Below are 53508 nucleotides of genomic sequence, written 5' to 3'. Positions count from 1 at the left end.
ATACAGCATGTTTGAAGGAAGGTGGGTATACCCTGGCCTTTCTAGGAAATGGAGTGGATATTTGCTATCCAAAGGAGCATCAAGGTCTAATGGAAGCAATAATAGAAAAGGGTGCTGTCGTATCCCAGTATCCACCAGGGACACCTGCCAGGAGAGCCAATTTCCCCATGAGGAACTACTTAATCAGTGCCTGGGCTCACAAAATATTGGTAGTGGAAGCCAGCCTTTATAGCGGCAGTTTAATCACCGCCCAGTGGGGAATGGAAAATAATAGGACAGTTTTGGCAGTCCCCAGTGGAATTTATCATAGTGAAGGTAAGGGCACAAACAGGTTAATCAAAAATGGTGCACAAATATATATAGAGCCATATCAGCTGGCATTGGATATACTAGATATAGTAGAATTTACCGAGCCAAATGACAAATTGAAACCAAAACACATGACGTTTAAAACCCACCTGGAAAACTCAGCAGATGAAATTGGAAATTCGTTAATAGAAGAGCAAATCCTAGAATTTTTAGGAAACATGACTTTGAATGAAGACCAGCTAGCACAGCCTTTTCAAAGAAATCTATCGAGTTTCCTAGAAGCCTTATCCATACTAGAATTAAAGGGGAAAATAAGGAGACGTCCTGGAGGAAAAATCTCCCGTTAACTTCCCAGTTCCTCCCAAAAGGGGTCAGTCCCCCAAGGAAGCACGGTTGAAAAGAGGTGAAAAGAGATGAGTTGGAAGGCTTATAATGATCTGGCTTGGACAGAGCATATTCTTGCCGCACCGGAAACCTATAAAGATGAGGCGATGATCTACGTAAAGTCCCTAGAAGGCCGCGTTTCTGGAAAGAAACCTACAATGCTGCATCTTGGCTGCGGCGCAGGAGGACATGATTTTCATTTCAAAAAATATTTTTCAGTTACAGGCGTTGACCTTAGCGATGGGATGCTCAGCATTGCGAGCGCGACAAATTCGGAAATCGTATATATAAAAGGTGACATGAGAAATGTTGAACTAGGCAAGAAATTCGATGTAGTTGCTATACCAGATTCCGTTATGTATATGCGTACCTTTGAGGACTTAACGGCCACCCTGAAGACTGCGAAAAAACACTTACAGCCTGACGGGGTTCTGTTGGTTGTCGCCCATATCAAGGAAGAATTCAAAAACAATAATTTTGCCTATAGCGGTGAAAAAGATGACATTCATATCACTGTATTCGAGAGTAATTTTATCTTATCTGACGGCACCTATGAAGCCACAATGATCTACCTGATCCGCCAGAATGGTGAGTTAAACATCCACCACGAGACTCACACACTAGGGTTGTTTACTTATGCGGAATGGGTGAAGGTCTTCAGCGAGTGCCAATTAAAAATGGATGTAATGAATTTGGATCATCTTTATGATCCCTATCTGCTTGAAGATGGCGAATATAAGCTTAAAATATTTTTAGGCACTTCAATTATTTAAGAATGGGCTGACTGCTTAAAAATGACGGTTATACTTGGTCGGAACCAAAAAACCTGACAGCTTTCCAGATCCTCCCAAAAGGGGTCAGTCCCCCATCAGGGAACAAACCTCCCGTTTCCTGCGTCTAATAAGATAACTACATGAAAGGGAGGCTGTTAATCTATGAAAAGTAAGTTACTGAAGGCTGTATTAGCAGGTGCAATTCTAATAGGAGGAACCACAATGGCTTTAGCTGGTGCAAATACTGATAAAGCTGCTTCTTATGAAGAGATTATACCCATATCTGCACCTGCTGCAGGAGAGGTGATACCTATTGCCATGGAGACAAGGTTCACCGACATAGAAAACCACTGGGCATATGAAAATATAACCCTTCTGGAAGCCAGGGGAGTATGGGGAGATTTAGAGGGAGAGTTTGAACCAAACAAGGCCGTTACTGGTGAAGAGCTTGTGAAATACCTGGACAAAATTTTTGAGTTTGATTATGAGCCAGATTTTGGTTTTAATACAGGAAAAGAAATAACAAGAATGGAAGCAGCAATAGCAGTAAACAAGTCCTTTGCATTTAAGAAACTATCAGTAGCAACCACCCTCATGTTCCCCGTATATGAAGATACCATGGATTTGACTTCAGAAGAAAGCAGTGCCTTGTCCTTTGTATTCAATGCCGGTATTATGAAGGGTCGAACCAGTGAAAACTTCTTTCCAGATGCTGCTCTTACAAGGGCAGAGTTAGCCACAGTGCTTAAAAGAACCCTGGATACCCTCCAGTATGCAGAGCCAATTGAATAAATAAGAAAATAAAAGTCTCCCATGGTATTCTCCTCCACGGGAGGCTTTTTGTCTGTCTATATTTATCCTTGTATTTATCCCTTTGCAAATAGGTCGATTATCTTGAAGTTTACCGTATCTATCAGGCCTCGATTTGTGAGCCTTAGCTCAGGCAGCACCGGCAGGCTTATTAAAGCCATGGTCATAAAGGGAGACACCAGCTGACAGCCCAGTTCCTTCCATGCATTATCCGTTTTTTCTACAAGGTCCTGGACTTCCTCTACAGGCCTTGGTGACATGAGCCCAGCAATGGGAAGGGGCAGCAAGGCCAGTATTTTTTCGTCTCTGACAGCTACCATTCCTCCACCGTGTTCTGCCAGGACATTGCCGGCATAGGCCATATCCCTGTCATTTGCACCCATTATCAAAAGGTTGTGGCTGTCATGGGCCACAGTGGAGGCAACTGCCCCGGCTTTGATACCAAAGCCTTTAACCAGGCCTATTCCACTGGTTCCATTAACACCATGGCGTTCCATGACCATTACCTTAAGGACATCATCAGCTAATTGGAGGATGCCATCTGCCACAGGTAATTCCATGATTCTGTGCTTTGTACCAACATGGGCTTCAATTATTTCCATTACATTTACCCTGGACATGCCTTCTTTAATGGGAGCTTTAATGATGAAATGTTTAGGCTCTAGCTTTTCCTTTAGATGAACTGATTGGGTGGCACTAGCTGGATAAGAGAAGGTTTCTAATTCTGTAATCAGCTGGTTATTTTCAGCTATAATCTTACCACCTGCCATGACTCTGGCAACACTTACATCAGCCAGGTCTTTGATAAACAGGATGTCAGCATATCTGCCGGGAGCAATGCTGCCCATGAACCTGTCTACTTCAAAACACTGTGCTGTATTAATTGTTACCATTTGAATTGCAGTAATGGGATTTACCCCTTCCTGGATTGCTCTTTTGACAACATGGTCCAAATGTCCCTGGTTTAAAAGGGTATGGGGATGTGTGTCATCTGATACAAGTACAGCATAACGGGTATCTATTTTGTTTTCTGTAATGGATTTTACAGTTGCTTTTACATCGTGCCAGGCAGATCCTTCTCTCATCTTGGTATACATTCCCAAACGCATCCTGACCAGGGCGTCTTCCATGGTTGTGCTTTCATGGCAGGAGGCAATGCCAGTTGCAGCGTAGGCCTGCAGCCCAATATCAAGATCCGGTATAGAATAGTGCCCTGTAATAACCTTGCCGCTTTTTAAGGTGGCGTCTAATTCTCCATGGGCACCTGCATCACCATATATTACCCCGGGGAAGTTCATCATTTCCCCCAAGCCTATGATTTCGTCCCATTCCATTGCCTCTGCTATTTCGTCCGGTCCAAATACTGCCCCGGCATCTTCAAGGCCTGGTGCTGCTGGAACACATGACGGCATGGTAGCATAGACTCGTAAGGGGAGTTTCCTGCCTTCTTCTATCATGAGCTTGACCCCATTCATTCCCAGTACATTGGCAATTTCATGGGGGTCCATGAAGACAGTAGTTGTTCCCCTGGGCAAAACAGCCCTGGCAAACTGGGTGACAGTGACCATGCTGCTTTCCACATGGACATGTCCGTCCAAAAATCCTGGTGTGAGGTAGTATCCCGAAGCATCAATTATTTGAGTATCATCACCCCTGGTATGTTCTGAATTGCCTACTAGAACAACCCTGCCTGCCTTAATTGCCACATCCTTGCCTTGCTCTATTTCTCCAGTATTAACATTGACAATCTTTGCCCCTGTAATAACAGCATCTGCCTTTTCCATGCCCATGGCAGCTGCTGCCAACACCTTTGTAAGCTGGGCTAGTTTCTTGCCTTCATTATGAACCTTACTCTGCATAACAACCCACCCCTTAACTATTTTTAAAAACAATTTCTTTGTTCGTAGTATATATCCTGCATATAAAGCTATACTTTCTATATTTAAATAAAGTTACTAAACTAAAATAGAAGCTGCAGCAATATAATGGGCTGGGAAGTAATAAAAATCAAGGGGACAGAGAGACAAGGGGACAGGTACGTTGATTTGACAGCCAGAAAGCTTGATGGCTTTCCAGTTCTTCCCAAAAGAGTCAAAAGGGGTCAGTCCCCCTAAATACCCCCTTCCCATTAGACCTGGTTTTTTTGCAGGAAACCTACTCAGTATTTCAAGCTAGAGCCATTTGTGGGGAGTGTATTTATTGTGTTTCTAAAGAGTATAAAGAAGAGTATGAAGATAGTATTCTTCGGCGGGCTGCTGATTTCAGGCCGTTTTTAGAGTTATATCTTGACGAATTGTTAGAGGAGGTAGGGGTAGATGCCTATAGATATGAAATTATCTCTAATAATCTGGATGACATTGAAAAATTTCAAGAAGAAATCTTGGCTTATTTAAAGCAAAATAGAGAATAAATATAGAATTTCTACCATATTGTCTTTACTTCATAGTTTGCAATTTGAGCATCCGCAGTTATCAAGGAGAGGTCTTCCAGCTGTGCCTGAGAAATAAGGAGACGATCGAAGGGATCGCGATGGTGGTCGGGTAGGGCATAAACATGTACTGCATGGCTCAGTTTGATAGGTAAAACTTCAAAATTATTAGCTGCCATCTGTTCGAATATAAACTGCTCAACATTGGCAGGCACTTTTAATTTGCCAAGTCGGGCTTTTATTGCTATTTCCAATCCGCTAGCTGCACTTAAAAAAATTTGGTTTTCCCCATTACTAATAATATTTCGAGCAGCAATGGATAATTGAGGATCATCTGTAATCCACCAAAGAAAAGCATGCGTATCTAAAAGCATCTTCATTCTTCAAACTCCTTTAGCATATCTTCTGGAAGAGGTGAGTTAAAATCTGGACTAATGAATATTTTACCTTTAGCGCTTCCCGGAAGTCTCTTGGAAGCTTTTTCCTTGATGGGGAGCAGCCGAGCTACGGGTTTCCCTGCTTTGGCAATAATAAATTCTTCACCATTAATGACACGTGCTACAAGCTTTGAAAAATGGGTTTTTGCTTCATGGACATTTATTTTCTTGTCAGTCATAAATACTCACCACCTTAATTATATTATAGACTAAGCTTGTAGACTAAGTCAAATGCAGCACAAAGGATTATATCCAAATTATTATTGTGCAGGTTAGCCCCAGCCGTAACAGGCATGATGGAATGGAAACGGTTGGAACCAGAAAGCCTGACGGCTTCCCAGTTCCTCCCAAAAGGGGTCAGTCCCCCATCACTTCTTTACCTCTACCCTTGCCCACTCCTCATAAAGCTTTACTATGGCACACACGTCCTCGTGTCCCAAACCTTTGTTTAGCAGTATGCGGAAAAATTCCTTTGTCATGGACAAGGCTGGTACTGGCACTTCATTTTCTGCTGCAAAAGCTGATATGAGGCTTAAATCCTTATACATCAAGTCATTTTTAAAGGTAGGTGTAAAGTCTCGATTATATATCTTGGGAAGCTTGTATTCAGCCATGCCGCTGCCTGCTCCACCACCTTGTATAACCTTCATAAATGTTTCTGGATTTATGCCTGCTTTTGCTGCCATGGTAACTCCCTCAGCAAGAGCAAGCATATTGACTACAGCAATAAGATTATTTGCCAGCTTTGCAGTTGAACCTGTTCCATGATCCCCCACATGTACAGCCTTTTGTCCCATGACCTCAAACAAAGGGAAGCACTTATCAAAGATTTCTTTGTTCCCGCCAACCATGAAGGTCAATACACCCTTAACGGCATGGGGTTCACTGCCTGTAACAGGAGCGTCTAAAAACTCCATGCCTTTATGAGCCAGGACTTGAGCCAGTTTTTTTGACGTGGCGGGATTGATGGTGGTGCAGTCTACAACTATCAATCCTGAAGCTGCTCCTTCTATGACGCCATCCCTGCCCAGGACAATCTCTTCTACAGCCTTGTCTGCGGAAAGCATTGTAAAAACCACCTCACTTCTGGCAGCTGCTTCGGCAGGAGTATCAGCTGCTGTAACCAGCTCACCTTCTAACAGTTTCACCCTGTCCATTGAACGATTATACACTATAAGTTCATAACCTGCTTTTAAAAGATTGTTTGCCATTGGCAGGCCCATGGTCCCTAGACCAATAAAACCTATTTTTTTCATAGTGACCTCCCCATGTAATTTATTTTATTCACATAAATTATACCATATGGCCTCAATCAATAAACTCCTTAAGCATCAAAAGGCTTGCCATTATAAGTTGAAGCCGTAAAAAATAGCTGTTAATACTATAATGCAGCATAGTTTTTGAAATTCTTCCCTTTTGAAGTTATTTCATAGAACTATAGCCGCAAGAGTGGTAAAATGTAGCTAATTATTAATCCATGCTGCTGCAAGAAGCCCAAATACTATTTTACTAGCAAAAAATAGGCTTTAGGGTTTAAAGCAAGTAAAGGTGTAAAGCAAGTAAAAAAAGAAAGGGGTCTTACAATGCGTATAGGAGTCTTAACAGGTGGAGGGGATTGTCCCGGATTAAATGCAGTTATTAGAGCCATTACACGCTCGGGTATTGGTCGAGGCCATGAAATATTTGGTTTTAAAGATGGTTTTAAAGGCCTTATTGAAAACCGATATATTGTTTTAAACCATGAGAGTGTATCAGGAATACTATCCAGGGGTGGTACCATCCTGGGCACAACCAACAGGGACAACCCTTTTAAATTCAAGCAGATTGTTGACGGCAAAGAGGTTTATCTAGACATGTCAGGGACAATGAATGAAAACTATCATGCTTTAAAGCTTGACTGTCTGGTTGTCATTGGAGGGGATGGCTCCATGAGGCTTGCCAACCAGATATCTGCCAGTACTGATATTAAGGTGATAGGGGTACCCAAGACAATAGACAATGACATTGTAGGAACGGAAATGACCTTCGGCTTTAACAGTGCAGTTGATATTGCAACAGATGCCCTGGACAGGCTCCATACCACAGCAGAATCTCACCACAGGGTCATGATATTAGAAGTAATGGGCAGGGATGCCGGCTGGATAGCCCTCCATGGGGGTGCTGCCGGCGGGGCAGATATCATACTCATACCAGAGATTCCCTATAATCTTGAATCCATCAACAAAACCATACAGGAAAGGATAGCAAGGGGCAAAAGCTTTAGCTTGATCATAGTTTCTGAAGGAATTAAAACCCTCTCTGGCGAGCAGATTGTCAGGGAAGGAATAGGCATGGATATTTTCAACGTTCCAAGACTTGGCGGTGTCAGCAGCTGGCTGGCCAGGGTTATTGAAGAATACACTGGGATAGAATCCAGGGCTACAATTCTAGGTCACCTGCAGAGGGGAGGTTCTCCCAACAGCTTTGACAGGGTCTTTGCCACCCAGCTGGGAGCCAGGGCAGCAGAGCTAGCTGCTAAAGGCAGATTTGGTGAAATGGTGGTGCTTAGAGAAAATAAGATTACCAGCATCCCTTTAGAACAAGTCAAGGGGGTCCGCCTGGTACCTATAGATGACCCATTAGTCAAGACATGCAGAGAGATAGGCCTGTCCTTTGGGGATTGACATTAAAGTGTTTATATTTTGCCAGATTTAAAGCCTCTAATAAAAGCTAGAATATTATGCTTTAAATCATTTACTGCATAGCCTCCTTCCAAAACAGCAAAGGTGGGCAGATTAAGTCTGGTCAGCATACTTCCAATCTTCTCATAGGCAGAAGTAGTCAATCCTAGAGAGGCTAAAGGATCTCTCTCGTGACCATCAAACCCTGCCGAAATGGCAAGCTGTTCAAAATTTTCGTCAGACACATAATCCAGGGCCTCAGCAAGGGTTTTAATATATGTTTTATCACCACAGCGTCTTGCCAATGGAAAATTTAGTATATTTAAAAGCGAATAATTTCCGCTGCCTGGAAATATCCCTGCGTGGTGCAGGGATATAAAAACAACTTGTTTATCGCCATAAAAAATATCTTCTGTACCATTGCCATGGTGTGCATCAATATCAACAATAAGTGTTTTCAAACCTGACTTTTTTACAGCTACAGCTAGATTGTTAAAATAGCAAAATCCTCCCAAAAAGTTTTTGCCTGCATGGTGTCCGGGTGGGCGCATTAGACTGAATCCTTGTACCTCCTGGGCCTTAATTGCACCGCCTGCAGAAAGGGCAGCATAATAGTATAGATTCTCGTAATTTGGACTATTTATGTCATAAAACTTGCCGCTTTTTATTATTTTTACTAGTCTGGCATCATGTACAAGTAAAAGATCCTTTTCATTTGCTAGTTCCGGGGTTAGGATATTAAACTTGTCAAATAAAAACTCGTAAGCAGCTTTAATCCTTTCAGGACTTTCTGGGTGCCCTTTAGCTTTATACCTAAGACAGTCTTCAGTGAAAATCAGGTCCATTTCCAACCACCTTTAGTTGTTTTTTAAAAAATTAAATGATTATCCAACTAGCTCAGGATAAGTAATCGTTGAAACAGAAACGCAGGCTTTTACCAATCTATTAAATAATTCACCTTTAAACATTCTTCTATTAAAGCGATAACAAAATTCGTTTAAGTAGGCCTGCAAATGCTTTGTTCCTAGTCCATGGTAGGTACCTGCTACAAAAGCTTTTGCGTTTGAAATAATAGTATGAAGCCACTTAAGATGCTCGGAATCTTCTTTTGGGTTAAATATCTTTGGTTTATGCTCATATTTAGGATCAGCAGCTAGTACGTTATATGAACGATACTTATCACTGGAAATAACAGAACCTTCTTCAATAGTTCTTTGAGCAAAATCACTAATTGTAGTTCCTCTTAAGTCAGGAATTATTTCCATCTTGACATATAGTGGCTGCCCTATTGAGTTTAATGATAGGCCTACTAATACTTGAGTTTGTTCTGTACCTCTACCACGTTTACCACCTTTAGTAGGAGAACCAAAATAAGCATCATCAAGCTCAACAATACCGGCTAAAGTATAATTTGTATCACGTTCACCCATAGCCTTTCTGATTTTATGAAGCATTGTCCAGGCGGTTTGATAGCAGATACCTAACTGGTTTGAAAGGAAAGTAGCAGAGTTTCCACGCTTGTCATGAGCAACTAAAAATATTGCCAAAAACCAGATACGTAAGTCTGTTCTAGTTTTTTCAAAGATTGTTCCAGCAGTAACAGTAGTTTGATGTTTACAATCAACACATTCATACAAAGGAAACTTTCGGGTTTTAATCTTGTAAGCTTGTGAATGCCCGCATCTTGGGCACTTAAATCCATCAGACCACTTCATCTGGTATAAATGATTATAACAAGCTTCTTCTGAACTAAATATTGTTTGAAATTGCATTAAATTTATTGAGTTTTGTTTTGCCACGACAACCACTCCCGAACTGTTGTTTGTATTAATTATAGCAAACACTAGTTCGAGGGGCAAGGTTTTCCTGAGCAAAATTGATAGTCATTAAAAATTATATAATGAAAAAAATATTGAGACAATATTGGCGGAATTAAGTTCAATTTTGAGAAAAAACCTTGGCAACAACATAAAGATATTCCTATATGGTTCATATGCAAGAAATGATCAAAGTCCTGACTCTGATATAGATATTCTTGTAATTGTTGATAGCTTAACTAAAGAACAAAGAAATAATTTATAAAAGAAATAATTGCAAAAACTTTACTTGCCTATGAAGGTAGTTTAAGTAGTATAATTAATAGATCTTATTACGCTATGTTTTATGCGATTAATTTTCCCACAGGGGCCCCAGCTTAATGGTTAACCCTGGAAAATCTGGATGCTCTAAAACATCCTCTTCCAAGGCTGCAGCAATCAAGGCATAGAGGCCGTCTTTTAGGGCAAAGCACTCCATGGTTTTTTCTTCAGGATCTACAAGCCAGTAATATCTGACCCCGGCCTTCTGGTAGATACGCATTTTTATAAGCCTGTCCTTGCGGCTGGTTGATGGAGAAAGGATTTCCACAACCAGGGTGGGCGGGCCGTCAACTCTGGTGTCTTTAATAATGTCTTTTTGCTCCCCAGAAACATAAAACAGGTCAGGCTGAACCACAGTAATTTCTTTAAAAGTCGTATCAAGGGGAGCATCAAATACTTCCCCCTGGGGATCATGCTCCCAGAAGTAATCTTCCAGGATACGCTGGAGCCTGCGGGAGACCCTCTGGTGCATGACATTAGGTGACGGTTCTTTAACCAGCATACCCTCAAGTATTTCAAAACGGTAACCCGGCTCCTCCGGCAGTTCTAAATAGTCCTGGTAGGTGTATTTTTTTGACGTATCAGTTAGATACTGAGCCTTTTCCTCCTGCACAACCTGCCCCTCAAGCTTACTAATCACTTCCTCCAGATTATAGCGGTATTGTCTGGCCCCCAATTCAATATAGGGGATTTTCTTTTCCCTGGTGTACCTCCAGATTGTTTCCGCAGAAAGGTTTAAAGCTTCAGCTAGCTCTTTAGCAGTCATCAGCTCATTGCCTTTTAACATATACTATCACCCCGATAATAATTATACAACTATTATCAACTAAAATCAACTGATAATAACTAACTACATTATATCATTTCAAATCAAACAAGAACATCCCCCCTGCAGATTACCTGAATCCTAAGTTGACCTTTTTTCTTAACAAAGTATTTGTTAAGTAGTTTTTGCTTGGAACTACTAAGACATTGGATATAATGGGAAAAACTGTTGGTTAAATTTTTTGTTTTTTAGCAGGAATTCATTTAATAATATAGAAGATTAAATAAGAACAGACATTAAATGACAAATAGTCTGTAATTTTTTACGCTATCAGAAAGTATATCTTTAAAATGTAGATAGTATAAGTGCCCCAAAGGGGCTGGTATTTCTACGCATTAAAAATGCTAGAACTATTGGTGCAACTAAGGCTTTCGCTGGCGCCAAAAGTCTTGGCGAAAGCCAAGTTTTCTTTATGATTTGAGATGCCTGGGGTATCATGGTGTGTTACGATTCTAGCTTGCTTTTGAGAAGGGGGAGATTTTTTGAGGATTCTAGTAACTGGTGGTGCTGGATTTATAGGATCCAACTTTCTGAATTTGTTAGTACCAAAATATCCGGAATACAGCTTTATAAATCTTGATAAGCTTACATATGCAGCTAATCTTTCAAATCTAAAAGACATAGAAGATATGTCTAACTATACCTTCATCAAGTGCGATATTGCTGACTATAATCAGGTTATAGATGTATTTGAAAAATATGCACCTGATATAATTGTTCATTTTGCAGCTGAAAGCCATGTTGATAGGAGTATATTAGGACCGGCAGAATTTATACATACGAATATAGTGGGCACGTTTAACCTGTTAGAGGCGTGCAGAAAGAGCTGGATTAATAAAAATGGTAAGATTTTTCATCATGTAAGTACAGATGAGGTATATGGCTCATTAGGGGAAACAGGCTTATTTACAGAAGAAACAAATTATGATCCCAGCAGCCCATATTCAGCTTCAAAGGCTTCTAGTGACCATCTGGCAAGGGCGTATTTTCGTACATATGGACTTCCAATAAAGATAACAAATTGCTCAAATAACTATGGCCCATATCAGTTCCCAGAAAAATTAATACCAGTAATGATATTAAATGCTCTAGAAGGTAAACCTCTGCCCATATATGGTACAGGGGAAAATGTACGGGATTGGCTCTATGTTACAGATCATTGCGAAGCTATTTGGAAGGTTATTCAAGAGGGTAAGCTTGGCGAAACCTACAATATTGGTGGAAATAATGAATGGACAAACATAGACATAGTTCATAAGATATGTGAGGTTCTGGCTGGAGAAGCAGGTAAAAGCCCTGAGGATTTTAAAAGCTTAATTACCTTTGTTAAGGACAGACCAGGACATGATCTCAGATATGCCATTGATTCTTCAAAAATTCAAAGAGAACTAAATTGGTATCCCAAGGAAACCTTTGAAACAGGTTTAAAGAAAACCATAAGATGGTACTTGGATAATAGTAATTGGATAGAAAACATTAAAACCGGTGAATACAAAAAATGGATGGATTTAAATTACACTGATAGGGTCGGTTAAAAAGGAGCTGGTAATAAAAATGAAGGGTATTATTTTAGCGGGTGGCTCAGGCTCTAGATTAAAACCTTGTACAATTGCTATAACCAAGCAGTTGCTGCCAGTTTATGACAAGCCTATGATATATTATCCGCTGTCAACTCTTATGTTTGCAGGAATTAAGGATGTATTAATTATATCTACTCCAGAAGACACACCAAAATATAAAGAGGTTTTGGGTGATGGCAGCAGATTGGGTATGAATTTTTCCTACGAAGTTCAGGAAAAGCCTGAAGGAATAGCTCAAGCCTTTATTATTGGAGAAAAATTTATAGGTAACGATAATGTCTGTCTTATACTAGGGGACAATGTCTTTTATGGGCATGGTCTTACCAACACCCTAAGAAAAGCTGGGGATTTAAATGATGGTGCCATTGTTTTTGGTTACTGGGTAAAGGACCCTGAGAGATATGGTGTTGTAGACTTTGATGAAGCTGGCAAGGTATTAAGCATCGAGGAAAAACCCAGGAATCCAAAATCTAATTATGCAGTTCCAGGCCTGTACTTTTATGATAACCAGGTAGTAGAAATTTCTAAAAACTTAAAGCCATCAGCTAGAGGCGAACTTGAAATAACTGATGTCAACATTGAATATCTTAAAAAAGGCAAATTAAGTGTTGAGCTATTGGGCAGGGGGACTGCCTGGCTGGATACGGGAACACCTGAAAGCTTACTGGATGCTGCAAACTTCATTGCAACTATAGAAAAAAGACAAGGACTAAAAATAGCATGTATTGAAGAAATAGCATATCGGATGGGCTTTATTGATAAGAGCCAGTTGAAAGCTATTATTAGCAGCATGTGTAACTGCTATTACAAAGACTATTTAATCAATTTGTTTAAGGTATCTTAACTAAGGAGAAGCATAATGGCAAATTGGAAAAAGGATAAAATTAGCGGAGTTATAATACAAAAGCTAGTTAAACATGTAGATGAAAGAGGCTATTTAACAGAAACCATGAGGGTGGATGAATTACCTGAAGGTTTGAATCCTATTATGAGTTATGTTTCATATACAGAACCAGGTGTTAGCAGGGGGCCCCATGAGCATGTTGAGCAAACTGATATCTTCTCTTTTATAGGCCCTGGCAATTTTAAAATAAAGCTCTGGGATAACAGAGAGAAAAGTGATACATATGGAAACTATATGCTGCTTTATGGAGGAGAAGATAATCCAATTACAGTAATAATTCCCCCTGGGATTATCCATGGTTATAAGAATGTATCTAAAACCGCCAGGGGTATGGTGATAAATTATCCCGATAAGCTTTTCATGGGCTGGGGAAAGAAAGATGCAGTTGATGAAATACGCCATGAGGATGAAGCTAACAGCCCCTTCAGTATGGAGGACTAACCATGAGGATATTATTGTTAGGTAAAAATGGGCAGATTGGCTGGGAGCTTCAGAGAACCATGGCTACTCTGGGTGAAATAACTGCCTGGGATATTGAAGATCTAGATCTTACAGATGAAAAGGCAATTCGTACTGGAGTAAGAAAGGTCCAGCCTCAGCTTATTGTTAATGCTGCTGCCTATACTGCTGTGGATAAAGCTGAGGAAGAGCCTGAGCTAGCCATGGCAATAAACGGTATAGCACCAGGCATTCTTGCTGAAGAAGCAAAGAAAATCGGAGCAGGTATAATACACTATTCAACTGACTATGTATTTGATGGAACAAAAAACAGTCCATATACAGAAGAAGATGAACCAAACCCTATAAATGTCTATGGAAAAACCAAGCTTGAGGGTGAAAGAAACATCCAAAATAGCGGAGCTCCTTATTTTATCTTTCGGACAAGCTGGGCCTATGGTATAAGAGGAAAAAATTTTTTTTTAAAAATACTAGATCTTATAAAAGATAAAGAGTTTTTTAACGTCGTAGATGATCAAATAGGCTCACCTACCTGGAGTAGAATGATAGCTGAGGCTACTGCACAAATAGTATTACAGTGCAATCAGGGTCTTTTAAATTCATTTGATAAACATAAGGGTATCTACAATATGACTGCTGATGGGTATACAAGCTGGTATGGTTTTGCAAATATAATAGTAAAAAAATACTGTTTGATACATTCCAATAGATTTGTAAAAATAAACCATATTAAAAGTGAAGATTATCCATCAAATGTTGCCAGGCCAAAAAACTCTATCTTGTCTAATACTAAACTTTTTAATGTTTTTGGAATCAGCTTACCGCATTGGGAAAAACAATTAGAATTGGTCTTTGCGGAATTAATTATAACGAACAAAATCGTTAAATAAATAAATGAATTGTTTTTTAAGGAGAGAAAAACATGGGATTACAGCTTTTTGTGCCTACTTTTAGGGTTGATGAGTGTTTGCAAGAAATTAAAGAGTGCTTGGAAAAAGGTTGGACTGGATTAGGTTTTAAAACTGTTCAATTTGAAGAGGAATGGAAAAAATATACAGGATTGCCAAATGCCCATTTTTTAAATTCTGCAACTGCTGGGTTGCATATTGCAATTAAAGTTCTTAAAATGAAAAACGGGTGGGGAGATTTGGATGAGATAATATCTACTCCTTTAACCTTTATATCAACTAATCATGCTATATCTTATGAAAATTTGAAAGTTGTTTTTGCTGACATAGACAATAGTTTATGTATTTCTCCAGAGGATATAGAAAAGAAAATTACAGACAAAACTAAGGCAGTTTTATATGTGGGAATAGGTGGAAACACAGGTGAGTATACAAGAGTAGTTGAGCTGTGCAAGAAGCATGGTTTAAAACTTATATTAGATGCTGCTCATATGGCTGGAACACGGTTAAATGGGGAAATCCCAGGTAAAGAAGCTGATGTAGTAGTGTATTCTTTTCAAGCAGTAAAAAACTTACCAACAGCAGATTCTGGAATGATATGTTTTAAAGATTTTGAGAATGATGAGCTTTGTCGAAAGCTAACCTGGTTGGGTATAAATAAAGATACATACAGCAGGACTAGTTCTAAAGGAGCTTATAAATGGAAGTACGATGTAGAACACCTAGGATATAAGTATCATGGAAATTCAATTATGGCTGCAATAGGGCTTGTGCAATTAAAATATTTAGATCAAGATAATTCATATCGTAGGCAATTATCTGTCTGGTATGACAAAAACTTTGCAAATTGGAGCAATAAAATAAAACCGGTTATGGTATCTGAAGGCTGTGAATCTTCAAGACACTTATATATAATTGAGGTTAACAATAGAGACGAGTTATTATTAGCATTAAATGAAAGTGAAATCTACCCTGGAGTACACTATAGAGATAATACTGAGTATGAGATGTATCTATATGCTAATGGAACTTGTCCTCGGACCCATTATTTAAGTGGCAGAATTCTTTCTCTGCCTTTACATCTGCAAATGACTAAAAAAGACGTAGATTATATTAGTGATAAGATTATTAATTACAGTAAATAAATGAAGGTGAAGGTATTGAAAAAAAAATATCTTATTAAAGATGAAAACTTAATTCTACGTACAATTAATAGAGATGACTTGGAGTTCTTGCGAAAATGGAGAAACTGTGAAGATAATAGAAAATGGTTTATCAATAAAGGTCTTATATCTGTAAAACAGCAATTGGAATGGTATGAAAGCTATCTAAAAAGAACTAATGATTTAGTTTTTATAATTGAGGATGTTAAGAATAACAATTGTTCTATTGGTACAGCTTCTTTATATAACATTGATACTGCTAACTTATCAGCTGAATTTGGAAGGCTGATTATTGGTAATGATAGTTATAAAGGAAAGGGTTATGCTAAAAGGGCTACAGAGCTATTGTGTGACTTTGCCTTTAAAGAACTGAAGTTATTTACGGTTTACTTAGAGGTCTTGTCAAATAACGAGAGGGCTATTAACCTTTATAAAAGAATTGGTTTTAGAAAAGAGTCAATTGCTGATAAACAGAGCATAAGTGTTCTCAAAATGGTTATAGAGAATAGGTAACAGACATGAGAAAAACAAGGGTATTAGCGTTATGTTTAAGTACAATTCCATCTGCTACAGTGGGGGTCATTAAACCTCTTCAGGAAATAGAAAAAAGGGGTTTATTAGAGTTTAGGTTCAAAGAGAGCTTAAAAGTAAATAAAAGTGATATTGTATTTGCTGACGTTGTAATTTTTATTAGAGGCTCTGAAGATTTAGAACTCGACTTAGCAAAAGAGTGTAGAAAGCTCCATAAGTATAATATATATTTCCTTGATGATGATTTGCCAAATATAACTGAAACATCAAATAGTTATATTTATTACAGTAATAAAGTAGTTCAAAATAATATTTTGTCTATTATGAAACAATGTGATGGACTATGGACAACTAATCTACTATTGTTGGATAAATATAAATGTTTTTTTCAAAAAGCATCAAAATTAGATGCACCGGCATTACTAGCAGATATGGATATAAATATTGATAAAATACAAGACAAAATTAAAATAGGATTTGCTGGAGGTTTGGATCATAAATACTTTATCGACACTTTTTTAGAAGCACCTATTAAAGATATTTATGATAGATTTTCAGATAGAATTGAATTTCAGTTTTTTGGAGTAAAACCTAGTTTTCATGTTGATTATCCAGTGATTTATCTACCGTATGAAACATTACATGATAAATATTCAGAGAGGATGCATTCATTAAAATGGGATATTGGGCTAGCTCCTTTACCACAAACAGATTTTCATGCATGTAAATATTTTAATAAGTTCTTAGAATATGGAGCTCTAGGAATAGCCGGAGTGTATTCTAATGTTGAACCCTATAAAAGAATTGTAGTAAATAATATAAATGGAATGTTGACAGATAACGATAAACATCAATGGATTAATGCTATTTCATATTTAATTCAGAATCCTAATCATTTGCTAAGAATAAAGAATAATGTGTTAAAACAGGTTAGAGAACAATTTAACCTAACTACGATATCTAATGATGTTTGCAGAGCATTCCCTGAACTAACTGAATATAAGGCTCCTAGCATTTTGGAACAGGATGTATGTATTTCATGTTGTAATAAAAACTATTGGGCTTATAAATTGATAAATTTAATTAAAAGAGAAGGATTGAATTCCGCCAAAGTTTTATTGCAAAAAATCTTGGAAAAAGCACGGCACTAATATTATCACGGAGAGGCTGGAAACTCTTGAGATATTTTAAAAATATATATAATGGTAGATACATACTGTTTAGTTTGGTGAGTAGAGACCTTAAAAATAGATATCGTGGTACTATACTTGGTATAGCTTGGTCATTAGTTACCCCATTAGGTTTGGTAGCAATAATTGGAACTGTTTTCTCTTTATTATGGGGCATATCAATGAAAGTCTTTGTACCTTATTTGTTTTCAGGATTAATCCCATGGTTGTATATTTCAGCATGTGCACAAGGAGGAACAACTTCATTTATTTCTGCGCAAGGTTATATTAAGCAGACACAGACACCAATTGAGATTTTTCCAATTAGGACAGCACTTGTGGAATTTACAAATCTGTTATTTGGTTTGGGTGCATTTTTTATTGTATATTTATTTATAAGCCCAGAGAATTTTAATTATTTTATGCTTATGGTAGTTCCTGCCCTTATTATATGGTTAGTATTTGGTATTTCTTTAGCAACATTGGCAGCATTAATTAATACACATATACGGGATTATGCCCCACTTCAAGGACTGATAATACAAGGTTTTTTTTATGTAACCCCAATTGTATGGAAACCTGACATTCTTGCTGAAAAAAACTATGGCATTATATATCAACTTAATCCGATTTACTATATGTTAGAGATTATTAGAAGACCATTGCTAGGTGAAATGGTTACAGACTTTCATGTATGGACGATTGCACTAGGAATTACCTTGTTACTTGCGTGTGCATCTGTGTTATTTACTATAAGAATCGGCAGAAAAATTACTTTTAAATTATAGGTTATAGGTGAACAATGAGTATAATACAACTAATTAACTTAAACTTAATGTATGATATTAATAATGAGAAAAGGTTTAAGGATATATTTGTTCCAAACAAGAGCTTAAAAAACCACTTGAGTAGACCTCAACGTATTCATGCACTTAGAGATATTAGCCTTAGTATTAAAGATGGTGATAAGCTAGGTATTATTGGATACAATGGAGCAGGAAAAAGTTCACTTCTCAAAGTAATAGCTGGTATATATCCCCCTACATCGGGAGAGTTATATGTTGAAGGTAGAATAGCCAGCTTGTTTGAACTAGCAACTGGATTTGAAATGGAAGCAAATGGATGGGATAATATATATTTAAGGGGATTAATGTTAGGTGAAACACCTAAAAGTATTAAAGCTAAAATGTCAGAGATTGCTAAATTTAGCGAATTAGGAGACCATTTAAATGTTCCTGTTAAATACTATTCTTCTGGTATGTTTATGAGGCTTGCTTTTTCCATTTCTACTGCTATAGAGCCAGATATTCTTTTACTAGATGAAGTAGTAGGTGCAGGTGATGCAAGGTTTTTAGACAAAGCAAAACAAAGAATTAATAGTCTAATGGATAGGGTAAAAATTTTAGTATTTGTAACCCATAGTATGACTTCTTTGAAAGATTTTTGTAATAAATGTATATGGCTAGATGCTGGAAGCATTAAAATGAGCGGAACCCCTGAAGAGGTATCTAAATGTTATTTTGTTTATAAATAGGAGAGATGAAGTCTGAAAGAATTCTTGCATTACATTTTGTGCCTTGAGCGAAGCGAAAGGAATGGTTATATATATGAAAATTGACTTGGGTTCTGGAAAAAGAAGACAACCAGGTTATATAGGAATCGACAGAATAGATATTCCAGGGGTAGATATTGTAGCAGATATTAACAAAGGCATTCCTTTAGAAAATGATGTTGTAGATTACGTTATAGCTTCCCATTCTTTAGAGCATGTTGATGATTTAATGAAAACAATGGAAGAAATATATAGAGTATGCAAGCATATGGCCATTGTCTGTATAGTGGCACCTTATTTTAATACATCGTTAAATATGGCTAATCCTTACCACAAACAAGCATTTAATGAACATACTCCAAGGTTTTTTACTTCAAATAACAACTATCTAATACCAAAAGAGGACTATAAATTTCCTAGCTCTGCTAGTTGGGGTCTGGGAGAGAGTGATAACAGTAATTTAAAAATAGACTTTAGATGCCTATCTATTGAATACTTTTATTTTCCAGAATATAGAATGTTGTCGGAAATTGAAAAAAGTGAGCTTCGTAGAAGTAGAATTAATGTTGTTGATGAAATAATGTATCACCTCTTAGTAATTAAAAGGCCTACATCAGTTGAAGAAATTGAAAAAATGAAACTTTTTCTCAAGCTAGAGGAACCAAATCATGTAACAATAAGAAGATATGTTGAAAAGTATCAGGATTTAATGTCTTTATATGAAAAGGACAAAACAAGCTGGCAAAATGAATTAATGGCAGTGAAAAAAGAATTAACAGATTATAGACTAATTTTTCAGGAGAAAATTGTAAAGGAAATGCAACATAATGATAAGGAGACCAAAAGTGATTTAAGGAAAGAATTAAGAAATAAAGAAGAAGACATACAAAAATTAAAAGAAGAATTAAAAAAATATAAAGATGAAAAAGAAAAAATGTCCATTCAATTTAAGCACAACTTAGAAAGTTTACTTACGGAAAAAGAAACAGAGGTTTCAAAAAAAATTCAAGAAAAGAATGAGATTTATAGACAAAAGGAACAACTTGAAAAAGAATATATTCATGTGCAGAATAGTTTATCGAATAATACTAAAATGTTAAAAAAGGTTATATTGCAAAAAAACATTATAATTGAGGAACTTCTACATGAAAATAATTTATTAAAAAAGACCAAAGCATATAGATTAATGAATGTATTAAGATATTTAATCAAAAAAGAAAGCAGAGATCTTACACAACTAATAAATAAAGATTGTAAACCTCTACTTGACTCCAGTATACTTAGCAACACAAAGTCACTAAACAGATATATTCTAGGTTTTTCATCACCGATTACTACTGATGAAATCTTATATTATAATGTCTATTGTGAAAGAGATGGTTGGAATAAAGTTGAAGTAGCATTAAGTTGTATTAACGATAGTATCCAGGGAGTTGTTTTAGGTTTCGAAGTATTATCTGCTGATGGTAAATCAATTCTTAGAACAGTCTTCTTAAAAACTGAAAACATTAAACACAATAATGTTTCAGTAATCAACTTCGAACCTATCAAGCAATCTAATAACAATAGTTTTATAGTAAGATTTGTTGGCTTAAAGAACATAGAAAAAGCTGGAGTAAGCATATATGAATGGCAAAAACTTAATATGTTTGGAGTGAAAAGGGATGTGCAGTTTTTTGGGAAACTTTCTTATGCTTTGTAATATTGTCATTATAGTCTAAATCGATAAGGGGGAGGATTAATGTTATCAGTTAGCAGATTTCTTGAGGATCAGAAAATTATTAGAAGGCATGATGAAATTTCTAATCCACAGGTTAGTGTTATCATGCCTACCTACTGTAGAGGCGAGATTTCCTTGAGAAGAGCTATCGAAAGCGTATTGAAACAAACATTTCATGACTTTGAATTTATTATTATTGATGATGGTTCAAAGGATGGTACATTTAATATATTGAAAGAGTATCAGGAAAAGGACAATAGGATTGTAATTATTCGCCATAATCTAAACAGTGGATTACCTGCATTACGTGTTAATGAAGGTATTTTAATTGCCAGGGGCAAATATATTAGTTATCAATTTGATGATGATGAGTATTTGTCTGAGTGTTTAGAAATACTTTATGATTATATTAATAAACAGTACAAGCCCTGCCTGGTTTATGGAACTTGTTCCATTGAAATTAAGAGCCCTGATGGCAGTATTAAACATAGTTATCTTGGAAAAAGCTTTAACTATGGATTGTTGATGAATGGAAACTATATAGCAAATAATTCAGTAATGCATAATAAAGAAATCTTTAATAGATGTGGATTGTATGATCCACATGTTTTAATAAGAAGATATAGTGATTATGATCTGTGGTTAAGGATGGCAAAACACGTGCCATTTTACTGGATTGATAAGGTAGTAACTAACGTATATGCTGGAGAGCAGAGTTCCTTAGGTGTAGAGGTTGACTATAAACTGTCGTATATTCGCAAATATCTAGAGATACCCAGAGAAGCACATTTAAGTGAAGCTCAAATTAATCAGTATGAGGTAGATAATGTTGAAATTTATTTTCGTTATTTTAACAGTATTGAAAAGGACTATCTTAAAAGATATGAAATTATTCCTTATAGAAATTTAGTGCCGTATTATATAAAAGATATAGACACTTATACTTCCAGTCTCTCAAGAATTGAGAGAAAAACAATAGCGGTAACAAAAAGTGATTTTTCAACATCTATTGATGTTACCATAAAAAACTTCATACAGCGTATAAAGGGATTCCCTTACAAATCCTTCTATATTAACGAGGCATCCTTATCGGCTTTAGAATTGGATGATTATGATATCTTAATTTTATATAGAACTATTGGGCAAATATCCTTACAAACTCTACACAAGAACAAAAGTTTCAATAAACCAGCTATATATTTGATGGATGATAATATGTTTAAGTTTCATGAGTTGGGAACTGAGTTTTCTTATATAGCCCCAGCTACTGAGGGTTTTAGGAATTTGAAGCAACAGGTAGAAGAAAGTGACCTTGTTATTAGTTACAATTCAATAATTACAGATGACTGTCAAAGATACAATGCAAAAGTAATAGAACTTAGGACTAATATACCAGGAGAGTACTTGGATACTTGTAAGGAAATAGATAATTTTGATGTGGTAAAAATAGCAATTTTTTCTGGGCCTGTTAGAACGCAAGAATTAAAAGAACTTTGGCCAGTCCTACAGGAGATATCCAAAAAATACTCTAAGAGAATAGAACTTCATTTTTGGGGAATTAATCCACACGAATTTGGAGAGTTAAACTGCCCTGTGATTTATGAGGAGTTTACCCATAGCTATGATTACTATTTAAGAAAACTATATGAGAGTTCATTCCATTATCATATATGTCCTTTGAAGGGTGACAAAGACGCTTCACTGAGTAAAAGCCCTGTGAAATTTCTTGAGGGTACTGTTGCAGGAGCCGTTGGGATTTTTTCTAATGTTAAGCCGTATAATTCCATTCCAGAAAACATGTGTTTAAAAGTCAACAATACCAATGACGAATGGTATAAAACTATTGATGAAGCAATTAATCTTGAGCCTGCTAGTAGACAAGAATTATTTAATAATGCTAAGGCTTTTATACTGACTAACTTTTCAACAGAATCTCAGGTATGTAATCTAATTTCAGCACTTGAAGCCGGAGTATTACATGCTAGATTAAAAGAAAAACAGATAGCATATTTTTTTCATGAGTCCTATCTTGGTGGAGCTACATTACATTTGTTAAAACATGCCTTAATACTTAAAAAGCATGGATTTAAAATTATTTTATGCCTTCCCTCTAAAAATAAACATGTAGATGAACTACAAAAAATGGTTGCTAAATATGGCTTGGATATTACATTTCATGAATATGATCCTAGTGTTAACTTAATTATGCCTACAAAAAAAGATATAGAAGATTCAGACGCTATTACACAATGGATTCTGAATAACAATGTTGGCTTAATTCATTCAGTTACAGTAATTCCAGCAGTAGGCTTAGCCAGTAAACAAGCTAACATACCTCATGTGGCAACATTGCATCAGTTCTATCAATCTCAAGTTAGCGAAGACTATCCATATAAAAGCAGGTTAATAGACATTATCCATTCCTCATCTTTATTTTATGCAAGAAAGTGGAGTGAGAGGTTAAAAATACCCGCAAAAAGGATTGTGTGTCCTGTTGATGATATATACTTTGAAATGTATAAGAGTAATACTCATCGTCAAAGAAATCTAAAAAACAAGATAAATGTACTGGTATCAGGAACCATACAAGAAAGGAAAAACCAACTCAATGCAATTATAGCTGTAAACTTATTAACCCAAAAAGGTTATAAAATTGAATTAAATATTATAGGATATGATAATTTGTGCCAAGAATATGTAAGTTTGTGTAAACAGGCTGTTATTGATAAGCATCTAAATACCTGCGTTAGGGTCCATGGATTTACAAACCAGCCAAAAATATACTACCAAACTTCAGATATTTTGCTGTGTTGCTCTTTAGATGAATCAATGCCACAAACAGTATTACAAGCCATGGCGGCAGGAGTAATGGTCGTTTCTACAAAAGTGGGTGGTATAAAAGAAATTGTCAAGGATTACTACAATGGGATAATAGCCAAAGGTAGTGATGCTTTATCCATAGCTGAAGCAATTGAAAAGGTTATACTAATGGAATCTACTGATAGAATACAAATGGCAGAAAATGCACATAAGACTATAAAAATGATAGGGACAAGCTCCTTTGTTGCAAGTGAATTATTAAATATTTACAATGAGGCTTTTGAACAGTCACGTAAAGGTCTTCAGTCAGAAAAGTCCTATGTGCCTAACACCATTTCCCCAGCTATAAAACTTCAAGCAAACCAATTGAAAAACAAAAATCATTATTTAAAGGAGAGTATGATCCCTAATATATATAAGTCTAAAACCATTCTTTGTGGTAGCCCACCTATAACAAATGGTCGGATATATAATATTATAGCAAAACATGATAGCTTGTGTGGTTTAAAGATAATGATTGGAACCCATGGGTTTCATTGTAAAGGGGTTTTGTCAATGGAATTATCATCACCAAACAAACCCAATGTTGTATTACGCCGTGTTGAGATGAATACTGAAAGCTTGGTTGATAACCAGGAAGTTGAACTATGCTTTGAACCAATATCAAATTCTCAGAATAAGGAATTCATTGTTAAATTTAAATATAGCAATGTATCAAATAATGAGATTTTATCAATCTATGAATATGCTGTTAAAAATTCCTTTTTAGATAGGGTTAAATATAGATTAATATTCAATAACACATACTCTTTATATGGTAGTGCTCTCTATAATTGTTAATTGGGTTAAAAATTTAAAGTAACAAGAGGTTATCATGACTTATCATATAACAGTTATAATAGTAAATTATAATCAAGACTCTTGGTTATTGAAGTGTATAAAGGCCTTATCATTCAATAACATAAACTATAGAGTTCTAATAATAAGCAACAGCACCATAGAGAAACAGGTTTATGAACATTTGGCTCATATTCCTAACATCGAAATTATAACAAATGATACTAACAAAGGGTTTGCTTATGCTAACAATCAGGTATTTATTGCATAATAGAATTGGACAAAGTTGCAAAAGGAATTCCCCACTTTTGCAACAATAAATTCCCCATTATTGCAAAAGGCCATTGAAGGCACCACACCAAAATAGTACCCTTGTAATTGGAAAAAGATTACGAGGGGGATTGGAGGATGCTAACAATGACCCAAATAAAGTATATCAGAAAATTATTTCACGAGGAAGGAAAGAACGTCAGCCAGATATCGAAAGAAACAGGACATGACCGTAAGACAGTAAAATACTATCTTGAAAAAGAAGATTGGAACAAAGAAGTACCTACTGCATCACCAGTAGCTCAGTTCCCAAAACTTGACCCTTTTAAAAAACACATAGACTCTTGGCTTTTAGAAGATAAGAAAGCCAAGCGTAAGCAGCGTCATACCTCACAAAGGGTATATGACAGACTCAAAGACAAGTATAAGGAGAACTTCAACTGTTCCTACCGAACAGTAGCAGGCTATGTAGCCCAGAAGAAAAAAGAGATATTTGGTAAGCAGGCTGGATATTTACCGCTAGAGCATATTCCAGGAGAAGCACAAGTTGACTTTGGAGATGCAGAGTTTTATGAAAAAGGCAAGATCTACAGCGGTAAGTATTTAAACCTCTCCTTCCCATACAGCAACAAAGGATACTGCCAGTTATTTAAGGGAGAGAACCAGGAATGCCTGTTTGAAGGATTAATTAGCATATTTACGCATATAGGTGGTGTTCCCCAAAGAATTTGGTTTGACAATGCAAGCACCATGGTCACCAAAGTTCTGAAAAACGGAGAACGCAACCTGACAAATGATTTCATGAGATTCATGGAGCATTACAGATTTGAGGCAGCCTTTTGTAACGTAGATTCTGGGCATGAAAAAGGCAACGTTGAGGGCAAAGTTGGGTACCATCGTAGGAACATGTTAGTGCCAGTGCCACGGTTTAACTGCCTAGCTGAGTTTAACAAAGAGCTGCTGCAAAAATGTGAAAACGATGCCTTTAGAGAACATTACAGAAAAGAAGGTACCATAGCACAACTACATACTGAAGATAGAGAGGCTCTTCTTGAATTGCCAACAGTAGCACTAGATGTTAGTAAATATATAACAGTAAATACCAACGGATACGGTAGATTTTATCTTAACAATAATCTACATGAATACTCTGTATCCCCTAAATATGCTAACAGTAAGGTGTTAATAAGGCTCACAGCAAATGAAGTAATCCCAATGGATGAAAGCCATAGGGCAGTTGTTCGACATGAAAGGTTTTACGGCAACCACAAAGAGCAGAGTATGAAATGGCTGCCATATCTAACTCAACTATCTCGCTTTCCTGGGGCATTGAAATATACAGGCATATACCAGATGCTCCCCGAGTCTATTAATAATTACCTTGCTAGATGCAATAAAAGTGATAAAGGTAAAGTTTTACAGGTAATAGCTAGACTAACAGAAAAGAGTGGGTTTGACAGCGCAGTTGAAACAGTGGCGGGTGCACTACAGTACGAAGTAACAGATACCGACAGTCTTCTAAGCCTCCATAATCGTATTCATGGAAATGTCATTGAACTTGAGCCTATAAGGGTAACAGGAAGCATACCAGAACTTACCCCCTCCACCCCTAACTTAGCCGCTTACGATGCAGGCTTAAAAAGGCAGGTGATCAATAATGCTGACTAGTGACATTGCCGCATGTTGTAAAGAATTACGATTAAGTCGCAATATCGCAGAGATGTCTGAAAAAATACAGGCCCAGTGCAACCAGGAATACCTGCTTAAACTGCTTAAATCAGAGCTAGAATACCGTGATAGAATCAGAAAAGATAAACTCTTAAAGAGTGCTGGATTTTACTCAATAAAGCCATTTGAAGGCTTCAAATTTGATGAAGTCAAGCTGCCTGAAGCTGTAACACCTGATTACCTTAAAAACTGTGAATTTCTAAACACCAATACCAACCTAGTGATGTACGGTAATGTTGGTACCGGCAAAACTTATTTATCAATAGCTCTTGGAGTAGAGGCCTGCAAAAAGGGTATAAAAACAAAATTCTTCAGAACAGCGGCATTGGTAAACAAGCTTTCAGAAGCAAAGAAAAATGGGACTTTGACAACATTTATGAAACAAATATCAAAAGCAGAACTGCTTATTTGCGATGAATGGGGCTACGTTCCATTAGATCGGACAGGAGCACAGCTGCTGTTTGAAGTGGTCTCTGAGTGCTATGAAAAAAAGTCACTAATTATAAACACAAATATAGAATTCTCCAGATGGGTAAACGTTTTTTATGACGAACAGATGACTGGTGCCATCCTAGACAGAGTATTGCACCATTGCCACCTGCTATTGTTCCCAGGGCCTAGTAACCGAATGAGAGAGTCTTCATTAACATAGAAAAGGTGGAGGAGATAGTAATGTTTCTGACCAAAAAACTTTTAAGAGAATACCAGGAAAATATGAGAGCATATATCCCAGAAAAGCTTGCCCAAGAATTATTAGACACATACGGCAGTTATGCTGTTGATAATGAAGGTCGTGAAGTTGAGTATACAGAACAAGATGTTTATGAACAGCTCAGGAAAAGGATACGTGACTATAAGGGTTAGTTCTCTTTAACCAGATATATGTCTTCACTCGTTGGTTTTATGAAGGCATAGGAGGCATAAGGAGTCAGGAGCGTCAAGCTAATGGCTCTTGATTCCTTGCCAAACTAGTCTACTTCGTTTAATAACAGAAGTATTAAGTGTGTCATAAATTTACATTATTGGGAACAGAATTAACCAGTTTCCACTTAACTAAGGAAGGAGGATAGGCATTTATTGTAAAAAAATTCCCCACCGGTGCCTGGGGAAAAACTTTTGCAAAACTGAGGAATTTTCACTTGCAAAAAACAATCAGGGATTTGATTTGCATAAAACGGACTACTTTTTAGTATTGAATCCTGATGTATTGGTTACCCCTATGTTTATAAAAGAACTTTTAATTTCAATTGAGAAAGATTCTTCAATCGGGATGGTTTGTGGTAAATTACTAAGATGTACTGAGGGTGGCAAACCTACCAACATTATAGATTCAACTGGGCTTGTATTAACAAAAAACCGAAGAGCTTTTGACCGTGGTCAGGGAAAAGTTGATATTGGGCAGTTTGACAAATGTGAATATGTTTTTGGATGTTGTGGGGCAGCGGTACTTTATCGTAAAACAATGCTAGAAGATATTAAGGTTTATGATGAGTTTTTTGATAACGATTTTTTTGCTTATAAAGAGGATGTTGACTTATCATGGCGTGCACAATTAAATGGATGGAAGGCTTTCTATAATTATAGAGCGATAGGTTACCATGCTAGGGGTTGGAAAAAGGGACAAAGAAATATAATTTCCAGGTCAGTTCAAATTCATTCTTATAAGAACAGGTATTTAATGCTAATAAAAAATGAAATACTGATTAATTTTTTAATTCATCTTCCATATATATTGCTATATGAGCTTTGTGCCATTTTTTATTTGAGCTTTAAAAGCCCATATTTAATAAAAGGATGGATACAGATAAAGAAACTATTGCCTAGTATGCTTAAGAAAAGAAAAATCATTCAAAATAACAAAAAGCTTACCGCAAAACAATTCCGTGATCTAATAAGCTAAAATTTTAGTCATTTTAAAAAAGGAGCAGAATTTATGAGAGAGGTTTTAGTTACTGGAGGGGCAGGTTTTATTGGTTCTCATGTATGTGAACGACTTATTACTAAAGGATATTATGTAATAAACCTTGACAATTTTAATAATTACTATGATCCACAGATAAAAGAAGACAATATAAAAAATGTTATGGTTAAACCACATTAAGTAAGCTTTTACACGCTAAAACTGTTAAGCAATTCTTATTGAACAAAAATTCCATTTGCCTTTTGGCAAAAACACCTTAAAATGAACTGAGCAAAGATTAGATAAAGAAGTTAAGCCTAAGCCTGAAACTCTATTTATCAGCTTTTTGATATTGTAGGCTGCAACTTTAAAGCCAAACCAGAATTTTGAGCGCACTAATCCCCTAACAGGCATATAATCTACCTGGTATTTTCTTCTAAATACAGAAGGGATACCCTCGACTCCTGCTCTTTGGCTTACAAGCTTATTGTATTCAGCGTCATCCATTTTTGCACGTTGTAAATCAGTATTGTATCTCTTAGCACTAAATCTAACTACATTATCTTTTTTCTGCTCTTTCATAGGACACTTGTCCTTATGTGGACAGTCTTGACATTGCTCTTTACTAAATTTTGCTGTATATGATTTGCCTTTTTCATCATAATAAGCTTCAATTGGTTCCTGATTGTTAGGGCATCTATTTACTACATTTTTATCTTCATCAATGCTAAAGCTGCTGTAACTTAGTTTGTCTGTTGCTGGTTTTCTACCAACTAGCTCGCCTGGGATTAGCTCAATGCCTTTAGATGCTGCGTTTTCTGCTTTTTCTTGTTTATAATAGGCGCCATCTACTATCAATTGTATTTTTTCTGAACTTGTTTCTTCTAGCTTAGAAATGGTATCATCTGCAAACTTAGAGTCACTATAGGTATTTGGTTTTAGGTCGTATGAGGTTATTATACTGTTTTTTTCGTTAAAGCTCTCTGCTACATTTGCCACATATCCTGTGTTTTTCCCATATTTTTTGCGGTATGTGGCGTCTGGGTCTGTTGGATTTTGTAGGCTGTCTGGTGCTATTTCTTTTCCTGCTTTGGGAATAGATTTTCCTGTTTCATCTTGGGTTAATTGTTCTTTAAGCATCCTGGTGAGTAATTGATATTCTTCTGTTTGTGTAACAGTTTCACCAATGTGTGAGCCAGCTTGATGTAATCCTTGGGCTTGTTTTAAAAGAAATTCTAGCTTGCTTTCTGACTCAATATCTCTTGTTCGATAAATTGTTTCGTTCTTATGACCGCTTTCTAGGTAAGCTTTATATTCTTCTGCAATAGCATCACCAGCTACTTTGTTTAAGAGCTTTACAAATCTGGCATTTACTGAATAAACTAGTTCTATGCGGCTTAGCTTTTTACAGGATGAGCTAACCATAAATGAGTCCATTCGTACTTTTTTGTTATCTATTTCAAGATATTTAGCTATAATTTCAGCCTGTTCTTCTACTTCCTGCTTTATTAAGTCAATGCCGGTTTCCTTTTCGTAGTTATATAATCTAGTCCTAAAGTTAGTTAAGGTGTTAATTGAAACAGGCTGTTGTTCAAAGCTAGTGGTTCTTAATGCATATTGAAATCTGGTGTCAAAATGTAGTGAGCCTATTAGGTCCTCATCGGTTAGTCCAAATATCTCTTTTAGGATCAATAATCCTATAATGATATTTACTGGTGTGTTTGGTCTGGTAGCATGGTTATCGCTGTATAATACAGCAAACCGTTCTTCTTTTATGTTAGGAAATATATATTCTTGGAATGTATGGGCCCAGCTTTTTAGTAATATTTTCTTAAGGTATTGGGGCATTGTATTTATTGGGTCCATCATTGTAATCTGTTGTGAATTATTCCTGCAAAACATGTATTCCTCACTCCTCCAAGGGTTCTGATATTTATATTATATCAGATTTACCCTTTTCTGTAAGGGATTTCATGCTTTTTGTGGGACAATCATGTTATAAATTTACCACAATATACCTTATATAGGGGAGATATCCGTGATGGTAATCTCCTAAAGCATATTTTTAATGACCATAATATCACAAGTGTTATCCACCTAGCGGCAATGGCAGGAGTACGCAACTCATTAGAAGACCCGCTTGAATATATAGATGTTGATATAAAAGGAACTGTCAATCTTCTAGAAGCATCAAGAAAAAATAAAATAAAAAGGTTTATATTTGCCTCCTCTTCTTCAGTTTATGGTATAAACCAAGAAGTCCCATTTACTGAACAGGATAGGGTTGATTTGCAAATATCACCTTATGCGGCTGCCAAAAGAGCCGGAGAATTGTACTGTGGTACATACAATCATTTATATGGAATGTCCATTAGTTGTTTAAGATTTTTTACTGTATACGGTCCTCGTCAAAGGCCTGAGATGGCTATTCATCTGTTCACAGATAAGATATACAAAGGTGAAGAAATACCTGTTTTTGGAGATGGTACAAGTAGAAGGGATTATACTTATATAGATGACATTGTTAATGGAGTATTGCAAGCATTAGTTTTAGAATATGATTTTGAAATATTTAATCTTGGCAATTCATATACGATATCGCTGCAAGAAATAATTGTTAATATCGAAAATGCTTTAGGGAAAAGGGCAAAGATAAAAAGGTTGGCGAATCAAAAAGGAGATGTTCCTGTAACATTTGCAGACATTTCCCATTCTAAAAAAAGACTAAATTATAATCCAAGCATAGATATATATTTAGGTATAAAAAAATTCGTTAATTGGTATTTAGAAAAACAAGCTTAACATATCGAAGGTGTATTGCCATAGAGGAGTATTCTGATGAATCTTTCAATAATAATCGTCAACTACAACACAAAAAACTTAACTATAGACTGCTTACATTCCATCTACAGGAACCCACCAATAGGGTATAATTTTGAAGTCTTTGTTGTAGACAATGCCTCTACAGATGGTTCTCCTGAAGCTATTGCCAGGGAGTTTCCCCAGGCTCAACTTATAACTAACAAGGAAAATCTAGGTTTTGCTGCTGCCAACAACCAGGCAATAAAAGTAGCTAGGGGTACATATATTCTGTTGCTGAACTCTGACACAATTGTTGTTAATAGCTGCTTACAGGTAATGCTTGATTTCATGGAAGGTCATCCTGAGGTAGGGGCTGCAGGGTGCAAGGTAGTATTGCCTGATGGAAACCTGGACAAGGCCTGCAAGAGGAGCTTTCCCACACCAGAGAATTCATTTTACCATGCGGTTGGATTAGCAAAGCTCTTTCCAAGCAGTAAAAAATTTGGAGCATATAACTGTACTTACCTAGACGAGGACAAGGTTAATGAGGTGGACTGTCTGGTTGGTGCTTTCATGATGGTCCGCAGGGAAGTAATTGGGCAGGTAGGCATGCTTGATGAGAAATACTTCATGTACGGTGAAGATATAGATTGGTGCTATAGGATTAAAAAGGCTGGCTGGAAAATAGTCTATTATCCTAAAGCTAAGATAATACACTATAAAGGTGCCAGCAGCAAAAAGAAAAAATGGAAGACAGTCTATGAGTTTCATCGAGCCATGTTTCTTTTTTTTAATGACCATTACAAGGAGAAATATAACTTTATTGTAAGGGCTTTAGTTTATGGGGGAATAAGTTTTAAATTCTTACTTGCTGTAGTGAAAAATATTACAGCTGGTTTTTTTGGTGCTAAAGGAGAGGCAGACAATGATCAAAGAAAATCAAGCTATCCTCAATAGGATACAAATTTTGATAGATATATTAGCAATAATATTGGCCATGGTGGCTGCATATTATATAAGATTTGCAGATTACCAGGAAGGGGTTTATCTTACCTTAGACTATTATATTAGAGCATTATTTGTTATTATACCCTTATATCTTTTTTTATACAGTTTATTTGGTCTATATTTACCTCATAGAACCAAGAGCAGAACGGAAGAGGCTCTTAATATTATTAAAGTGAATATCATTGGCATAATTCTGCTTATAAGCGGTATGTTTGTCATTAAAGAAATTGACTATTCAAGGATTGTGCTGGTATTGTTTGTGTGTTTTTCCATTGCTTTTACCATTGGTGAAAGACTCCTAGTTAGGATGACCCTTAGGTACTATCGTAAAAAGGGCTTTAATCTTAAACACATACTTGTCATTGGCGCTGGTGATCTAGGGCAGGAGTTTGTTAAAAAGGTCAAAAATAATAAAGAGCTTGGCTATAATGTCATAGGATTTATAGACGATAAAAAGTCTATTGGGAGAAATGTCAAGGGAGTACCTGTGCTAGGCAGGCTGCATGAATTAGAGGAGATTTTGGATAAGTATAAGGCTGATGAAATTGTTGTAACATTGCCTTTAAAAGAATATGACAGCCTCAAGGAAATTATTCAAATAGGTGAAAAAATCGGAGTTAAGGTTAAAATTGTTCCTGATTATTTAAAATATATTCCAGCAAGACCTCATGCTGATGAGATTGACGGAATGCCTTTAATTCATACAAGATACATACCTCTCGATAACATTGCCAATAGGTTTGTTAAAAGACTAACTGATATTGTTCTTGCTACTTTTTTTATTATAGTAACCTCACCTGTAATGATAACTGTAGCAATATTAATAAAGCTTTCTTCCCCAGGGCCAGTTATCTTTAGACAGGAAAGGGTAGGAGTAAACAATAAAAACTTTGTTATGTACAAGTTTCGTTCCATGAAGGTTCAAACTGATGAGGAATCTGATACTGTATGGACTACCAAGGATGACCCAAGAAAGACAAGAATTGGTGATTTTATTAGAAAGACAAGCCTTGATGAATTGCCCCAGTTTTTTAATGTTTTATTTGGTACCATGAGCATGATTGGCCCCAGACCTGAAAGGCCTTACTTTGTAGAACAGTTCAAAGAGAAAATACCAAAATACATGATTAAGCATCAGGTTAGGCCTGGTATAACAGGCTGGGCACAGGTTAATGGTTGGAGGGGAGATACCTCTATAGAGGAAAGAATCAAATGTGATATATATTATATAGAGAATTGGTCCTTGGCATTAGATATCAAGATTATTATAATGACTGTTTTTAAAGGCCTGATAAACAAGAATGCATATTAACAAGGCTATATGAGTGGAGGATAACTCAAGTGAAGGTATTAGTTACCGGGGGGGCAGGGTATATTGGCAGCCATGTTGTGAGAGCTCTCCAAAGGCTGAATATGGAAGTGGTTGTATTAGACAGTTTAGAACTGGGGCATAAAGCTGCAGTCCAGGGATCTAACTTGGTAGTTGGTAACCTGGCTGATAAAAATTTGTTGTCTTCATTATTTGTCGATGGAAGATTTGATGCTGTAATGCATTTTGCAGCCTATAGTCAGGTAGGGGAATCTATGCTTTTCCCTGAAAAATACTATCACAACAATGTTGCTGGCACATTAAATTTATTAGAAGCAATGCTCCAACACAATGTGAAAAAGCTTGTATTCTCATCTACTGCGGCTGTATATGGTGAAACTGCTGAATCACCCATAATAGAAGACTTTCCTGCCGTACCTGCAAATGTTTACGGCAAAACCAAGCTCATAATTGAAGCAATACTGAAGGATTATGATAGGGCATATGGATTAAAATTTATGTCCCTTAGATATTTTAATGCAGCTGGAGCCGATTTTTCTGGACATATAGGGGAGGATCATACTCCAGAGACACATCTTATACCCCTTGCAATACAAGCTGCCCTTGGCCAGAAAAACAGCATTAAGGTTTTTGGAACTGATTATGATACTCCTGATGGAACATGCATCAGGGACTATATCCACGTTAATGACCTGGCTGATGCCCATGTTTTAGCTTTGCAGGCATTAGTAAGTGGTGCTGATAGCAATATTTATAATCTTGGTACAGGTAGGGGATATAGTGTTCTGGAAGTAATTGACAAAACAATGAAAGCTTCAGGTGTGAGTTTTTTGGTGGAGTTCTCTGAAAGAAGAAAAGGAGACCCAGCTATTCTAGTTGCAGACTCAAACAAGATTAATAAAGAACTTGGCTTTAACCTTAAATATAGCGACTTGGATACGATTATTAAAACAGCCTGGAAATGGCACAGTAATAACCCAAAGGGATTTAGAAAGTAAATAATTAGTTGGTTTAGATATGGGGGATATCTATGAAGAAGAAAAAAAAGTCTAAAGATACCATGCAGCAAAACTTAATAACTAGGCAAGGTGGAGGAGAAACAAAGGACAATTTTATATACTGGCTAGCCTTTGTTGGTTTATGGGGTCTGATATTTTTACCTCCCTTTTTTAGAGGATTATTTTTTAGTTCAGAACAATATGCAGCATTAATTTTTTCCACACTTATATTTTCTTTATGGTGGGTTTTTGTATTTAAAACAAAGGGTGTGGATATTTTAAATAATCCCATGGACTGGGTAGTGCTAGGCTTGTTATTTAGCTACATAATTGCTTTTTTTGGTGCAGTCAATCAGAAGCTAGCTATCGTAGAAATAATTAAGAACATATTATATTTTAACGTTTTCTGGCTCGCAAGCAGACTGGTTGTTGATGATAAAAGTATACAATCTATACTTAATGTTATTATTTTAAGTGCTATTGGAGTTGCAATGGCCGGTATCTTTACTGCCATGGGTTGGATCCACATACTTGACGGTTTTATAGAAAATCGTATTGCATCTACCTTTCAATATCATAATGCATTAGCAAGTTATTTGCTTGCTACATTTACTTTGGCCCTGGCAATGTGGTTAAGTGCAAAAAAGCATTACAAATATATTTATATTATTTTTGCCTATATCATGCTGGTGGTCTTTTTAGGTACAAACTCTAGGGGAGCCTTCTTGTTTCTACCTGTAGTATTTATCCTTACTTTAGCTAATCCATGGCTTAAAAATAGGCTTGAGGTATTTATCTTCTGGATATTAGTTTTAATGGGAACAGTTTTAGCCAATAATGGACTAATACCAAACATAGTAAATGACAAAATTGGCATGGCCTGGATGTGGTTTTTCATTGGTATTGCAGTTGTAACTGGAGGTCAATTTGTAGTAGAACAGCTTAAGGAAAGAGATATTTTAAGGGAGAGTCTGCCACAAACTAAAATACTGCTGGTTGTACTAATAGTTCTATTAGCATTAGTAGGAGTTTCCTGGCAGTATATTTTACCTGATCATTTAGTTGACAGGATTAAATCAATCAGTCTTGCTGAAGCAAACGTTGGTGAGAGATTTTACTGGGCTTTGGAAGCCTTTAAGATGGCTAAAGAAAGTCCCTTGTTTGGCCTGGGCGGAGGTGCCTGGGAGGCTTCATACAGGTATTTCCAGGGGTATTATTATCAAAGCACCCAGGTGCACAATCATTTTGCCCAGACTCTTATGGAGGTGGGCTATGTAGGACTGGCCTTCTTTATAAGCTTGTGGCTCGTTACCATTTATCTGGCATATAAAAACTTTAGGGTGGCAGATGGCAAACTGAGAGATCTGCAGTGGTTTGTTCTTGTGGCTGTATTGTCACTTGGGGGCCATGCCTTTATAGACTTTGACCTGGCGCTAAGTGCCATTACCATAGTGCTTTTTGTACTGTTTGGTATAACAGTCGGTATATATAGGATGAATTACCCTATAAAAGTCTGGCTAGAGGGTAAAGGGGTACCAGTATTGGTACTGACAACATTAATTGTATTAACTCAAATTGGCCTAACTGGAAGTCTGCTAGTTGGCAGCAAATATGCAAGCAATGCTATTCAAGCTGCTAACAGTAATAATATGCAAGATGCCATTGGCTACTTTAATAAAGCCAAAACCTATGATCCCTTTACATCCTCTTACTGGGCAGACCTGGCCAGGTTTTACGAAAGGGATGGCAACCCAGAGCTTGCTGTGGAGTATATTGAAAGGGCTGTTAAGCTTGACAGGTATAATTGGAGAATATACCAAAGTGCAGCACAGTTATACTGGAATATGGGCCAATATGAAAAAGCTGTTGAAAACATGGAATTGGCAAGGGATTATAATAGATGGCATCAAGAGACATGGGAGAAATTATCTCAAACTTACTTTGCTGCAGGGGTTTCATTGCTGCAGGATAACGATTATGAATTAGCTGCTGAATATTTTAGAAGAGTTAGTCATATGCCTGATGACATTGAAGCCAGGCTGGCAACCTTAAGTGAGACAGAAGAAAGACTATGGAGGACAAACTGGGGAGGCCATTGGCTAACAGTTTCTGCAGATATATATTTATATTCCGGGGTGGGACATTATTTTTTAGATAACATTCATATTGCAGAAGAATATTTTGCTAAAGCCCTTGAAGGGGAAAATCTAGAAGTCCTTTGGTGGATGGCACTTGTTAAGCTAAAGCAGGGTTTTGAAGAAGAAGCAGCCGCATATTACGAAAGGGCACAGGCAGAGCATCCAGAATTTGAGAACAATTTCTGGGCCATAAGAAATCTACAGGAAGATTGGTGGAACCGTTAGAAAATAAAAAGGGATCATGCCTACGGCAATGGAAGGGGATGCAAGATGCAAGTAAGAAAAGCAATTATTCCAGCAGCTGGTTTAGGTACGCGTTTTTTACCGGCTACTAAAGCACAGCCCAAGGAAATGCTGCCTATTGTAGACAAGCCTACTATCCAATATATAATAGAAGAGGCCGTATCTTCAGGGATAGAAGATATCCTAATCATTACTGGCAGGGGGAAAAGGGCCATAGAGGACCATTTTGACAAATCCTATGAACTGGAAGAGGAGCTATTAAAAAAAGAAAAACATGATCTATTGGAAATAGTTCAAGGAGTAGCTAACCTGGCTGATATTCATTATGTTCGCCAAAAGGAAGCTTTAGGTCTAGGGCATGCAATCCATTGTGCAAGAAAGTTTATAGGAAATGAGCCCTTTGCAGTGCTGCTTGGGGATGATATTGTTAGTTCAGACAAACCCTGCTTAATGCAGATGATAGAAATCTATGAAAGAATGGGAACTAGTGTTATAGGAATTCAGGTCGTTTCTGATGAAGACTTAAACAAGTATGGTGTCATTAAGGGTAAAGGAGTAGAAGACAGACTTTATTTAGTAGAAGACCTTGTAGAAAAACCAAGTAAAGAGAATGCACCATCAAACCTGGCAATTATGGGCAGGTACATAATTGATCCAGAAATATTTGATATATTAGAACATACTACTCCGGGAGCAGGGGGAGAAATACAGCTAACAGATGCCCTAAAAGTATTAAATACACGTCAACAGATTTATGGCTATATATTCAAAGGAAAGCGATATGACGTGGGGGATAAACTGGGTTATCTGCAGGCAACAGTGGAGTTTGCACTGCAAAGAGAAGATCTAAGGGAAGACTTTAAAAAGTACCTTTTAAACTTGATGAGACAGGATAGTACATATAATAAAATGAAACTAGGGTAATCATTAGGAGGAGAAAATGAACAAAATAGCAGTAGTGGGGACAGGATACGTTGGGCTCTCAAATGCTGTTTTGCTGGCACAGCATAATCAGGTATTAGCCTTTGACATAGCTCCTGAAAGAGTAGACATGATAAATAGGAGAATATCTCCTATCGCCGACAGGGAGATAGAATATTACCTGGCAAATAAAAGGCTTAATCTGATAGCTACAACTGACAAACATGAAGCATATCAGGGTGCTGAATATGTGATTATAGCTGCACCAACGGACTATGATGTGGAGACAAGGTATTTTAATACTAAATCTGTTGAAACTGTTGTAAAGGATATCCTTGAGATAAACCCGGAAGCAACAATGGTGATTAAATCTACTATACCAGTTGGATATACCAGAGAGATTAAAGAGCAGTTTAAAACAGACAAGATAATTTTCTCTCCAGAATTTTTGAGGGAAGGAAAGGCTTTATATGACAACCTTTATCCCTCTAGGATTATCATTGGGGAAAAATCACAAAGGGCAAGGGTTTTTGCCCAGTTGCTGGTTGAGGGAGCCCTGAAGGAAGATATCCCTGTTCTATATATAGATTCAACAGAGGCCGAGGCTGTTAAGCTTTTTTCCAATGCCTATCTAGCCATGCGAGTGGCATATTTTAATGAGTTGGACACATATGCAGAATTAAACGACTTGGACACCAGGGAGATTATTGAAGGAGTCTGCCTTGATCCGAGGATCGGTAACCATTACAATAACCCTTCCTTTGGTTATGGAGGTTACTGCCTGCCCAAGGATACAAAACAGTTACTGGTCAATTATGAAAATGTACCCCAAAAAATAATTGGTGCCATTGTTGAAGCCAACAGTACAAGAAAAGACCATATAGCTTCTATGATAATGGCAAGGAAGCCAAGGGTGGTTGGCATTTATAGGCTGATTATGAAGACAGGATCAGATAACTTCAGGGCTTCTGCTGTCCAGGGTGTGATAGAGAGGTTAAAAGAAAAAAGAGTAGACCTGGTAGTATATGAGCCTGTACTAAATGAAAACACCTTTGAAGGTTTAAAGGTAGTAAAGGACCTGGCAGAGTTTAAAAAGATATCTGATGTTATTGTTTCAAACAGGCTGTCTGGAGAGATTGAAGATGTAAAGGATAAGGTTTATACTAGGGACTTGTTTACCAGGGATTAAACCACCAGGGGGACGGTTCTGCTGGCTGGTCTTTGTTCAATAATTAATCCATGACTAGTTACTTTAAACTCTTTCTTTCTTTCTTCTTCTAATTTAATATTGACAAATATAATAGGTTAACATGGCATAATGCTTTAAAAAGTATTATATTAAAAGAAACATGTTAACCATTTTTTTAATCCAAGGGCATATAGCAGCCATTCCAAGGGGAACATGTGTTTGAATATTTGATCTTTTATGATATAATGTAATAAAAAGGAGGTTTGCTCAATGATTACATATGTGATAGGTGATCTATTTAAGACTCCTGCACGTGTTTTAGTTAATACAGTTAATACTGTGGGCGTTATGGGCAAAGGTATTGCAAAAGATTTTAAAAGTATTTACCCTGAGATGTTTAAACAATATCAGGACCTATGTGAGAGAAAAGAGATTGACATAGGTAAGCTTTGGCTATATAAAACAAGCCATAAATGGATATTAAATTTTCCTACTAAAAAACATTGGAGAAGTTCCTCGAAGGTGGAGTATATTGAAGCCGGACTTAAAAAGTTTGTTTGCTCATATGAAGATAAAGGAATCACCTCTATAGCATTTCCTATGTTGGGATGTGGAAATGGCGAACTGGATTGGGAAAGTCAAGTTCGTCCTCTTATGGAAAAGTACTTAAGCAGGTTACCCATTGATATATATGTTTATTTATATAGAAATGACCCTTTTGAGGTTGAACAGCGTAATATTGAGGAAATAAAAAAGTGGTTAAGAAGTGAACCAGAATCGTTAGCTTTTATTGAAGTATGGGAGGATATTGAGGAATTACTTGAAAAACAAGATTCTTTTTTCACATTGGACAGTAAAATTGGCTTTACAGCAAAAATTGTAGATGAACCCGAGAAGGCTATTTTAATAAAAAGTCAAGGGAAACAAAAATATATTTATGAAGAAGAAATGGTAAATCTTTGGCAATTTATTCGTAGTTTTGGATTTTTTATAAAAGATAATGTGCCAAATGAATTAGAAGAATATCTACCATTTTTAGTATCAATGTTGCGCAATCTTCCGTATCTAAAACCAGTTTTGGTTGCATCAGATTATAATAAAATTAAGGATATTGCTAATGTAAATAATTCGGTCGGTCTTCAATTTATTTCCAAACCATTAGAAGATGGTGTGTTTTCAGGGAAAACTCTGTCTGAGGTAAGGAACTATGACCAATGAATTTAAATCGGATGCCAAGGAGATTCTAGAACATATTAAAAATTTACAGCAGGCTAGCTGGCTTGATAATTCTAGAAGTTGGTGGCCTAAATTTATATATCACTTTACTAACTTAGATAATGCTATTTCTATTTTTAAAAAAGGCGCTTTTTATAGCAGGGCATATTTAGAAGAAAAAGGTGAGATGATTACAGATAACGCAAGTTGTGAGGTGATTGATCAGACAGAGAGGCAATGGAAAGAATATGTAAGACTTTATTTTAGACCTCGTACCCCTACCCAGTATCGCAATGAAGGCTTTAGGCCTAAATCACAAAGACAATTAAATGCCCATTGCCCATTTCCTATTTATTTTTTATTTGATCCCAAGAAACTATTAATTCGTAAAAATGTGTTTTTTTCTGATGGAAGTCTAGCTGCTGCTGGAGCCTTCGTGAGTGGAGAAGCTAATTTTTTTAAAAATATACCTTTTGAGTTAGTTTATCATAATTCATATATTATGCCTGGAGATACAAGAAAAATTGTTTACCACCGGCATGCAGAGGTTATAGTAAAGGATACCCTGGATTTTGACTGTTTAAATTATATTTGGTGTCGTAGCGAAGCAGAATATAGAACTTTATTGTATTTGCTGCCTTCAAAAATAAAAAAGCAATTTAAGAATAAAATTGGTAGCGGTCAAAAAGGCAATTTTTTTGAACGAAAATGGATATTTGTAGAGGAAGTTGATATGAATACAGATAAAATAGTATTCAAAATTAATAAACCTATTGTTAATTGTGACCCATTTCATATAAAATGTGAGATTAAAGAGAAGCTAACAGGCAGAACCTTCGCATGGGAAAATAATAAATATTCAATTGATAATTATTTGGAGTTGAGTTTAGCAAAATTAAAAAGACCAGAATTCTATGAAGCAAAATTATTTTTTGATGAACAATTGATGTTTTGTGATTCATATACGAAAGAAATTGAAGTACCCTTTTAGTTTTTGAGCACAGTTTAACAAACTAACCGAAAAACATTTAAGGATGTGTGGCGTGAAAATGCAAAACAAAGATATTTTAAAATTAATGGAGCAAGGTATAGAACTACTTGAAAAAAGTGAATTTGACAAGGCAGTCAAGCATTTTCAAAAAATCTTGGGGCTTGACCCTAAAAGTGACCCTTTTGCAAGAAATAATCTAGGCTTAGCCCTACTTCACAAGGGGGATTTAGAGCATGCACTAGAAGCCATAAAACCAAATATTGACGAAGCGGCACCAGCTAATCCCTTTGGACATGCTCTTGCTGCCCAGATATATACTAAGCAAGGAGATAAAAAACAAGCAGTTAGTGAGCTTGATCAGGCTGTTAAAGACTTTGAACAGGGCTTGTCCTCTTATAGAAATAAATCAGATATACCTAAATACTGGAAGGAATATTTAATGACTATTTTTGAAACGGCAGGAGACCTGGAAGACCATCGTCTGGTTTATAACACATATCGCAACTGGCAGAACATTGTAGATAACTGGGAAATTAGATTCATGGCTGGTGTGGCAGCTTTTAACCTGGGCAGATTTCGTCAGGCTGCAGGTATCTGGTCTTCAATACATGAAAACGAGAATATCTCCATTCAGATGCAAAGGGTAGCCCTCATGGCTGACAGGGGTGTAGTTCCTCCCTTTCAAATACCTTATCAATTAGATGAACAAAAAAATATAGAAAACCTACATGATAATGATAATGCAATGGATGAGAAAGCAGTATTTACTAGCCTTGTTGCAAATAGCGAAATTAGAATGACCATGCTAGCTTTTCTATTTGATGCAGATCAATCTGCTGAAGTTGTAAGTAAAGCAACTATGGCACTTATTTTATATGGAGAAGACTGGGGACTGGAACTTGGAAAAGAACTCCTTGAGGATGCAACTGTATCCCTGGATGTAAAATATGCAGCTGCAAAAGCCTTGGTTGAACTAGGTCTATATCAATATAATGAAAATATTCCTGTAAAGGTTGATGGCAAAATACAATATCTTAGAATTAGTGAAATTGAAATGGTTGATGAAAACACTAAAGAACTAGCTGAAGCCCTTGAGAAGGCAAAAAAATTATCTAACCAGGGTAAGGTAGAAGAGGCAGTAGGGCTCTTGAATAATGCAGTTTCAAAAGGCAAGGCGTCCCCAGATGTTTTATTTTATTTAAGCCAACTGCATTTTCAATTATCTGACTATGAACACAGCCTGCAAACTCTAGAAGCCATAGATAATGCCTACCCCAATCACCCTGTTGTATTATTTAGCAAGGCACTAAGCTATCAGGCAATGGGTATGGATGAAGAGGCTCTTGAAGAATTAAACAAAATTGACACTAAACATGTTCATGCTGATTTTAAAGAACAAATAAAAACTTTGGAACTTATTTTAAAAAAGGACAACCTCGAAGAGTTTGCAGAAAGCTTTTTTTCAGAACAAGACTATGTTATGGAACAATATGAGGAGAAAAAGAGAAAAGAAATAGAAGCTAAGACACTTCCAGTAGATGCAGGTTTAGCTAGGTGCATGAAAAATATGCCGGCCATTTGGCTTGAAGGTGCATGTGAATATTATGAACTCCCCAATTATCGTAAAAGAAAAGACAGGGAAAAAGCTCTAGCTGAATTTCTTTTAGATACAAATAATTTGAAAGCTATTATAGAGGACCTGGAGCAGGAGGAAAAAGAATTATTAAAGTATCTTCTAGACAAGGGCGGTTGGAGTACCATTGGCCCAATAACTAAAAAGTTTAGTTCCACTGATGGAGACGGCTATTTTTGGAATGAAGAACTGCCAGGATCTGAACTGGGCTTTTTATGGTCATTATGTCTTGTCTTTGTAGGAAAGGCCTCAATCAACGGCAAAAATACAAAAATTGCTGCCATACCCCTAGAGCTTAGAGAAGAATTGAAGAGGCTTGATTTTTAAAAGTGGGATACTTACCCTGTGGTTGGAGGAGGAGAGAGTGATAGACTATTATGCTGCCTATTCCTATTATGCCATGCTTCTGATTGCAGCCACAATTGCTTGCATCATCTTTGCAGCACTTTTATGTGCCTATGGAGTTGTTAAAGTTGGCAAAGGATTTTTATTGTGGCTGATTATCATTACATTGCTTGGTCTTTTATGTCTGCCGGTTATGGGTTTTATGGCACTTGTTTCTCCATCACTTGAGCTGCAGGGCTTATACCTGACTTTGCAGCGGTTTATAGCCCTGTTTGCCACTGCCCCGCTCTTATGTATTTTCTCCAGCATGTACCGTAGAGGATGCAATCTTAAGCAATACGGCATGTTTGGCCTGGTTTTTCTGACACATATTATGTGTGTTTTGTATTTATGGAACAACAATTCTGGTGTACTGGCAGATTATCTGCCAGTGCTTGATTTTGGAGTTTTCAGTATTTTTTTAATATTAGCACGGCACAGCATATTTGTGGAGCTTTCGCCTGTGTCAATAGATAATTTCATGCAGGAGCTTGACGACATGATACTTATCTTCGAAAGGAGCGGGAAGCTCATTGATGCAAACCTGCAGACCAAAAAAACATGGCCGTTCCTGCAGGAGGGGTTGACCATGGATGAATTCCTTCAGAATTTGCAAGCATTAACTGTATCAAAAAAGGGCTGCCAAAAAGGCGGCATGGTACAACATGAAGAAGTTGCCCTTTCTTTTCCCAATGGTATAAGGCACTACCAGTATGGCTCAACCCAGGTAAAGGATAAAAGGGGAAGCATTGAGGCAACAGTGCTGAATTTTCACGACATAACAGAAATATCACTCCTTGAAAAAGAACTGGAGGAAAAAAATGCTGAGCTTGAAGAATTGAATATAAAGCTTAAGACTTTTCTGGATACTGCTGAAAAGCTTTTAGAAGAAGAACAGAAAGCAAAAGCTGCAAAAGATATAAAGGAAATTGTCGGCACCAAGATAGAAAAACTCCTTTCTGAGCTTGAAACGGTGTCCTTTTACAATAAACAGGAAAAATTGCCGGGCTTAATAGAAGACTGCCGGGAAGTAATTGCAGTGGTGCGCCTTGCCATGCAAAAATTGATGCTGGGTGACAGAAAGGATGGAAAAAATGATTAAAATAGCTATAGCTGATGACCAGGTACTGCTTCGGGAAATGCTTTCAATGGTTCTTTCAGCAGACAGTGAAATGGAAGTTGTGGGCCTTGCAGGCAACGGTGAGGAAATACTAAATATTTGCCGCGAGAGGAAACCGGATATTGTGCTTCTTGACATAAAAATGCCTGTCAGGGATGGCGTTTTTGCCCTGGAAACCATTAAAAAGGAAATGCCCCATATTAAGGTTATAATGCTTACCACCTTCGGGGACGAAAGAAATGTACTGGAAGTATACAAAAAAGGTGCAAATGGTTATGTGCTAAAGGACATTAAGCCGCCAATGCTTATCATGTCAATTAAATGTGTTTTCGAAGGATTGTTTGTAATGCAGGATGAAATTGCCGGCCTGGTTCGAAGGAGGATTAAACTTTCACCTTCAAAAAAAGCAAGTGAACTTGAGGTATTAGAACAGCTGCACGATGAATATGGTCTTGACGCAATTGACAGGAAGATTATCCGGCTTTTGGTAGACGGGAAAAGCAATAAGGAAATAGGTAAGGCTTTAAATTATTCTGAAGGCTCAATAAAAAATAGGATAGCGCGCATTCTAGATACAACCGGCTTAAAGGATAGGACCCAGTTAGCTGTATTCGCCCTGCAAAATAATATTATATAGACTAACCCACTGTTGTCATGGGATAAAGAGGGATGGCTGACTGGACACAAAAGCCCTGGCCGTATAAGGGATGGCAGTTAAAGGTGCCTTTGAGGCGGGAAACTCGCTGTTCCATACCCTTTAGACCCATGCCTTTTTGCACTGTCTGGCAGCCTAGGCCGTTGTCAATTATAAATAATTCTATCTTTTCGTTTTTGCTTCGCAAAATTATGTCCACTCTATTTGCCTTCCCATGGCGCAAAGCATTGGTTATAGCTTCACGGCACACCTTGAATATGGTGTCCTCAATAGCTTTTTCAAGTTCATGCTGCAAACTGGAACAGTTAATCTCAACATCAATAAAAGCTGAGCGGAATTCATCAGCCAATTTTTCCAACCGCCCTTCTATGTTTTGCCTTAGTAAAGGACTTTTGTTTTCAACTGAGGTAATTGAGTTGATTTCTTTTAAGCTGTCAGATAAAATCTTTTTTGCTTTATGCATGTATTCACTTGCCTGGGTATCTGTCTTGGACAGGCGAGCTATTTCCAATAAAGAAATGGCAAGCATGATTGAATGCCCTAATATGTCATGGGCTTCTTGGGCAATAAAATTGCAAGTCCTGGTAACAACAAGCCTTTTTTTTATTTCAGCTTGAAGCTCTAACTGCTGATTGGCTGACTGCAGCTCAGCATTTCTCATCTGCAATTTTTTTAGAATGGTCTGCTTTACTGTAACATCAATAAAGCGGATAAATGCTCCACAGAATGATTTTTGTGTTATGGGTCGGTAAATAACCCTTATGTAATTATCATTTCCCGTTTGGTAAATAAAATCCTGACCCTTGTTTGTATCAAAGGCAAAAGACAGTTTTTGATTTTCCTTGAAGGTGCCATTGCCTGAAGCACTGACTAGGCTTTTTTTGCCCTGGGGAATAAGTTGACCGGCAGCAGGCATTTTTATAAAAGTCTCGTTAAAACCTGCAATTCTATCTCCTGTTGTAAGCAGGATACCTTCCGGCACATTGGATAAAGCAGCCCTGCGGGCAATTTTAAGATTATCAAAGAATTGAAGCTTAAAAGTGGCAAAGGCAAATATAATGAGGGATGCAGATGCGGACATGGGTGTTATGTCAAAGGGTGGGGAAAAGCCAAAAATTTTCTTGAAATAGCGGAACACATAAAGAATATTGGCAATCATGGGTATGGCTATGGCAGTAGTAAGCAAAAGGGTTTGAATGGGTTTTGGGCTGAATCGGCCAAAAAACCTCTTTGCACATAAAATAACCCCAATTGCAAATAATGAAAAGCTAAAGCCTTGAAATAAATAAAAAAGCGGTCCAAAGCTGTCTCCCCAAAAATCAAAATGAGTATAAAATAAATAATGGAGAGGATTTGTGACAATTATCAGAAAAAAAAGAGCGGATATGATAGACAGGGGCAGCATAAGCTTCTTGGAGGGCTTGACGCCGTTGGCATAAATATGGGCAAAGACAATAAGAGCCACACCTAAAAAGCAAACACCTGCATATTGAGAAACCACAAAGAAAAACTTCAGGATGGCATTTGGTGCAAATGTTTTCAGGATCTTAGATACAATCCAGAGGGCAAGTATGCCCTGCAATACAAAAAACGAGGAAAGCAAGGGACTTTTCACCGCTTTAAGATAGATCACGGCGTTGATAAAGACAAGCAAAAACAGGGCAAGAACGTGAAAAAGAGCAATATAATAGGATTGGTACACAAAGGTCTCGGTCATTTCCATTTCCTCCGCCCATAAAAAAGCAATAGCTTTATCATTAGCCGCAAGTCACTCAATGGATGACTTGCGGCACTATTTTGTCTGCTCTTATCTTAATATAATTATAATATAAATCATGATGGAGTATCCGTCAATTTGCAGCTCAAGGCGGGAAACCTTCAGAAGTAAATGATGTCTTTAATTGCAATAATCCTTTGGAGGTTGACTTTACCAAAACGGGGGGATGGAAATGAGAAAAATATTTATTTGCTTTATTGTTGCCCTGGTGTTTCTTGTTTTTGCGGGATGTGGAAGTGAGAATACGAAACAAAAGGAACAGGATATAAGCAGCACAACAACAGAGACGTCAAAAGCTGCCGGTCCACAGGACTTTTCCGTATCAGCTGCAGTTGATAAAAGCGTTGAACTGCCAGAGGGCTATCCCACAGACAAATTTCCCATATACCAGGGCAGCTATATTTCATGGGTAATTGAGTTAGATGGAGGATATACCCTGGCGGCATTCAGCAAGGACGAGGTCAAAAAAGTAATTGACTTTTATGAAAAGGTTTTGGAAGGAGCAAAGGATACCATGGATACTAGAACCGAGGAAAGTCTTACTTCCTTTGGAACCAAGGATGGATATACCTATAATATGGATGTGGGCAAAAGCAGTGAGATGGAAGGGTACCAGACTATAATTACCATTCTTTTGCATCCTGTAAAATGATGACGGTTGATTAAAAAATTTGTAATGCAACTATTTTTCGAGGAATTCGCTGTACAAAGCACAAAAGGGGGGTTAATAATGAGGTTGATTTTTGGAAAACAATATCTCATGACCTGTTGGATAGCCGCTCTGGTTATACTCTGCACTGTTTTTGCAGTAGGCAGTGGTGTTTTTGCTGCCTCTTCTGACATTCCCAGTACCTGGGCGCAGGAGGAAGTTGATGAGGCGCGGGTTAAGGGTCTGGTAATTGGGGAGGCCGACCAGAATTTTCAAGCAAACATCAGCCGCAGGGTTTTTTGCGCTCTGGTTGTCAACCTGGTGGAAACAGTTATGGCACAACCAGTTGCTGTCACAATAATAAATCCTTTTGAAGATACATCTGAGGTTGAAATCATAAAAGCTTATCAGCTTGGTATTGTAAAGGGTATTTCAGCAACAAGGTTCGAGCCTGATGCCTTTATCACAAGAGAACAGATTGCCGTGATGATGATGCGTGGTGCGAGAAAGCTTGATGAACTAAAGGGATCTTCCTATGCTGATGTGTCCGCAAGCACCATAACTCATTTTGCAGATCAAAATGATATATCTTCCTGGGCATTAAGGGATGTGCAAATTGCCAATGGTCTTGGCATCATGCAGGGAGTTGGAGGAAATCGGATTAATCCCAAGGGCAACACCACCGTGGAGCAGAGTATTCTGCTTATAAACCGAATGTACGACGGCTTTTCCCGTAGTTTAGGGGGCACGGGCGATACAAGCACAGGTGATACCACCATAGAAGAAACGGTCATAGAACACGTGCATACAGAGCATATAGTTGAAAACCGGGCACCACAGGCAATAGCCAATCCAGTTGTCTTTTCAGTTCCTGAGCAAACGCCCCTGACAATACAGGCATCTCAGCTTGTCACAGATCCAGATGGAGACGAGGTAGTAATTATAAAGATAAATGGGCAGACTGGAAATTACAATACCCTTTACGGGATAGTGTCTCTTACAGCCGATGGACGATGCATCTATACATCTAATGACATTTCAACAAACTTAACAGATGCCTTTGTTGTAACTGTATCTGATGGAGTCAATGAAACCCATGTAAATGTTCGCATCCATGTAACATTTACACTAGAACTGAATCTTACTATCAGGCCTGCTATTGCATCAGTCACATTAAACGGAACAGCGGCAATGAATGAAGCTTTGACAGTAGGAATGATTAGATATGCTGGAAATGTTCCTGCCACCCCACCTGTACTTGCATACCAGTGGATGAGTGGGGCATCTCCAAACGGTGTTTTCAATAATATCCCTGGTGCCACCAGTGCAGCATATGTAATTTCCCAAAATGACTTGGGAAAATATTTAAGGGTACAAGTAACGGCAAGCGGCTCGGCCACAGGCAGTGCGACCAGCGCTGTAAAGGGGCCGGTGGGCTATGGGTTTGCAGGTGGTGACGGAACCTCCTCCAGCCCTTATCAGATTGCTAATACAAAGCAGTTTATGCTGCTGGATGTTGTCCCTACATCAGGAAAACACTTCATACTAGTGTCTAATATTGCATTAGAGCGGAATAAATATATTAAGACAACATTTAATGGAACATTAAATGGGGCTGGAAATACAGTGACTATTGCTCTGGATATGCCTGGAGAAGCTCAGAACGTTGGTTTGTTTGCATCCACAGGGACATCTGCTAGAATTGAAAGCCTCACAGTGGCAGGCCGAATTAACACCACCCAGACAAACTATGTGGGAGGTATGGTTGGCTATAATCGTGGTAGAATTACCAGGTGCCTGTCCACAGTAGATATTGACGCCAAGGATTATACCGGCGGAATTGCAGGTGCAAATGCAGGAATAATCACGGAATGCGGTGTAGTTAGCGGCCATGTAAGAGGAAACGGCATGGTAGGAGGTCTTGTTGGTATCAATTTAACAATCGGAGGGGTGGCCAACTGTTATGCCCAGACGGATGTATTTGGAACAGGAAATGAAGGCGGCCTCATTGGTTATAATAAGGGTGGTGTGCAGTACTGCTACTCAGCTGGAAAAGTAGACGGCTACAACAATAGAGGTGGACTTGTAGGACATAATGACGGGGGTACGGTAGCGTATTCCTATTATGACAAGGAAACCTCGGGCAGAAACGATACAGGCAGGGGCATTCCCAGAACTACAAGCCAGATGAAAACCCAGTCTACTTATGTGGCATGGGATTTTACTTACATCTGGTCCATGGACCCCGGGCAGTATCCGAAGCTAAGACAGGATTAAGCAAAAGCACCAAGAAAAATTCAAAATTAATTAGCATAAATATTATTGTCCTATGCTATAATGGATACACTTAGATGAACCAGATAAAAAAATTGATTTATTAAATCCGACATCTTTGTCGGATTTTTGCCTTTGTATATTTAGAATTTAATTATTACGCTGATGAGGCAGCCCTGGAGTTGGCAAATTTCTGCTATTGTGGTATCTTTAATCAAGTAAGGTGTGCAGACATAATTACTGACACTATAAACGAGAAAGACAAAAAATAAAACAAGGAAAAAGGTGAGTTTATGAATTCATTTAAGGCGGAATTCTTAAATGACTTTTGTAAAAATGCACTGCTAGAAACTGGCGTGCCTGGGGAGCAGGCAGATATAATGTCCTCGGCTCTGGTAGAATCTGATCTCCTTGGTGTTAAGACCCATGGGATATCCAGACTCAACTTTTACATTGAACACATGGAAAATGGAACCATCAATCCAAATCCCAAGTTTAAAATTGTCTCTGATTTTGCGGCGATAACGCTAATTGATGGGGATAGGGCCCTGGGTCCTGTTGTGGCGGATTTTGCCATGAAAGAAGCTGTGAAAAAGGCCAGGGAAGCAGGAGTAGGGATAGTCAGTGTACGCAACAGCTCCCACATGGGCACATTAAGTATTACCACGAAAAAAGCTGCAGCAGAAGGTATGGTTGGCCTGGCAATAACAAATACCAGTCCTATCATGGCACCATGGGGAGGTGCCGAGGCAGTCCTGGGGAACAATCCCATTTCCATAGCAGTTCCAAGGGGAGAAGACTTTCCCTGTGTATTGGATATGGCCCTTAGTGTAACTGCCAGGGGTAATATTATCCTTGCGGCAAGAGATGGCAGGGAAATTCCCATGGATTGGGCGGTGGATGGAGAAGGCAGACCAACAACCAATGCAGCGCAAGCCCTGAAGGGAGCAGTACTGCCATTGGCCCAGCATAAGGGATATGCCCTGGCATTCATGTTTGATGTGCTGGCTGGGGTATTAAGTGGTGCTGCCTATGGTAAGGATGTTGGCTCCTTTGTTCCGCCAGACCACAGCAAGCCGTTAAACATGGGACATTTCATAATGGCCATTGATATCCAAAAGTTCATGCCAATAGATGAGTTTATAAACAGATTAAGGGATTATGTTGGACAGATAAAGTCTTCCAAAAAAGCTGCAGGTACCCAAGCTATTCTTATTCCCGGTGAAATTGAAGAAAAACGATATCTGGAAAGTAAGGAAAAGGGTATTGTGCTGGGTGATGAAACTGTTAAGGTTCTTAAAGAACTTGCAGATAAAAAAGGAATTAAGTTTATGAGTTAAGACAGGCAAAAGCCTGTCTTTTTTCACTGTCAAAAAGTATAAGTTCCACAAGGTAGATAGTATTCACAAAGACTAAGGCTTCCGCCGACGTCAAGGACTTGGCCCCTACTAGGACTGGTATTTCTACGCATTAAAAATGCTAGAACTACTGGCGCAAGCCAAGTTTTGTTTCACACATAAGCGGTAAGTTGTTAAAAATTTTTTAAAAGCAGGAGATTTAATGCAAGATATAGAACAAATTTTTACCTGAAATAAATATTTACCCAAGATGGGAAGGTGTTAGCAGGTGAAAACTTTAAAGTTTAAAGTAATCAACAAGGATCGAGTGGGATTATTATTAGATATTTCCGGGGTATTAACCAGTAAAATCATTAATGTAGTCAACCTGGAAGTTATCCCTGGTATCATGTATTTTGAAGTTGAATCTGATTATCCTATTGATAGATATACATTATTCAAGGAATTAAAAAGTATAAAGGGGGTAGAAAAATGTCTGGAAATAGACTTGTTGCCCTCTAAAGAAACTAACCTGCGACTGCAGGCGGTGTTGGATGCAATTAGTGAAGGAGTGCTGGCTATTAATGCCCAGGCGGAAATTACTATTGTTAATCCAGTAGCTGAAAAAATACTAAAAATGGACAAGGAAGAACTAATTAACCAGAAAATTAACAATATTCTGACTGATGATATTCCTATGCTAGCTTGCTTACGAAACGGCAGATCATATAATCACCAGGAAATCTTACTAAACAAAAGCGGCAAACAATATCACTACCTTACCAGTGGTCGACCTATTACTGACAAGGATAGCAATGTGACTGGAGTAGTAGCTACCTTGAAGGATATGACTGAAGTGAGGCAGCTGGTCTACTCGGTAACAAATCCCAACATCATTACTTTTGAAGATATTATTGGTGATAGCAAAGAATTAAAAGCAGTTATTCAGCTGGGACAAAAAGTGGCCGCTGGTAATTCCACCATTCTGCTCAGGGGAGAAAGTGGCACAGGCAAGGAATTGTTTGCCAGGGCTATTCATCAGGCCAGTGCCAGGCGAAATAAACCCTTTGTACCGGTAAACTGTGCTGCTCTGCCAGATTCATTATTAGAGAGTGAACTTTTTGGTTATACTGAAGGAGCATTTACCGGAGCCCAGAAAAAAGGCAAACAAGGGTTGTTTGAATTTGCCAGTGAAGGAACAATTTTCCTGGATGAAATTGGAGAAGTTTCTCCTTATCTTCAAGCCAAGTTGCTAAGGGTATTGCAGGAAGGAAAAGTGAGAAGAATAGGCAGCCAGGAAGAAATTAGTGTTGATGTACGGGTCATAGCAGCAACTAATAAAAATTTAGAGATGATGGTGGGCAAAAACGAGTATAGACAGGACCTATATTATCGCTTGAACGTTTTTCCCATTTTTTTACCGTCTTTGCGGGAGCGAAAAGAAGATATAGGACTGCTGACCCGGTATTTTTTGGATAAAATGAATGTTCGTTTTGATAAGAAGGTGGAGCTGATTACTAAAGATGCGATGAAAAAGCTTTATGAACATGATTGGCCGGGTAATGTGCGGGAATTGGAAAATGTTATTGAAAGGGCAGTAAACCTGGTCTCTGGAAATCAATTGACTCCAGATTTGATAATCATTGATGGGGAAATAAAAGTGCCTGCAGAAAAATCCTTTCTCGCAGGTTCACTGGCAGAAATTGTAGATGAAGTGGAAAAACAGGTTATCAAGGAGGCGCTGAACAATAAAGGATCCATTAGAAAAGCTGCCAGGGCGCTGGGAGTCTCCCACACCACCATTATGAATAAGATAAAAAAACACGGATTAACTGGTGGCAAGTTTTTTTACCAGTGGTAAAAATAATTTCCACCAGCCATTGTGTTTATATTTGCAATTTTCACAAATTATAACCAAAAAAGAGCTGCTTTTTGTGGAAAGAATTCTTGCCAGTAAGCCAGGCAGGAAAAGTGCTAGTGCTTGAAATTACTGGTGGGGCATAAGCCAAGTGGTTGGCATGATTATTGCTTTAAATATTATTTTAAGATATATAGTTGGCTGTAAATTATTTTGAGAGGGTGTTGAACATGATCATTGGCATTCCCAGGGAAATTAAAAATAACGAAAACCGGGTGGCCATTACTCCAGCGGGAGTCAGATCCCTGGTTAGCAATGAACATCAAGTTCTAATTGAAACCGAGGCAGGTCTAGGCAGTGGTATTAGTGATAAAGAGTTTCTGGATGCAGGTGGGGAGATAATCAATAGTCCAAGGGAATTATATGGGAAAGCGGAAATGATTATCAAGGTAAAAGAACCCCAACCCCAGGAGTACGACTTTTTTCAAGAGGGACAAATTTTATTCACTTTTTTACATGCGGCAGCTGAGCCGGAAATGGTAAAAGCCTTGCTGGCAAGGAAGATAATAGGAATTTCTTATGATACTGTTCAGCTTGCCAATGGGTCATTACCCCTCCTTGCTCCCATGAGTGAAGTAGCAGGCAAAATGAGTGTCCAGATTGGGGCCCAATTTTTGGAA

General features: G+C 37.6%; 48 protein-coding genes and 1 pseudogene (1 of these 49 running past the window's edge). 40 read left to right on the top strand and 9 right to left on the bottom strand.

All coding sequences use genetic code 11. From position 1 onward, the window contains the following. The 3 genes from K364_RS23860 to K364_RS0111665 all read left to right on the top strand — a co-directional run. Positions 1-656: DNA-processing protein DprA (locus K364_RS23860; protein WP_035269126.1), on the top strand; the 656-nt coding region annotated here is incomplete at its 5' end. Between the two features lie 66 nt (positions 657-722). Then, positions 723-1466 carry a class I SAM-dependent DNA methyltransferase gene (locus K364_RS0111670; protein WP_028308173.1) on the top strand — a complete coding sequence of 248 codons (744 nt, stop codon included), beginning with the start codon at positions 723-725 and terminating at the stop codon, positions 1464-1466. A gap of 162 nt (positions 1467-1628) precedes the next feature. Beyond that, a complete protein-coding gene (locus tag K364_RS0111665) occupies positions 1629-2258 on the top strand; it encodes an S-layer homology domain-containing protein (RefSeq protein WP_028308172.1) in 630 nt (209 codons plus the stop codon). 74 nt (positions 2259-2332) lie between these two features. On the opposite strand, the gene ade is transcribed toward K364_RS0111665, so the two are convergent. Beyond that, positions 2333-4135 (bottom strand): adenine deaminase, encoded by a 1803-nt coding sequence (gene ade, locus K364_RS0111660; protein WP_051534001.1) that lies wholly within the window; start codon positions 4133-4135, stop codon positions 2333-2335. Between the two features lie 284 nt (positions 4136-4419). Between ade and K364_RS25655 the strand changes: the two genes are divergently transcribed. Beyond that, positions 4420-4686, top strand: a complete 267-nt coding sequence (locus tag K364_RS25655) for a hypothetical protein (RefSeq protein ID WP_051534000.1) — start codon at positions 4420-4422, stop codon at positions 4684-4686. Between the two features lie 11 nt (positions 4687-4697). Here the strand turns inward: K364_RS25655 and K364_RS0111645 are convergent, their stop codons facing one another. The 3 genes and pseudogenes from K364_RS0111645 to K364_RS0111635 all read right to left on the bottom strand — a co-directional run. After that, positions 4698-5084: a type II toxin-antitoxin system VapC family toxin gene (locus K364_RS0111645; protein ID WP_028308170.1), complete on the bottom strand. Its 387-nt coding sequence runs from the start codon at positions 5082-5084 to the stop codon at positions 4698-4700. Continuing rightward, positions 5081-5320 carry a type II toxin-antitoxin system Phd/YefM family antitoxin gene (locus tag K364_RS0111640; RefSeq protein ID WP_028308169.1) on the bottom strand — a complete coding sequence of 80 codons (240 nt, stop codon included), beginning with the start codon at positions 5318-5320 and terminating at the stop codon, positions 5081-5083. Before K364_RS0111640 ends, K364_RS0111645 begins: the two co-directional genes overlap by 4 nt. A gap of 189 nt (positions 5321-5509) precedes the next feature. Continuing rightward, a pseudogene (locus K364_RS0111635) lies at positions 5510-6400 on the bottom strand (NAD(P)-dependent oxidoreductase); the annotation flags it as partial. Positions 6401-6724: 324 nt separating this feature from the next. Between K364_RS0111635 and K364_RS0111630 the strand changes: the two are divergent. Next, positions 6725-7804: a 6-phosphofructokinase gene (locus K364_RS0111630; protein WP_028308167.1), complete on the top strand. Its 1080-nt coding sequence runs from the start codon at positions 6725-6727 to the stop codon at positions 7802-7804. Positions 7805-7815: 11 nt separating this feature from the next. Here K364_RS0111630 and K364_RS23850 read toward each other — a convergent pair whose 3' ends face one another. Together K364_RS23850 and K364_RS0111620 are read right to left on the bottom strand one after the other, a co-directional pair. Further along, positions 7816-8646 (bottom strand): histone deacetylase family protein, encoded by an 831-nt coding sequence (locus K364_RS23850; protein WP_051533999.1) that lies wholly within the window; start codon positions 8644-8646, stop codon positions 7816-7818. A gap of 39 nt (positions 8647-8685) precedes the next feature. After that, positions 8686-9600, bottom strand: a complete 915-nt coding sequence (locus K364_RS0111620; RefSeq protein WP_051533998.1) for an IS1595 family transposase — start codon at positions 9598-9600, stop codon at positions 8686-8688. Positions 9601-9724: 124 nt separating this feature from the next. On the opposite strand from K364_RS0111620, the gene K364_RS27920 reads away from it, so the two are divergent. Then, entirely contained in the window at positions 9725-9883 is a 159-nt protein-coding gene (locus K364_RS27920; protein WP_207640846.1) for a nucleotidyltransferase domain-containing protein, read from the top strand. An 87-nt stretch (positions 9884-9970) separates the two neighbouring features. On the opposite strand, the gene K364_RS0111615 is transcribed toward K364_RS27920, so the two are convergent. Further along, the gene (locus K364_RS0111615) at positions 9971-10726 is read right to left on the bottom strand and encodes a Uma2 family endonuclease (RefSeq protein WP_028308165.1); all 756 of its coding nucleotides are present in this window, start codon (positions 10724-10726) and stop codon (positions 9971-9973) included. Between the two features lie 521 nt (positions 10727-11247). On the opposite strand from K364_RS0111615, the gene rfbB reads away from it, so the two are divergent. The 17 genes from rfbB (at position 11248) to K364_RS26250 (ending at position 28507) form a co-directional block, all read left to right on the top strand. Beyond that, the gene (rfbB, locus tag K364_RS0111610) at positions 11248-12300 is read left to right on the top strand and encodes a dTDP-glucose 4,6-dehydratase (protein WP_028308164.1); all 1053 of its coding nucleotides are present in this window, start codon (positions 11248-11250) and stop codon (positions 12298-12300) included. A gap of 19 nt (positions 12301-12319) precedes the next feature. Further along, on the top strand, positions 12320-13189 hold the full coding sequence (gene rfbA / locus K364_RS0111605; RefSeq protein ID WP_028308163.1) for a glucose-1-phosphate thymidylyltransferase RfbA: 870 nt from the start codon (positions 12320-12322) through the stop codon (positions 13187-13189). Between the two features lie 15 nt (positions 13190-13204). After that, complete coding sequence (locus K364_RS0111600) at positions 13205-13690, top strand: dTDP-4-dehydrorhamnose 3,5-epimerase family protein (protein WP_028308162.1); 486 nt, start codon at positions 13205-13207, stop codon at positions 13688-13690. 2 nt (positions 13691-13692) lie between these two features. Beyond that, complete coding sequence (gene rfbD, locus K364_RS0111595) at positions 13693-14598, top strand: dTDP-4-dehydrorhamnose reductase (RefSeq protein ID WP_028308161.1); 906 nt, start codon at positions 13693-13695, stop codon at positions 14596-14598. Positions 14599-14630: 32 nt separating this feature from the next. Then, positions 14631-15761 carry a DegT/DnrJ/EryC1/StrS family aminotransferase gene (locus K364_RS0111590; RefSeq protein WP_028308160.1) on the top strand — a complete coding sequence of 377 codons (1131 nt, stop codon included), beginning with the start codon at positions 14631-14633 and terminating at the stop codon, positions 15759-15761. A 15-nt stretch (positions 15762-15776) separates the two neighbouring features. Next, positions 15777-16292 carry a GNAT family N-acetyltransferase gene (locus K364_RS23845; RefSeq protein WP_051533997.1) on the top strand — a complete coding sequence of 172 codons (516 nt, stop codon included), beginning with the start codon at positions 15777-15779 and terminating at the stop codon, positions 16290-16292. Positions 16293-16297: 5 nt separating this feature from the next. Further along, on the top strand, positions 16298-17461 hold the full coding sequence (locus tag K364_RS0111580) for a glycosyltransferase family protein (protein ID WP_028308159.1): 1164 nt from the start codon (positions 16298-16300) through the stop codon (positions 17459-17461). A 26-nt stretch (positions 17462-17487) separates the two neighbouring features. Beyond that, the gene (locus K364_RS0111575) at positions 17488-18267 is read left to right on the top strand and encodes an ABC transporter permease (RefSeq protein WP_035268592.1); all 780 of its coding nucleotides are present in this window, start codon (positions 17488-17490) and stop codon (positions 18265-18267) included. Positions 18268-18281: 14 nt separating this feature from the next. Beyond that, complete coding sequence (locus K364_RS0111570) at positions 18282-19013, top strand: ABC transporter ATP-binding protein (RefSeq protein ID WP_028308157.1); 732 nt, start codon at positions 18282-18284, stop codon at positions 19011-19013. A gap of 73 nt (positions 19014-19086) precedes the next feature. After that, positions 19087-20733 (top strand): methyltransferase domain-containing protein, encoded by a 1647-nt coding sequence (locus K364_RS25650; RefSeq protein WP_051533996.1) that lies wholly within the window; start codon positions 19087-19089, stop codon positions 20731-20733. A gap of 39 nt (positions 20734-20772) precedes the next feature. Further along, positions 20773-24411, top strand: coding sequence for a glycosyltransferase (locus tag K364_RS23835; RefSeq protein ID WP_051533995.1), 3639 nt, complete (start codon positions 20773-20775; stop codon positions 24409-24411). Positions 24412-24445: 34 nt separating this feature from the next. Then, positions 24446-24679: a glycosyltransferase gene (locus K364_RS27915; protein ID WP_028308156.1), complete on the top strand. Its 234-nt coding sequence runs from the start codon at positions 24446-24448 to the stop codon at positions 24677-24679. A 146-nt stretch (positions 24680-24825) separates the two neighbouring features. Further along, entirely contained in the window at positions 24826-26346 is a 1521-nt protein-coding gene (istA, locus tag K364_RS0111550) for an IS21 family transposase (protein WP_084295808.1), read from the top strand. Continuing rightward, entirely contained in the window at positions 26336-27058 is a 723-nt protein-coding gene (gene istB / locus K364_RS0111545; RefSeq protein WP_028308154.1) for an IS21-like element helper ATPase IstB, read from the top strand. Before istA ends, istB begins: the two co-directional genes overlap by 11 nt. A 20-nt stretch (positions 27059-27078) precedes the next feature. Beyond that, positions 27079-27270 carry a hypothetical protein gene (locus tag K364_RS0111540; RefSeq protein ID WP_028308153.1) on the top strand — a complete coding sequence of 64 codons (192 nt, stop codon included), beginning with the start codon at positions 27079-27081 and terminating at the stop codon, positions 27268-27270. A 301-nt stretch (positions 27271-27571) separates the two neighbouring features. Then, on the top strand, positions 27572-28306 hold the full coding sequence (locus tag K364_RS23830; RefSeq protein WP_051533994.1) for a glycosyltransferase family 2 protein: 735 nt from the start codon (positions 27572-27574) through the stop codon (positions 28304-28306). A gap of 33 nt (positions 28307-28339) precedes the next feature. Further along, a complete protein-coding gene (locus K364_RS26250) occupies positions 28340-28507 on the top strand; it encodes an NAD-dependent epimerase/dehydratase family protein (RefSeq protein WP_084295757.1) in 168 nt (55 codons plus the stop codon). A 24-nt stretch (positions 28508-28531) separates the two neighbouring features. On the opposite strand, the gene K364_RS23825 is transcribed toward K364_RS26250, so the two are convergent. Beyond that, the gene (locus tag K364_RS23825) at positions 28532-30208 is read right to left on the bottom strand and encodes a transposase (RefSeq protein ID WP_051533993.1); all 1677 of its coding nucleotides are present in this window, start codon (positions 30206-30208) and stop codon (positions 28532-28534) included. A 78-nt stretch (positions 30209-30286) separates the two neighbouring features. Between K364_RS23825 and K364_RS23820 the strand changes: the two genes are divergently transcribed. The 12 genes from K364_RS23820 (at position 30287) to K364_RS0111465 (ending at position 44915) form a co-directional block, all read left to right on the top strand. Next, positions 30287-31108 (top strand): NAD-dependent epimerase/dehydratase family protein, encoded by an 822-nt coding sequence (locus K364_RS23820; RefSeq protein WP_051533992.1) that lies wholly within the window; start codon positions 30287-30289, stop codon positions 31106-31108. A 36-nt stretch (positions 31109-31144) separates the two neighbouring features. Further along, entirely contained in the window at positions 31145-32065 is a 921-nt protein-coding gene (locus K364_RS23815; RefSeq protein ID WP_035268588.1) for a glycosyltransferase family 2 protein, read from the top strand. Next, positions 32034-33428, top strand: coding sequence for an undecaprenyl-phosphate glucose phosphotransferase (locus K364_RS0111510; protein ID WP_028308152.1), 1395 nt, complete (start codon positions 32034-32036; stop codon positions 33426-33428). The genes K364_RS23815 and K364_RS0111510 overlap by 32 nt, the downstream gene beginning before the upstream one ends. 29 nt (positions 33429-33457) lie before the next feature. Beyond that, entirely contained in the window at positions 33458-34444 is a 987-nt protein-coding gene (gene galE, locus K364_RS0111505) for a UDP-glucose 4-epimerase GalE (protein WP_028308151.1), read from the top strand. 32 nt (positions 34445-34476) lie between these two features. Next, positions 34477-36807 carry an O-antigen ligase family protein gene (locus K364_RS0111500; RefSeq protein ID WP_028308150.1) on the top strand — a complete coding sequence of 777 codons (2331 nt, stop codon included), beginning with the start codon at positions 34477-34479 and terminating at the stop codon, positions 36805-36807. A 45-nt stretch (positions 36808-36852) separates the two neighbouring features. Further along, positions 36853-37749, top strand: a complete 897-nt coding sequence (galU, locus tag K364_RS0111495; RefSeq protein ID WP_028308149.1) for a UTP--glucose-1-phosphate uridylyltransferase GalU — start codon at positions 36853-36855, stop codon at positions 37747-37749. A gap of 16 nt (positions 37750-37765) precedes the next feature. Continuing rightward, complete coding sequence (locus tag K364_RS0111490) at positions 37766-38935, top strand: nucleotide sugar dehydrogenase (RefSeq protein ID WP_028308148.1); 1170 nt, start codon at positions 37766-37768, stop codon at positions 38933-38935. Between the two features lie 270 nt (positions 38936-39205). Further along, complete coding sequence (locus K364_RS25645) at positions 39206-40153, top strand: macro domain-containing protein (protein ID WP_051533991.1); 948 nt, start codon at positions 39206-39208, stop codon at positions 40151-40153. Continuing rightward, positions 40143-41141, top strand: a complete 999-nt coding sequence (locus K364_RS0111480; protein ID WP_028308147.1) for a DarT ssDNA thymidine ADP-ribosyltransferase family protein — start codon at positions 40143-40145, stop codon at positions 41139-41141. Before K364_RS25645 ends, K364_RS0111480 begins: the two co-directional genes overlap by 11 nt. A 58-nt stretch (positions 41142-41199) precedes the next feature. Further along, positions 41200-43101, top strand: a complete 1902-nt coding sequence (locus K364_RS0111475; protein ID WP_028308146.1) for a tetratricopeptide repeat protein — start codon at positions 41200-41202, stop codon at positions 43099-43101. A gap of 37 nt (positions 43102-43138) precedes the next feature. Then, positions 43139-44260, top strand: coding sequence for a DUF4200 domain-containing protein (locus tag K364_RS0111470; RefSeq protein WP_156946453.1), 1122 nt, complete (start codon positions 43139-43141; stop codon positions 44258-44260). Beyond that, positions 44253-44915: a response regulator transcription factor gene (locus K364_RS0111465; RefSeq protein WP_028308144.1), complete on the top strand. Its 663-nt coding sequence runs from the start codon at positions 44253-44255 to the stop codon at positions 44913-44915. Before K364_RS0111470 ends, K364_RS0111465 begins: the two co-directional genes overlap by 8 nt. A 1-nt stretch (position 44916) precedes the next feature. Here the strand turns inward: K364_RS0111465 and K364_RS0111460 are convergent, their stop codons facing one another. After that, positions 44917-46650: a sensor histidine kinase gene (locus tag K364_RS0111460; protein WP_028308143.1), complete on the bottom strand. Its 1734-nt coding sequence runs from the start codon at positions 46648-46650 to the stop codon at positions 44917-44919. Between the two features lie 232 nt (positions 46651-46882). Here K364_RS0111460 and K364_RS0111455 point away from each other — a divergent pair, with 232 nt between their 5' ends. The 5 genes from K364_RS0111455 to ald form a co-directional block, all read left to right on the top strand. Then, entirely contained in the window at positions 46883-47362 is a 480-nt protein-coding gene (locus tag K364_RS0111455) for a hypothetical protein (protein WP_028308142.1), read from the top strand. Between the two features lie 78 nt (positions 47363-47440). After that, positions 47441-49636, top strand: a complete 2196-nt coding sequence (locus K364_RS25640) for an S-layer homology domain-containing protein (RefSeq protein WP_028308141.1) — start codon at positions 47441-47443, stop codon at positions 49634-49636. Between the two features lie 290 nt (positions 49637-49926). Next, positions 49927-50973: an Ldh family oxidoreductase gene (locus K364_RS0111445; RefSeq protein ID WP_028308140.1), complete on the top strand. Its 1047-nt coding sequence runs from the start codon at positions 49927-49929 to the stop codon at positions 50971-50973. Between the two features lie 286 nt (positions 50974-51259). Further along, positions 51260-52831 (top strand): sigma-54 interaction domain-containing protein, encoded by a 1572-nt coding sequence (locus tag K364_RS0111440; protein ID WP_028308139.1) that lies wholly within the window; start codon positions 51260-51262, stop codon positions 52829-52831. A 227-nt stretch (positions 52832-53058) separates the two neighbouring features. Further along, positions 53059-53508: the beginning of an alanine dehydrogenase gene (ald, locus tag K364_RS0111435; RefSeq protein WP_028308138.1), read on the top strand. 666 nt of this gene lie beyond the right edge of the window; the window shows 450 of its 1116 coding nt (coding positions 1-450); its start codon is at positions 53059-53061; its stop codon lies beyond the right edge, outside the window.

This window comes from Desulfitibacter alkalitolerans DSM 16504 (assembly GCF_000620305.1).
GTDB classification, from domain to species: Bacteria; Bacillota; DSM-16504; order Desulfitibacterales; family Desulfitibacteraceae; genus Desulfitibacter; species Desulfitibacter alkalitolerans.
This window is presented reverse-complemented; position numbering and strand designations above follow the sequence as displayed.

Coding starts and splice junctions, on each gene's coding strand:
- K364_RS0111665 (WP_028308172.1), top strand. CDS start 1,629: ATGAAAAGTAAGTTACTGAAGGCTGTATTAGCAGGTGCAATTCTAATA.
- K364_RS0111600 (WP_028308162.1), top strand. CDS start 13,205: ATGGCAAATTGGAAAAAGGATAAAATTAGCGGAGTTATAATACAAAAG.
- K364_RS0111570 (WP_028308157.1), top strand. CDS start 18,282: ATGAGTATAATACAACTAATTAACTTAAACTTAATGTATGATATTAAT.
- K364_RS0111615 (WP_028308165.1), bottom strand. CDS start 10,726: ATGTTAAAAGGCAATGAGCTGATGACTGCTAAAGAGCTAGCTGAAGCT.
- istB (WP_028308154.1), top strand. CDS start 26,336: ATGCTGACTAGTGACATTGCCGCATGTTGTAAAGAATTACGATTAAGT.
- ade (WP_051534001.1), bottom strand. CDS start 4,135: ATGCAGAGTAAGGTTCATAATGAAGGCAAGAAACTAGCCCAGCTTACA.
- K364_RS25650 (WP_051533996.1), top strand. CDS start 19,087: ATGAAAATTGACTTGGGTTCTGGAAAAAGAAGACAACCAGGTTATATA.
- K364_RS0111580 (WP_028308159.1), top strand. CDS start 16,298: ATGAGAAAAACAAGGGTATTAGCGTTATGTTTAAGTACAATTCCATCT.
- K364_RS0111510 (WP_028308152.1), top strand. CDS start 32,034: ATGATCAAAGAAAATCAAGCTATCCTCAATAGGATACAAATTTTGATA.
- istA (WP_084295808.1), top strand. CDS start 24,826: ATGACCCAAATAAAGTATATCAGAAAATTATTTCACGAGGAAGGAAAG.
- rfbA (WP_028308163.1), top strand. CDS start 12,320: ATGAAGGGTATTATTTTAGCGGGTGGCTCAGGCTCTAGATTAAAACCT.
- galU (WP_028308149.1), top strand. CDS start 36,853: ATGCAAGTAAGAAAAGCAATTATTCCAGCAGCTGGTTTAGGTACGCGT.
- K364_RS0111460 (WP_028308143.1), bottom strand. CDS start 46,650: ATGACCGAGACCTTTGTGTACCAATCCTATTATATTGCTCTTTTTCAC.
- K364_RS0111640 (WP_028308169.1), bottom strand. CDS start 5,320: ATGACTGACAAGAAAATAAATGTCCATGAAGCAAAAACCCATTTTTCA.
- K364_RS23815 (WP_035268588.1), top strand. CDS start 31,145: ATGAATCTTTCAATAATAATCGTCAACTACAACACAAAAAACTTAACT.
- K364_RS0111480 (WP_028308147.1), top strand. CDS start 40,143: ATGACCAATGAATTTAAATCGGATGCCAAGGAGATTCTAGAACATATT.
- K364_RS23835 (WP_051533995.1), top strand. CDS start 20,773: ATGTTATCAGTTAGCAGATTTCTTGAGGATCAGAAAATTATTAGAAGG.
- K364_RS0111455 (WP_028308142.1), top strand. CDS start 46,883: ATGAGAAAAATATTTATTTGCTTTATTGTTGCCCTGGTGTTTCTTGTT.
- K364_RS0111475 (WP_028308146.1), top strand. CDS start 41,200: ATGCAAAACAAAGATATTTTAAAATTAATGGAGCAAGGTATAGAACTA.
- K364_RS0111490 (WP_028308148.1), top strand. CDS start 37,766: ATGAACAAAATAGCAGTAGTGGGGACAGGATACGTTGGGCTCTCAAAT.
- K364_RS0111670 (WP_028308173.1), top strand. CDS start 723: ATGAGTTGGAAGGCTTATAATGATCTGGCTTGGACAGAGCATATTCTT.
- rfbD (WP_028308161.1), top strand. CDS start 13,693: ATGAGGATATTATTGTTAGGTAAAAATGGGCAGATTGGCTGGGAGCTT.
- K364_RS27915 (WP_028308156.1), top strand. CDS start 24,446: ATGACTTATCATATAACAGTTATAATAGTAAATTATAATCAAGACTCT.
- K364_RS0111500 (WP_028308150.1), top strand. CDS start 34,477: ATGAAGAAGAAAAAAAAGTCTAAAGATACCATGCAGCAAAACTTAATA.
- K364_RS0111630 (WP_028308167.1), top strand. CDS start 6,725: ATGCGTATAGGAGTCTTAACAGGTGGAGGGGATTGTCCCGGATTAAAT.
- K364_RS0111645 (WP_028308170.1), bottom strand. CDS start 5,084: ATGAAGATGCTTTTAGATACGCATGCTTTTCTTTGGTGGATTACAGAT.
- K364_RS0111540 (WP_028308153.1), top strand. CDS start 27,079: ATGTTTCTGACCAAAAAACTTTTAAGAGAATACCAGGAAAATATGAGA.
- K364_RS0111445 (WP_028308140.1), top strand. CDS start 49,927: ATGAATTCATTTAAGGCGGAATTCTTAAATGACTTTTGTAAAAATGCA.
- K364_RS0111590 (WP_028308160.1), top strand. CDS start 14,631: ATGGGATTACAGCTTTTTGTGCCTACTTTTAGGGTTGATGAGTGTTTG.
- K364_RS23825 (WP_051533993.1), bottom strand. CDS start 30,208: ATGTTTTGCAGGAATAATTCACAACAGATTACAATGATGGACCCAATA.
- K364_RS25640 (WP_028308141.1), top strand. CDS start 47,441: ATGAGGTTGATTTTTGGAAAACAATATCTCATGACCTGTTGGATAGCC.
- K364_RS26250 (WP_084295757.1), top strand. CDS start 28,340: ATGAGAGAGGTTTTAGTTACTGGAGGGGCAGGTTTTATTGGTTCTCAT.
- K364_RS23850 (WP_051533999.1), bottom strand. CDS start 8,646: ATGGACCTGATTTTCACTGAAGACTGTCTTAGGTATAAAGCTAAAGGG.
- K364_RS25645 (WP_051533991.1), top strand. CDS start 39,206: ATGATTACATATGTGATAGGTGATCTATTTAAGACTCCTGCACGTGTT.
- K364_RS0111465 (WP_028308144.1), top strand. CDS start 44,253: ATGATTAAAATAGCTATAGCTGATGACCAGGTACTGCTTCGGGAAATG.